Raw genomic sequence first — 57,671 nt, 5'->3', positions numbered from 1 at the left:
GAACAGATGCTCCAGCACCCGACCCGAAGCCATCCCTGCGCCGATGACGACCAGTTTTTCCATGCCGTGCTCTCCCTTACAGATACCAGGCGGTGATGAAGGCGAGGGTCTCTGCGCGATACACGGGCAGAGCGACCATGCTGCGATAGCCTGCGGGCAGGCCGACCCCGTCGTTGACGATATGCGGAACGCCGGTCCCGAGCACCTGCCCGACCGGGCCCTGCCAGGCGTTGGTCGTGGCGATGTCGACGGGCGGGTTCTGCTTTGGCCAGAGCGGACCTTCCCGCTCGCAGATGCCGTCGACACGTACGGCGCGGCGATGCGGACCCACTCGCTCCTCCCGCGCGTCCCAGATCTCGAACCGCTGGGCGAGTGGCGTGTTGCCCCCCGACAGCAGGGTGATGACGCTCAGTTCGCCGCCGGGGCCCGCCATGGGAATGCCGAGCCCGGTATCGAGCCCAACCTCTTTCGCCACCTTGCTGCGGACAAAGCCGTGCGATGCGCCGATCTCACGCATGAGGACCGGCATGTCGGTAGACCATACTCCGCCGGGCAGGCCATGCCCGCGTGCAAATGCCACGTCTTGCGAGACTTTTTCAAAATCCGTGGCGGACGCGTAATACCCCGCTTGCAGACGAAGGCGGTCGCCGCGCTCGCCCCATACCTCGATCGCGCCGACCTCCGTCTCGGCTTCGCCGCAGAAGATGACGAGGACGGCCTTCAACCCCTTTCCGGCGAAGATCGGCAGCGCAATCGCGCAGGTCATTCCGGCTTCGCGCGCGGCGTCGTGCCGGACGAAGTTCGCCTCGTTCAGGTCGGTCAGGACGATCGGGCTGCCTTGTTCCCAGGCATTGCCCGGCAAGCCCTGCGCCTTGGCGAATACCGTGCGTGCCGTCACCTCGGCGAAGCCATGCGCAGAACCGTGATCGGCCCCGGCCAGCGTCAACACGCCATCGTCCGGCAACCAGATCTCCGCCGCCTTGATGAAGGAATTTGCGCGTTCGCTTATGATGTCACTTGCCGGCATGAAGCACCTCGCGCGATTGGAACTGGTCGACCGGGCAGGCGCCTCGCAGCGCCTCTCCGATCAGAATGACAGCCGGCCCGTCGCGCAGCGCCGATTTCGCCGCCAGCGGCAGAAGATCCAGCCGGGTCAGGAAAGTCAGCCGTTCGGGCAGGCTGGCGTTTTCCACCAGCGCCACCGGCGTATCGCGCGGCAGACCCGCCGCGATCAGCCCGGCCGAGACATGAGCCGCCGCCGCCTTGCCCATATAGACCGCCAGTGTCGCCTGCCGGTCGGCCAGCGCAGCCCAGTCGACATCCGGCACTGCGCCGCGCACGACATGCGCCGTCACGAAGGTCAGCCTCCGTGCGAGGCCCCGCAGCGTCAGCGATACACCAAGATCGGCCGCTGCCGCGCTTGCCGCGGTGACGCCGGGGCAGATCCGGACGGCGATCCCCGCCGCCCGGCACGCCGCCAGCTCCTCCGTTGCGCGTCCGAAGATCGACGGGTCGCCGCCCTTCAGCCGAACCACGCGTCTGCTTACCAGGGCAGCATCGACGATCATCTGGTCGATCGAACGCTGATCTTTCGAATGCCGGCCAGAGCGCTTGCCCACCGAAATGCGTTCGACGCTTGCGGGGATGAGATTGAGGACGCCGATCCCGACCAGCGCGTCATGGAACACGACGTCGGCCGATTGCAAAAGGCGCTCCGCCTTACGGGTCAGCAGATCGGGATCGCCCGGTCCGGCGCCGACAAGCCAGACCGACCCGTCCTGGTTCCAGATGCCGTCACCCGCCATCACGCCGGACAACCGTTCCCGAAGCGTTTCGTCGAACCGACTTTCCCAACCATGCGCATTCCCGACCTCCCGGTGTGAAAGGCAAACGCAAAAAAGCCGCTCAGACGCATGATCCGTGAGGATCGGTCGAGCGGCACCGTTGCCAGCAAATTGTTTGATCATATCGAAAATGATTGCGCCCGACGCTGGGCGAATCCGATATTCAATCTATAAGTGAAACGATGTTGCGGCGCAACAGGAAAATACGCAAGCCCTCGACAGACCGAGCAAGTCTGGAAGTCAGAAATTGCCCACGGTCAAATCCTCCTGTTCAGTGATGCGACAGACGTGCCGCCTGCGCCTCTGTCAGCCGATGCAGCGTCTCCATGCGGAGACTGAGTCCCATCCCGAAAGGCCAAGCAAACGCCCCAATCTCAGGCACGGCGATCGGGGTCACGTTCCTTTACAAAATCGACAAAGGCTCTGAGCGGTGGAGGGAGGAAGCGGCGATAGAAATAGAGACGCGGACCGTCGAACCATTGCCACCAGTCGGGCAGAACCGGCACGAGTTCGCCGCTCTTCAAATAGGGGTCGAGCCAGTTGCCGAAGGTGGCGATAATGCCGCGCCCGGATCGCGCAAGCGTGATGGCGGAATTCATCGCCTCCACATCGACAATGAGGCGCGCGGGGGGATCGATCGTGATGACATCTCCGTCCCGTTCAAGCTCCCACGGAACGAGCGTGCCGTTTGAAAAGCGCATCCGGATGCATTCGTGATCGAGAATGTCGTCGGGTTCGCGGAGCATTTCGCGACCGGCCAGATAGGAAGGTGCGGCGGCGAGTGCGAGGCATTGCGAACGCGGACCGATGGGCACCGCAATCATGTCCTGCGCCAGATGCTCACCATAGCGAATTCCGGCATCGCAGCCTGCCGCGACAATATCCACCAGCCGGCTCTCCATCATGATCTCCACCCTGACTTTTGGATGCAAGGTCATGAATTCGGCGATCAGGGCGGGCAGAATGTCGACCATGACGGCACCGGGGACATTCAGTTTCAGCGAACCGCGCACTTCGCCGCAATCACCCGATGCGTCGCTCAACGCGAGCCCGATTTCTTCCAGCAAGGGTGCGATACGCTTCGCCAGCGCCTCTCCGGTTTCGGTCGGGGAGACGCTGCGGGTCGTGCGGTTGAGGAGGGGCGCGCCGACGTCCGCTTCGAGTTGCGCGATCTTCTCGCTCACAGAGGACGCAGAAATCCTCAGGCGCTTGGCCGCGGCACGAAACCCTCCAGCATCGATGACCGCCAGGAAAACAGAAAGATCGTCAAGCCGCAGTCGATCAGCATTGTTCGCCATACCGAACAGAGTATCCGTACTTGGCATGGTTATCAATCGAAGCTGGACACGCATATTCGCCTGAATCGCAGCGACCAATCGGGCGTGGTTCGCGTTCCGAACCGACGTTCGCCGCTCATGAGCAAGGAGAATCCCGATGTCGAACCGGCTGAAAGGTGTCGACCACGTTGGTATTGTGGTCCGTGACCTCAACGAGAGTGCCGCCTGGTATGAGCAGCACCTCGGTTTCAAGCGTCTTTACGAATATGGCTTTCCGGGCGTCAAAGCGCTGTTCATCGCCAATGGCGACATCCGGCTGGAGCTTTTCGAGACGGAGGGTGCATCGCCAATGGCACCTGAGCGTACCGCACCCTCGACCAATCTTAAAATTGGCGGGATCAACCATGTGGCGCTCGCGGTGGACGATCTCGATGCCGCCATCAGGGAGTTGAAGGCCGGTGGAGTCGAGGTCGCATCGGAACCGCGTGAGGTCCCTGATGGGCACGGCGATCGCTTCGCCTTCATCCACGATAACGAAGGCATGCTCGTCGAGCTTTTCGAAAACGGACCCGGTCATGGTTGACCAAAGCGCGCGCAAACGAAGTCGTTCCACGACGCGCCCGCCGCAGCCGTGCACAAGGAGCGAGCCATGTTTTTCGGCGCAGCCATCGCCGGCCATATGGGGGCGCGACGGCACGCGCGTTGCCGGCTCGCGGTAAAAGCATCCGGTCTTTGGTGCGCGATCGCGAAAACGCTGCTGACTGGAAGGACCGGTGGGTCGATCTTCATGGCGGCGACAAAGAAATCGACAAATAGGAGAGATGCGGGACCGGTTCAACTGCGGCGAGATCGCTTCCCATCAGAGCGGCGCCGAACGGTTCGAAGCGCCGACCGTGCAGGAATAGTTTTTTAGAGAAGCTCGGGCGTCGAGCGACGAACTTTGACCACATCGGTGTCAGGGCAAGAATTCTAAGAGGCCGCTATCACGAAGATTGGACCCGCCTGGAAACTGGAAGAGGTTCATGCGCCCGATCTTGCCGAACCGGTTTCCGTCGTCGTTGGACGCGACATTCCGTATTTCGAAGGCGCGAACCGGCTTCAACGATTGGGCCTCGACCTTCCCGTGAACGACGAAACGCTTGCGTTGTTGGAGAAACCGGCTTTGCACCTGCCGGATCTTGCTGTGGGGCGCCCGGGGATCACGGCTTCGACGGCATGGAAGAGCCGCCGGTTCCAGCGGCGGTGATCAGTATCGACGAGCTTTACGATCCCCCCGGATTGGTCCTGAGCCTCGGACCTGCGCACGAAACCAATGCGCATGATGACCGAGTGATGCTGACCAATGCTTTCGGGGCCGATGATCGGGTGTGGGCGGCGGCCAGCCCCGCGAGGTTCGATCCCCTGTCATAGGGAGCCGGTTGCGCGCTGGCCGGGCCCCGCCGCTGGTCTAGCAGGCGCAGAGGCCCGACGACCAACTAGTGCCGATGAACCAGATTGAGCGGCTTGGAACCAAACTGGGGGAGGTCGCAGGACTTTCGGTCGAAGTCGGCAGCGGCATGGCGAAGCACGCCGCGCCATGGCGGACCTGGAAAGCGTTCGGTCAAAGCGTGCGCGAGGTTTCGCGGCTTTAGACGGCTTAGCGCGCAGTAGCGCGCGTTCTTCGACGATACGCTCCTCCGAAATGATCCGGCTGGCGAAGAGCGCCCTCGTCGCCCTGTCCACGCGGCACGTCCGCACCGCTCATCTGCATCGCAGTACCGGACGTTCCGTAAACGGCCCAAGTGCGGACTGAGGCGGCGGTTGCGGCTTGCGCGGAGAGGATGAACCGGCCATTCGGAAAGTATGATCCGAACCGCTTCCCGACGCGCCGTCCTGGGTGCCTCGCTCGCCATTCCCGCACTCGCTTACGCGCCGATCCTGCGCGCGGCACAGTCCGATCTGTCGCAACTGTCGGACATGACCGGCGCGGCGCAGCCTATCACCACCGCGGAACGGCTGGAACGCGTTGTCCGTGCGCAGGCATTGATGGAGGCGAACGATATTTCCGCGGTGGTCATCGAACCCGGTGCCTCGCTGACCTACTTCACGGGCATCGAATGGGGCCGCAGTGAGCGCGTGACAGGCGCGGTCCTGCCCCGCGAAGGCGAGCCGCTGATCGTGACGCCTTTCTTCGAAGAACCTTCCGTGCGCGAGACGCTGGATATTCCGGCTCAGTTGCAGGTCTGGCAGGAAGATGAAAGCCCGCTGACGCTGATCGCGGACTGGCTGCGGGAGCGGAACCTTGCAAGTGGAAAGCTGGGTATCGAGGAGACAGCGCGCTATTTCGTGGCCGATGGTCTGGCGGCCCGCCTGCCGCAGATGCGGACGGTGTCGGCCGATCCGGTGGTGCGCAGGCTCCGGATGCACAAGAGCGCGGCGGAAATCGCTCTGATGCAGCTCGCGACCGACGTGACCATGGCGGCTTATCGCTGGACCTGGCCGCGTGTCGAAACAGGAATGACCGGCGCGCAGATTTCAGCCCTTATGAACGGCGCCACACGAGCCCTTGGCGGTTCGCCGCAATTCTCGCTGGCGCTCGTGGGAGAAGCATCTGCCTATCCCCACGGTTCGCGGCAGGTGCACAGGATCGCCGACGGCGAGGTGTTGTTGATGGATTGCGGCTGCGCCGTCCACGGCTATGAAAGCGACGTATCGCGCACCTTTTCCTACGGATCGATCCGACCAGAGGTGGCGCGCGTTTGGGAGACCGTCGCGCGCGGACAAGGTATCGTGTTCGACGCGGCACAGATTGGCACGCCCGCGGGCCGCGTGGACGATCGGGTGCGCGCCTTTTACGAAAGCATGGGCTACGGTCCCGGCTATGCGCTGCCGGGCCTCTCCCACCGCACGGGCCATGGCATCGGCATGGACGGGCACGAACCGATCAATCTCGTGCGCGGAGAAGAAACGCCACTGGCTCCCGGCATGTGTTTCTCGAACGAGCCCGGCATCTACCTGCCGGGCAGGTTCGGTGTGAGGCTGGAGGATTGCATCCACATGACCGAAACGGGACCCAACTGGTTCAGTCAGCTTACCGCGTCGATCGAGGATCCGATTTAGGCCGGAGCTACTTTTCGGTCCTGCGTCCTGAAAATCGGTTGGCGGGACGTCCTCGATAGCTTCGTGACGAAGACCAGATCTAAGGCCGCCGAGCTACGTTCGGACGGCTCCCCATGACGCCAGTCGAACGAACAGATTTTACAGCGTCGACGGCGTGCGCGTACCAACCGCGCAGGAGCCCGGCCCCGCGACGCAAATAGTGTCATTTGCGTCGCGTGGCCTGCTCGTCCTCTATGCTTACACTCAGGACGCCAGTGGCGTTATCTCGACGAACTCCACTGCAGAACCGGGCAGTTCACCCTGAATCCTGACGGAGGCGCCTTCACCCTGCTCCGATCCGAGCAGCTCGCCGTGGTGATCGCGGTCCGCTCGATATCGCGCCACCTGATACGGGCCATCGCCCCAGGGCAGGTCGCTGACTTCGAGTTCATAGCCCGAATATGCGGCACTTTTGGCGTCAACCCGCCGGGGAGGAACGTTCAGGGACATGTCCTCCTTATGCGTGCCGATCGGTACCTGAAATTCGAAAACATCACGATCTCGTGCCGTCAGATATTCCGCCGGGATCGTATAATTGGAGATCAGAATGCGAACGGCATCGCGGTTTTCGGTGCGGTAGGCCAGCACGGCGAAGCCGTTCTCGTCTCCACCCGTTACGGCAAGGCGGTCAGCCGTGGCCAATGTTTTTCCGACGAAGCGGAATGCGCCCGTCCTCGCGTTCTGGCTGCCATCGTCTTCGAAGATCCCGGCGGGGTCGGTGAAGTTATAGTGGAAATCGGCACCGGTATCGGCGCGGAAGAAGATTGCCTTGTCGACTTCCGAATCCTGCATGTAGATCGCCCCAGCCGCGATGAAGGCCGCGTTGTCCGCATCTTCGAACTTGGCGGTCGGGATGCCCGTCATGCTCCAGTAGGACAGCAGCAGTTCGGCATCGCTGAAGCCGTGCTTGTCGGCGACCTTTCGCACCTCCGCAGCAACCGTCCGGAAGTCCATCGGATCGCGGGAGTTGTCGCCGTACCACATCCACGAAAGGAAATCCAAAGGCAGCGACTGATCCTTGATGAAATCCAGGAATCCTTCGCGGAACGGGCCTTCATTCAACGGGAAGGCGACGCAAGGGCCACCGACCTTCAGGTCCTTGTCGACGCGCTTTACCGCGCGCGCCGCCGCCGCATACATCTGGTAGAATTGATCGGGCGTGCCGGAGAAGTGCAGGGTGCCGAAATCGGGCTGATCCCCGAATTCCCAATGCGTGACGGCCTTTTCGAACCCGTCGCCCCATCCGGACACGTAGTGGCGCACGATATGCTCGACGACCTGCTCATATTTTTCCAGATCGGCGACCGGCTTCTTGTTGAACGGAATCTCGCTGGCAATCGTGAAAAGGATGTCCGCGCCGAGCGAGCGCGTCTGCCTCACCCACGTGTCTGTTGCCGCGAAATTGTAGCTTGCCGGATCGCTGGGATCGGCAGACCAGTCGGGAAACAGGCTCTTGGGATTGTCGACCGTATCCAGCCGCGAGACCCAATCGTATGACCGGACGAGCGTTACCTGCGCGTCCTTCCAAACGTCCAGAATGTCGGGGACGCTCTCCGTGCCCGGTAAGCCGGCGCGGGAATACCCGACGTACCGTGAAGCTTGCGCATGTCGCCGGTCGATTGCCCTGCATCGACGGACAGCTTTGCAATGGGGTTCGAAGTCATCAGTAATCACTTTCCAAAACGCGGTTGATGTAATCGATTGCTGCCGGCTCTTCGTTCACGAGATAGTCCTGGCGTCGATCGAGTGCTTCGGGCGTCTCCGAATCGAATTCCTCGTGCATCATCTTCAACGACCAATCCCACACGGTTTTCACGCGGGGGTACCGTCGTGCCATGAATTTGGTCTGGATATCGTAGAGCGAATCGTCGGAGCGAAGGAGTTCGGCAAAGACCACCCCGTCTTCGATGGCCATCGCGGCGCCCGATCCGAGATAGGGCGTCGTGGCGTGCGCGGCATCGCCCATGATCATGACCCGTCCCCGGTACCAGGGGTATGGAACCATGACCGTATCGAGAGGCGTGTAAGCCACGTTGGTCGCATGTTGCAGCGAGTCGATCGCCTCCGCCATGAAATCGGAATCGCCCATCATCTCCCGCGCTCTTTTATGCATGAGTGCGGCAAATGAGTCGGGATCGTGGCGCGGGCGGCCGGGCTCGAAATGGGTGACGATCACGTACATCATGCCGCCGACCAGCGGTACGAAACCGACTTTCCCGCCGAAACCGTGACAGAATAGCGCACCGTCGAGAGAGTCGGGTGCAGGCACCGCGGCCCGCCAGGCGACGCCGCCGCTGGGAGTAGGGACGTATTTGTCACCGAACAGGTGCCCGCGGATCTGGGAATTGATGCCGTCGAAGCCGATGACGAGGTCGTATCGGTGCGTGGATCCGTTGCTCAGTTCCACCGTCACGCCATCGTCATCCTGCTGGATGTCGACCGCCGTCGTGCCCATCATGATATTGCATCCCAGCTCGATCGCGCGGGCGCTCGCCATTTCGAGGAATTCCAGACGCGGCAGCTGGACGTTGTTCGGCATGCCATCGACTTTCCGCCCGTAGGAAATATCGACGACGTGGTCTCCGTTCCTGTCGTAATAGGTCAGAGGGGGCGTCGGGAAGCCCATGGCAAGCGTCTCGTCGAGCAGGCCGATCTGGCGGAGGGCGCGAAGCCCGTTGGTCCGCAGGCCCCAGCCCACGCCAGCCACCGAGTTGTCGGGCTTGATATCGATGACATCGACCTCAGCGCCGTTCTGAACCAGCGCCACGGCAGCGCAAAGCCCGCCAATACCCGCACCGACAACAAGGATTTTGTCAGATCTCGACATTTCGCTTCCTTCCCAAAAATCATGGCGATGCAGGCAAGGCAATCCCCGCATCGCCATTTCGTGATATATCACCAATACACGCACATTATTCCTGGTCAAGGGTTGCAATCGCGCCGGGATTTATCGACGATGACGGCGATCGCTTCGATACCGGGCCGAGCTGGAGTTGCTTCATGGCAGAAGGCACTAAACGAAAGCAGACGCTCGCCGATCAGGCCTATGTGCTTCTGCGGCAGCGGATCGTGTCGCTGAAGATGCCGCCTCGCATGCCCTTTACCGAGCGTGAAATATCAGCGGAGATCGGTTTCGGGGCGATGCCCGTGCGGGAGGCGCTGGACCGGCTGAACCACGATGGGCTCGTCGAAACGATCCCCCGCCGGGGTTATCGCGTTGCCGGGCTTACACTGAAATCGGTGGATGATTTTTTCACAGTGTGGAGCGCCGTCTCCCCGTTGATAATACGACTGGCCCACGAAAGGGCGACGCCAGAACAGATCGAGGCTCTCAACGCCATCCATAAAGACCATGCGCGAGCGGTCCGAAAGACGAAGCTCGATCCGGAGTACTGGATAAAGATGTCGCGGCGACGGTTCGATCTGCTTGCAGAGGCCGCGCGCAACCCGCCGCTCGAATTAATCTACCGCAATCTTTCGGCGCAGATGGACCGGATCTTCCACTCCATCAGCCATCACCGCGAGGATATACGCGCCATCTTCGAACTCGCGACGCGGTTCGATACCGCGATACCGTCCGTCGACGATGCGAGCGAGTTCATAAAGATCAGCCGCGCGAAAATCGCCGAGGTGATCATCGAAAAAGGCTTCGATTGATCGCAGGGCGACGTGCGTTCGCGCGTCGCTGCTCACAATTCGACGTCGACGATGCCGGCGGGAGAGGGGAGGTGGCTGAGCATCGGCGCGCAAACACGCCGATGCCGCCAAAGTCAGACCGCCGTCCGGATCAGCTCCGGGTCCTTGCGACGATATTTTCGCACCATTCCTGTCGTCCGGAACGGCGCTGCGGGTCGAGATCATGCTTTACGGCGTAATCGGCAATATCGGCGAGCGAGGTGCCCTTGTCATGGATCATGGTCCCCAGACTTCCCGACCAGTCGCCGTACCGGTCACGGCGGAAGTCTTCCAGCGCGCCGTCCTCGATCATTTCCGCCGCGCGAAGCAATCCGCGCGCTATCGTATCGACACCGCCGATATGGCCATGAAACAGGTCCTCGGCATCGATGGACTGACGGCGGACCTTGGCGTCGAAATTGAATCCGCCATCGGTGAAACCTCCGGCGCGCAGGACTTCGAGCATGGCCAGGGTCCATTCTTCCACCGAGTTGGGGAATTGGTCGGTATCCCAGCCATTCTGATAATCGCCGCGGTTCGCATCGACCGACCCCAGGATCCCGAACGTCCGCGCCATCGCGAGCTCGTGTTCGAAACTATGGCCGCCAAGCGTCGCATGGTTGGCCTCGATGTTCACTTTGACCTCGTTCTCCAGGCCGTAACGCTGAAGGAACGCGAACACGCTTTGAGTATCGAAATCGTACTGGTGCTTGGTCGGTTCGTGCGGTTTGGGCTCGATCAGGATCGTACCCTCAAAGCCGATGCGATGCTTGTGTTCCACGACGAGGTTGAGAAACCGGCCGAAATTGTCGAGTTCGACGCCGATCTCGGTGTTGAGAATCGTGTCGTACCCTTCGCGCCCACCCCAAAGGACATAGTTCGCGCCGCCGAGGCGATGCGTGGCCTCCAGGCAGTCGCGCACCTGGCTCGCACCCCAGGCATAGACCTCGGGATCGGGGTTGGTTGCCCCGCCCGCCATGTAGCGGGGATTGCTGAACAGATTGGCCGTCCCCCACAGGAGTTTGCGACCGTGCTTCGCCTGCAATTCCTCGAGATGGTCGACCGCTTCGGCGAAGCTTTTGCGGAAAGCGCCGATCCCATCCGCATCGGCCATGACATCGACGTCGTGAAAGCAATAGAACGGCAGGTCGAGCTTCTCCACGAAGGCCAGCGCCGCTTCGCGCTTCGATCGCGCTGCATCGGCGTCATTCGCGCCGCGGTGCCATGGCCTGTCGAAGGTTCCCGCGCCGAATACGTCGCTGCCCGGCCAGCAGAACGTGTGCCACACGCACACCGCCATCCGCAGATGGTCTTCCATCCGCTTGCCAAGGACGACACGGTCCTTGTCGTAATAGCGATAGGCGAAGGGGTTGGTGCTATCGCGCCCTTCAAACTGGACGGTTTCGAAGTCTTTGAAATAACTGGCGGACATAAGGTGCTCCTAAAAGGTGTCCATGACGCCGACGATCCGGCGATACTCCCAAAGTTTTTGACCAAGCGCGGTGTGGAGAGATTCATCGGGCTCGATAGTGGTGTGCAGTGCAGGGCGGGTGCAGACGGTCGCAGGACTTTCCCCGGTCACGCACATGCGCGCCAGCCGGGACGCGCCCATCGACGGTCCAAGTTCACCGTCCTGCAGGTAATCCAGCGTCACATCCAGGGATGTTGCCAGAATGCGGCCCCAGTGCGTTGAGCGCGATCCCCCTCCGATTACCGTCATCCGGTCGACCGTGGTTCCGGCATTGCGCAAGGCAGCCAGCCCGTCGGCATGGGCAAACGCAATGCCTTCGAGCACGGCGGATGCGAGACGGGCAGGGGTGGTCGATCCGTCGCAACCGATCCAGCCGGCACGCAATCGTTCGTTATTGTGCGGGGTGCGCTCCCCATTCAGGAAGGGCAGGAACAATTCGGGCCCGGCGCCCGGCGTTACCGTTTCTGCGAGCGCGATGAGTTCGCCCGGCCCGCCAATGTTGAGCAACCGGGCCGCCCAGTCCAGGCACGACGCTGCCGAAAGGTGCACGGCCATCTGATGCCACTGATCCGGGAGGCAGTGGCAGAAGGCATGAACGGCGCCGTCCGGGTTTGGTCGAAAATCCCTGGTCGCGACAAAGGTCACGCCGGAGGTGCCGAGTGAAAGCAGCGCATCGCCGTCTTCGACGACGCCAATTCCCACAGCGCCCGCCGCGTTGTCCCCGCCGCCGCCTGCGACGGGTACGCGATCCATGCCCCATGCCGATGCAACGTCGGCGAGCAGAACGCCGCTTTGCTCGGTGCCTTCGAACAGATCGGGCATGTTTTTCCGCGTCAGTCCTGTCGCGGCCAGCATCTCGTCCGACCATGCACGCTTCGCGACGTCGAGCCACAAGGTACCCGAACTGTCCGACATGTCGGAGGCCATCGCCCCCGTCATGCACAACCGCAGGTAATCCTTCGGCAGCAGGACTTTATGGATCTGTGCAAAGACATCGGGCTCGTGCTCGCGCACCCAGGCGATCTTCGGTGCGGTAAAACCCGGCATGGCGATGTTGCCGGTTATCGCTCGCGATTCGGGCACCTCACGTTCAATTTGGGCACACATTGCGGCGCTTCGACCGTCGTTCCAAAGGATTGCCGGGCGCAACACGCGATGGTCTTCATCGATCAACGTCGCTCCGTGCATCTGCCCGCTCAGCCCGATCGCCCGGACGGCCCGGCGAAACTCGGGATCGATGGCCAGGACGGCTTCGCACGCGGCGTGCCACCATGCCGACGGATCCTGTTCGGACCATCCGGTGTACGGACTGCTTGCGGTCAGGGGGGCAAGACCCTGTGCAACAGCTTTGCCATCTTCGTCGACGACGACGGCTTTAACCCCTGAGGTCCCGAGATCTAAACCCAGAAACATCCTTGCCCACCTTCTCTGTCGTTGCCTCGACGTAAACACACTTCGGCATTATTAGAACCGCTATTATAAAAAAAAGGATGCTTTCGCAAACGACGATCTTGCCGGGTCGGGCGTGCAACATCGTTTCAAGAATCTCGGCCCTGCGGATCGCGGAGAATGCAAGTGGGAGTGCGAGGCCGCCGTCACGCCCCCTCGATCGGCGCAATATTTTTCGCCTGTGGACAGGTGGATGCGGGGTCGGGGGGGCGCTGCTGGCTCGACCGACGAATGGCGGGTGCCTTCGGACCTCGCGGGATCGGACACACCGAGATTGACATCAAATGGACCGTGCCATATTAGATTGGGTCTTCTAATTTGAGTGGGTTTGTCCGACCAAAACAACATTCGGTATCAGCACTACGGCCGGTTGTCGGCCCGATTGCTCGATAACCGCACGGACGAACCTAGGCTGCGGTTTTTCGTTGCGGCCGCCTGAGGAGCCTGTCCCCGATATGAATACTGAAGCGATCGCGATAAGCCTCGATCTGATCAATCGTCATTACCAGGAACCCAATCGGAACCGCTATGAAAGCCGGTACTTTTGGGAAGAACTTTATCCCTTGATAGCCGCGGCGGGGTTCTCGACGATCGAGATGCCTTACGAACCGGTGTGGCAATTCGGCGGGCGGACCGGTGTGCCGTTCAACGAATATTGCGTGAATGCAAAATACGAAAACGCGGCCAATTATCGCGCTTTCCTGAAAGATAACGGGATCGAAGCGGTCACCGGGATCACGTTCGATCCCAACCTGTTCATGCGCAACGACGAGATCGATTTCTTCTTCGGCGCGACGGGCCATTTCGGAAGCCAGGCGCTTTCCCATGCGGCCGAAATGGGCGCAGACTATCTCGCCATCAGCCCTTCGGCCTACTACGGGCGCGTCGCGCAATACCATCCCGACATCGACAACAGGATGGAGGAGTTTGCCGAGCGCACGATCAAGATGCTGGGTACGCTTGCGGAAAAAGCCGGCGAACTCGGCGTCACGCTCGTTCTGCGGAACGAATACTGGAGCCTGTTCGCGGGCGAGCGCATCATTCCCATAGCCGACGCACTGCAGGACGGTGTCAAGCTGGACGTCGATACGGCGAGCCTTTTCGTAGGCGGCATTTCGCCCGAAAGCTTTATCGCAAGCAACATTGCGCGGATCGGGTCCGTGCACCTCACCGATACCGATTTCGTCGACAAGGGCGAAACCTGGAAAACGCCGAACCCCGAATTTCCCAGCGGCCAGGCTACGCAGGTCTACCGCGATCCGGGCACGGGATCGGTCGATCTGGCCGGGATCGCGGGTTTGCTCGACAGGCTGGATTACAACGGGCCCGTCATATGCAGCGCCCGTCAGACGAGAGATCCGTTTCGCGCTCTGCTGAGAACCCGCGCCCTCCTCAAAACATTGTCGATATAAGACGGACGGAGTTTCCGCGATGCCCAATATCCGCTACGCAAATATGAGCCACTGGAAGACGATCCCCTACAAACAGATCGATAATTTCCGCGAGTTTTACTACGAAGACAAGACCAATACCGCCTATTATTCGGATTGGGACACGATCCTGAAATATCAGTCCGCATTGGGCTTTAACGGGATCGAAATTGCCCCCTGGGATCTGGCGGATCTTGTTCCGCTGTTCGGATCAGCCGAAAATTTTGCCGCCTTCGCAAAGGATCGCGGGGTCGAGGTCATCGGCATGTTCCACGGTGCGCACGCTTCGCATGATCCGGCGCATTACGATGAGGCCATTCGTGCCGGTCGCGAAGCCGTGGACACGATCGCGAAGTTCGGCGGTCAGTACATGAACACCTGCCCGACGCAGAATTACTGCGGCACCGGACCTCTCTCGCGGGAGGAGGTGCAGCAATGCGCCAAGGTCATGAACGAGATTGGCGCATATGCGACCGATCACGGCATCAAGATCGGCCTGCACAACGAATTCTTCTGCGCGATCAACCTGCCGAACCACCGGGAGCTGATCGAATCGACCGATCCGAAGCTGGTCCATTACTGCATCGACACGGCGCAGATCGCGATCATGGGCGAAGATCTGTGCACGTTCTACAGCGACTATCACGACCGCATCAGCACGTTCCACCTCAAGGACACGGCATCGGCTGGGCAACCCGACAGCGTGCGCTATGCGCAGGACCCCGAAATCACCGATGACGGCAAGCGCTGGTTCTGGGAGCCGGGCATGGGACAACTGGACCTGAAGGGGCTGTATCGCCTGCTGAAGAAGCACGAGTTCAAGGGCTGGATGTCGGTTGAATACGACGGATCGCCCGACTTGCTGGCATCGATGGCGCTCACCCGCCATTACCTCGACAATGAGTTGAGGCCGATCTACGACTAGGGATCCTTCGCAGATAACAAATGGCCAAGTCGGGCCCGAACCTCGCGAGCGTCGTTCGGGCTTGACCTACCCTCGGTCCTTTCTGGCGAGAAGTCTCCGCCTGCACACTATGACGTGTCGCGCTAGGTCAGCGCGCGGAAGGCTTTTTCGATGCCTTTCGCGCGCTGAGGCCGAATTGGTCGGTGGAATCGGCATCGAACTGCTGGCCCGGGTTCGCGGCGATGGGCTTTGTTACGCTTCGAGTGTTTCCTTTTCCCCGCAACGGGACGAGACCTCGATCGCGTAGGCGGTCCCGTATCGGCCTCGTAACCTTACACCGCATCGACCATGCGTCATGCGCGACGGCATGACAATCATGTCCGGCGGTGTCGGCCGATCCGGTAGTCCCGCGAGCCTCTTCCGCGGGATCGAAAATTTGCGGGTGAAGGACCTGACCGGGATCCTTGACCTATTTTCGAGAGGCCGCCGTGCGACCGGTTCAATCCTTATAGGTCAGGTAGGCGTAAGCCATGTCGGACAGCTGCGGTCGCAGTTTTTTCCAGATCTTGGGATCCCCCGCTTCAATCGAGGCGCCGAGACCGAATTGCCGGGCGACGGATGCGAAGACCATATGCAGGACAGCTTCCGCTTTTTCGGGCGGGTCGTTGCCCTGGATCTCGTCTCGATAGGACAGAATGACATCCGCCGTTTCCGATAGAGCCTTGTGACCCGCTTCCTTCCCGCACGGGGATACCACCGGATCAATCGCCGCGCGCTGCATGATGGCCCGCAGGATCGCCGAATGCTTGGCCATGAAGGCAATATAGGCCTCCAGATATTTCGTCAGAAATTCCTTCAGACTGCCACTTTCCGCAGCGATCGATTGCACCATCGCGGCTTCGGTTTCCACGATCGTCTGAAGTTCCTGTCCGATGACTGCGTAGAGGAGATGGTCCTTGCTTTCGAACCGAAGATAGATCGAGCCGATCGAGACGTTTCCGCGACTGCTCACATCCTGAAGCGTGAAGTCTTCGCTCCCGCGCTCAAGCATCAATTCGCGAGTCGCTTCCAGCATCCGTTCGAAAGACGCAAGAGAGCGCCCCTGTCGCGGCTTTCGGCGGATTGCCGCCTCCAGGAGTTTTTCAACCTCTGGGGAAGCGCTGTTCGTTTGGCGTGGCATATTTTCCGAAAGCAGGAAGCGAATAGGAACGTCAATTCCAATTTGTATTAATTAGAGATTATAATTCGGTCGCGGAAGCGAAGAAAATTCAGTGTTCCGGTTTCCCGAAGGCATGGGCAATGCCGCCAGACGATGATTGGCAACTGATCGAAAATCTCGAATAGCACGCAAAAACGCGCGTGTTTGCATGTTCGAAGCGGTCTTCATGCCCGACCATCGCTTAAAGGTGACACGCCAATCGCCAACGGCAGCTTCATAGTCGCGGCCTGCACGCGGCGCAGATGGCGAACAGGCAATTCGTTTCCTCGGTTGTCGCGGTTTAGATTCACCACCCGTCCGTATCGGGGAGCGGATCGACATTCTCGTCCAATCGACTGCCGATTTGACCCTCGCCGTTTTGGGGAAGGGAACGACGCCCGAAGAGATGACCGGCATCGGCGTAACCTACGATCAATTCAAGCGCCTCTTCGATCGAGGAAATTCCATAACCGGCAGAGAAGTTGTGCGCCAAAACGATGCGCGGTTCCGTTAAGAACGCGTTCCTAGCGACGGATGATTTGCGAGGAAGGGCGGCCCCTCCGCGATCGCCGCCCGGCGGGTGTCCTTATTTGCGCGGATAGCGGAGGGGCGTCGCGAGCTTGCACGCGGCAATGCGCCGTGCGGGGATGGCCTGCGCCTTTGGAACTCGCGATCAATCCCGCCGAGCCGACGCCTTCTGCTTCCGATGGTTTTTTCTGACCGATCATAGTGACGGACGGCGCGATACGATGGCGGGGTAATCTGCAACTGCTTGCGTCGTCCCCGACGATAGTCATTGACAACCATACGAAACTATAACTAGAGCTTTAGTTCTATTATACCCACCGTAAAAACCGGGGGTTCAGGGAGAGTCTATATGAAACTTCAGAACCACAAAACCGTTCTGTTTTTCGGAAGTGCGCTGACCGTGCTCTGCATGCCGGCACATGCGCAGGTGATCCCTGGCGAGCCCGCACCGGTCGATCCCGAACCCACCAATGTCATCGTCGTTACGGCGCAAAATCGTGCCGAGAACGTGCAGGACGTGCCCATCGCGATCGACGTGGTGGGTGCCGAAGCCATCGAAGATGCCGGCATCACCGACTTTCAGGATCTCACCCGTGTCGCCCCGGTTCTGAACATCGTTCAAGACGGTAACTATACCCGCGTTGCGGTCCGCGGGGTGGGCACGAATTCGAACGACGAAGGGCAGGATCAGTCCATCGCCGTAAATATCGATGGTGAATACATCAACCGACCCAATGTGTTGAACCTCGCCTTGTTCGATATCGATCGGATCGAGGTGCTGCGTGGTCCGCAAGGCACGCTTTACGGGCGTAACGCGACGGGCGGCGCCATCAATTTCATCGCGCGCAAGCCGGGCACGACTTTCGGCGGGGATATCAGCGCGACCTACGGCAATTACGATTCTCGCAAGCTGGAAGCCGGCATCGATATTCCCTTCGGCAGCGTTGGCGGGCTGCGTCTGGCCGGGCTATATAACAAGCGCGACGGGTTTTTCTTCCACCCCAACCGTGCCGCTGCGGGCGTGGACGTGGTTCGGAGCGGGACTGCCGACAATCAGGGCGTGAGAGCGACCGTATCGCTGATGCCGACCGATCGCCTTTCGTTCGATATTTCGGGCGAGTATGTCCACAACGAGAGCATCGTCCCTGCTTTCGCGTCGTACAGTTTCAATATTCCCGGCCGCGAACCCGGTCCGAATTGTACGGAAAACGGCTTTGTCGACGCCGCACCGCTGATCCCGGGCGGCCAGTGCATTCCGGTTCGAAGCGACGCGCTCGAGCAGATCGACGATCGCTCCTCCTATGACGGTCCGCTTCCGCAGATTCCGCTGACGCCGAACCTGCAGGATAGCTATGCGGTCCGCGGGAAGATCGAATACGATCTGGGTGGGGCGACAGCCACTTATCTCGGCGGTTATCGCTTCACGGATCAGAATACCGATCTCGCGCTGCCCAACTACACTTTCTACGAATTCGACAACACGGTCGACACGATGAGCCACGAACTGCGGATCGGCGGCTTCAGCGGCGCGTTCACCTATCAGGCGGGCGTGTTCTTCTATCAGGAGAAAGTCGACAATCTTCGCGGCCTCTTCAGCCCGTTCATCGCGCCCAACGGCAGCTTTATCAATACGTTCTCCCGCACGACCGAATCGCGCAGCTACGCCGGTTTCGGTCAGGCGGAATATGCCCTGAGCGATCAGCTGACGCTGATCGGCGGTCTGCGCTACACGATCGACCGTCGCGAAGGGGTTTTCGGGAACTACGGATTCCGTTTCAACGTCGGTCCCGTCGCGCCGACGACGCCTCCGTCGTCGATCGTCAATCTGGAACAGAACAACGAACAGCTGACCTGGCTGGTAAGCGTGAATTACACGCCCAATGCCGATACTCTCATCTACGGCAAGGTGTCGACCGGCTACAAATCCGGAGGTTTCGACAGCGTCGGGCCGTACGATCCGGAAACCAATCTGGCCTATGAAGCCGGTGCGAAACTGACCGTCGGCGATCGGGGTCAGCATATCGTGAACCTGGCCGGGTTCTATTACGATTACACCGACCTGCAGACCGCCGTTTTGCTGAACCCGGCCATCGGGCAGCAGATTTTCAACGCCGGTGCCGCGACGATCTACGGTCTCGAGGTCGAGGGTACGTTCGAGGTCACCGAGAACGGCACCTTTACGACTTCGGTCAATTTCCTCAAGGCGGAATACGACGAACTTCTCGCGTCGTACGCCATTCTCGACACGGTCAATCCGGGCAATAACGGTCTGGCCGATCTGGATCCGGGACCGGGCGTGGTTCAGCCCAATCTTTCCGGAAACACGCTTCCGCAGTCTCCCCGCTTCACCATTACCGCCGGTTACGACCACCAGTTCGACATCGGCAATAGCGGGGTCATTACGGCCAGCATCTATTCCCGGTTCAAGAGCTCCTATTTTCTCGACATCTTCAATTACCAGTCGAGCAGGCAGGACTCTTTTTCCCAGACCGACCTCAGCCTCAAGTACGAGCCAGCCCTGAAAAACTGGAGCATCCAGGGTTTCGTGCGCAACCTCGAAGATTCGCAACCGCTCGCCTATGCCAGTTTCGTATCGGCCGGGCCGGACGATACGTTCAACTTCACCTTCGCGCCCCCGCGCACTTATGGCGTGCGCGTCGGCTACGAATTCTGATGGACAGGGGTGACCCCTCTTGCCGGCGGGAAGCTCGCTTTCCGATGAACGTCGCGCGAAGGCAGGTGCTTGCAGCAGGGGCTTTGTCCCTGTTGCCGGGCATCGCTTCTGCAAGAGAGATGGGCGGGGAAAAACGCCAACCCAATATCGTATTCATCCTGGCGGACGATCTGGGGTATGCCGATCTTTCATGCTTCGGTCGCCGGGATTACGTCACGCCATATTGTGACCGGCTTGCCGCGGCGGGCGCGCGATTGACGCACTCTTATGCGAACTCGCCGGTCTGTTCGGCCACCCGGCTTGGCCTGATGACGGCGCGATATCAGTATCGGCTGGATGCCGGGCTCGAAGAACCGATCGGACCGCGCGACACCGGACTGCCGCCGGATGAACCCACGCTGCCAAGCCTGTTGCGGCAGGCGGGCTACCGCACGGCGCTGATCGGCAAGTGGCACCTCGGCAATTTGCCGAACTATGGCCCGTTGAAAAGCGGATACGATTATTTCTGGGGCTATCGCGGCGGGGGTATCGATTATCTGCGCCACGAGGACGCACGTGGCGAGGGGCTGTGGGAGAATGGCCACGAAATCGAAGAGGACGGCTATCTCACGCGTCTTTTGGGGCAGCGCGCCACGCAATTCGTGGATGCACAGCGCAGCAGCGACGCACCGTTCTTTCTGAGCCTGCATTTTTCGGCGCCGCACTGGCCTTGGGAAACGCCTGACGACAGGGCGGAGGCGGAACGGCTGACGACCGATCCAAGCTACCGCAAGCTTGCCCATTTCGATGGTGGCAACATGGCGACCTATGCCGAGATGGTCAGGCGCATGGACGAACAGGTTGGCGCAGTCGTCGCGGCAGTCGGCGCACTCCCCAAGGACCGGGAAACCATCATCGTGTTTTCCAGCGACAATGGCGGAGAGCGCTTTTCCGATGTCTGGCCGTTTACCGGACGCAAGACGGAACTGCTCGAGGGCGGCATTCGCGTGCCGACGATCGTCCACTGGCCGGGTGTCTTCGATGGCGGCCGGGTGGTGGATACGCCGCATATGACCATGGACCTTTCGGCCATGCTCGCCGCGGCCGGCGGTGCCCGCTTCCCGCAGGATCGCTTGCCCGATGGCCGGGATCTCAGGGCCGGCGGGTTCGACGAGCTTCCGATGTTCTGGCGCTACAATCATCTCGACCAGAAGGCGGTGCGCCTGGGACGGCACAAGTATCTCTCGATCGCGGGCAACGAATTCCTGTTCGATGTCATCGCCGACCCGATGGAGCGTGCAAACCTGAAGGCGCGCATGCCCGAGCTTTTCAACGATCTGCGTACACGTTGGGAGCGCTGGAATGCGGCTATGCTCCCGTACCGAGACGACACGTTCACCCATGGATTTCGCGGCGACGAACTGGCCGACCATTTCGGAGTAGAATAATATGTCCAGCCTATCTGCATGTATCGAATGGCAATTTGCCGAAGCCGGCTCCGGTCTTCCCGACCGGATTCGGGCGGTGAAGGATGCAGGGTTGCATCATGCCGAATTCCACCTCTGGCGGGACAAGGACATGGCCGGTGTCGCCGATGCGCTCAACGAGACGGGCATCACCCTGACCGGGTTCTGCGTCGATCCGCGTCGGTCGATCGTCGATCCTGCCGAACACGAGGAAATGCTGCAGGCTGTCAGTGACACCATCGCCGAAGCGCGCAAGGTCGGCTCGCCGCCGCTGATCATCGCGTCGGGTTTTCGCGTCGAGGGGGTTTCGGAAGAAGACCATTTCGCCAATGCCGTCTCGGTCCTGAAGCGCGCGGCGAAGATGGCGGAAGATGCCGGCGTGATGCTGGTGCTCGAGCCGTTGAATACACAGCTCTTCGCCCAGATGTACCTCGTCAGCACGCCACTGGCGCTGGACATTATCGAGGCGGTCGACAGCCCCAATCTCAAGCTGCTTTACGACGTTCACCACAGCGCCGTGATGGGCGAGAACCTGAAGGAGGTTCTTGCCGGACGGATGCATCTCGTGGCGCATGTGCAGGTGGTCGGCACCCCGGACGGAACGAGCCCGGCACGGGCGATCTCGACTGGAAGCAGATTGTCGCCGACCTTGAGGAGCTGGGCTATCGCGGTCCGCTCGGGCTGGAATACATGCCGACCATGCCGATGGATCAATCTATCGCCGCAACCCGCGAGGCTATGTATGGTTGAGGCAACCGCCCCTGGCCGCAAGCTCAGCTTTCTCGAACGTTTCAGCTATGGCGGAGGCGATCTGGGATACAGCCTGGCGTACAACATGGCAGGCGCGTTCCTGCTGTTCTACTACACCGACATCGTACGTTTTTCGGCGGAGGCCGTCGGTACGATTTTCCTCGTCGCGCGATTGCTGGATGCGGTCATCGATCCGCTCTTCGGCATCTGGGTGGACAAGACCCGGACCCGATGGGGCCGAACCAGACCCTATATCCTTTTCACGGCAATACCCTACGTGGTGATCTTCATTGCCGTATTCCATGTTCCGGACGTCTCGCAAGGCATGCAGCTCGCCTATGCATTCGTGACATTCAAGCTTCTCGGCATCCTGATGAGCGCGGGTTCCATTCCCTACACCGCGCTGATGCCGATGATGACCCTGGACACCAAGGAACGGATGAAGCTTGGCGGCGCGCGTTCGGTCGGCACATCGATTTCGGTGATCCTGGGCACTGCCGCAACCATGCCGCTTGTCGCGTTTTTCGGGGGCGACGACCTTCAGCGAGGCTTCACGTGGACGACCATCCTGTTCGGCGCGATCGCACTCATCGCACTGGCCATGCTGTTCCTGAATTGCCGCGAACGGTTCGAGGATAACGCGTCGGTTTCCGATTTCCGGGCATGGTAAGCCATCGTGCAGATGGTGCGCAACCGGGCATGGCTGGTCTGCTTCTGTTTTTGCCTGCTGTACTTCATCAGGTTCGGTGCGATGCTGGGTCTGACGATATTCTTCGCCAAGGACGTCGTCGGGAAACCCTGGCTGATCCCGGTCATGCTTCCGATGGTTTCGGGCGGCCTGCTCATCGCGGCATTCATTGCTCCGCCGATCCTCGCCCGTACGGGCATCAGGGCTGGCTGCGTCGGCGCTATCGGGGTCTCGCTCGCGCTTTTCGCGGCGATGGCGTCGGTGGACAGCGCGGTAGACTGGCAGATTGCAGGAATGGGTGTTCCGCCGCTTCTGCTGCCCTATTTCCTGTTCTCGATCACGACGTCGATCACGATCACGGCCATCTTCACGATGGCGGCTGAATCGGTCGATTATCATCAGTCCAAGCACGGCGTTCGCTACGAAGGGCTGCTGTCCTCCGGCATCAGCGTTTCGACGAAAATCGGCATGGCCATCGGCAGCGCGCTCGCCGCTTATGTTCTGGCGTTTGCGTCATACGACCCGGCGAGCGTCACGGAAGAGGCCCGCGCGAACATCCGCTTCGCCTATTACGGGGTCGCCGCGCTGATGCTGGCGCTGCAGGCGCTAACGGTCCTGTTCTGGCCGATGGACGTTCGAAAGAAAGAGCAAACCGGGAAGGGCCGCACGGACTGGGCCGACCCGGTTCAGGGAGAGACAGAATGAAAGTAGCTATTCTCGCTTCGATCGCCGCCAGCACCGCCATCGCGTTTCCTGCGATGGCGCAGGAGGTGCCGGTCGCGGATATACCCACCACCGTCGATGCGGTCCCCTACGCACCCCCCGAAACCGTCCAGCGCGTGGTTACACCGGTGACCCCGCAGGACGAACTGCTCAAGGTGCTGATCATATCGGGGGAGAACACGTACGAGCATGACTGGACAGGGGTGAACAACCGCCTTCGCACGCATTTGAAGGACACGGGCCGGTTCGATGTCCGGGTGGTCGAGGATTTCGAATTCGGCACGTTGGAAATGCTGCAGAAGTACGATGTCGTCTTCCTGAACTATGCCAGTCGCTGGAACTACGCCGATGCTAAGCAGAAGCTCTGGTCACCCGAGGCTTTTCAGGCGCTCTACGATTACGTCGACCAGGGCGGCGGCCTCGTCGCCTTCCATTCCAGTTTCACCTGGGGTTTCGACATTCCGGAGTACAAGCGTTTGTTGGGCGCCACGATGGTACCGGGGCAGAGCCGACGGTCGCCGCCCGACGGCTTTCGCGTCCGCATGACCGATGCCGAGCACCCGATCACGCGCGGCGTGCGGCGCTATGTCTGGTCCTTCATGGAGGACATGTACACGAACATGAGCTTCGCGCCGGACGCGAACGTCACGGTCCTGGCGACCGGCTTCGACGATATGAAGAATTACGTGCCGGAATTGGCCGGCCCGAAATACGATTACGAAGCGTATTCGGCAGACAACGTCGCGAAAATGGATGGCATGAATGCGGCGAACCCGCTGGTCTGGGTTCAGGATTATGGCGAGGGCCGGGTGTTTTCCATCACGCTGGGCCACGGTCCGGATACCTTGATGTTCGACGGGGTGAGGACGCTTATTGTCCGCGGAACGGAATGGGCGGCCACCGGTGAGGTTACGATCCCGCCCTACGACAAGGCGTCCGCCTACGATATTCCGGAAGAATATCGGACGGAAGATTGACGCCTTCTCGCCAAAAAGGGGGCGTCTCGCGACGCCCCCTTCCTTTTGTCGGGAGCCGATGGACTCGGCATCGGCGTTCGACTTGTCTTTGCGTTTTCTCAGATCGTTCGGCGCACGCGTTGTGCGAACAGCAGGACCATAATCACGCACAAGGTAATCACGATGGCGCTCTGCGTGAGTGTATGCCACTCCGCGAAGATGATATGGACGATGGCGGCAACGATGTGATTGAGCGTGATCCAGATGGCGGCGAACATGCCCGGCCGCGAGAATTTCGGAATCAGCAAGCCAGCGAACAGAACCGCGGCGGCCACGAGCTCCATCCAGCCCACCGTGCGGCCTAACCAGACGGGCAGGTGATAAGTCCAGGCCGAATGCTCCGCGAGTATCTCGATCGGGGCATTGGCCTTGTTCCAGCCGACAAAAATGGAAAACCCGCCGATCGGTATCACCAACGCGGCAAGAGCGACCCAATTCACGACGGCTTTCGGATTCGTTTTTCCGCTTCGTTCTTGCATATCCACCCCTCTTTCCTGCGTCGCGGCAAAAGCAGTCTTGACCGTGCGCAGATTGTATATAGAATTACTGTTCTAATAAGAATGAAGGGCAACGCAAGCGGTGTTGATCCTTTTGGTGGAAAAAAGGCCGGTGCGTTGGCAGCCGGTATTGGAGGGTGATTATGGCGATCAAGCGGGGCGTGAGCCTCTATTCCTATCAGAACGAGACCTTTCAGGGTAAGATGAGCCTGGAAGATTGCATCCGGACATCGGCGGAGTTCGGCGCGAACGGCATCGAGATCATCGGCGAGCAGACGTTCTGGGGCTGGCCCGAAGTCGGCGTGGAAGATGCCGCTATCGAAAACTGGCACCGGCTGATCAAGAAGTACGACTGCGTACCCGTCAGCCACGATTTCATGCTCGATACCAAGCGCGTGAAAGGGCAGATCATGCCGTTCGACGAGCAGGTCGCCAGCGTGAAGAACGACATTGATTTTGCCGCGCGCCTGGGGATGAAATATATCCGCTCGCTCTGCTCCGTTTCGCCCGACGTCCTCGTCGCGGCCGCGCCCCATGCCGAGGAGAAGGGCATCAAGATCCTGATCGAGGTGCACGCCCCACTGCACTTCGACCATCCGTGGATCATCCGCCACGCCGAAGCCTATGAGAAGAGCGGCTCGGACGCGCTGGGCTTCCTGCCCGACATGGGCATGTTCCTGCACGCCTTTCCGCCGGTACAGCGCGAGCGTTTCGCGCGCATGGGCGTGCCCGCGCATATCTCCGATTACATCGTGAAGGCGTACGAAGACCGTGTGTTCGGGGAGTACATCATCCTCGATGTGCATCAGATGGGCGGTACCGGACCTGCGATCCAGATGGCCGAAACGGCGCGTCACAACGCCGCTTACGAGCCGAAGCGCATGCTCGACTACATGCACCGCATCCACAACATCCACGGCAAGTTCTACCAGATGAACGAGGACTACGTGGAGCCTTCGATCCCTTATGACGAGATCGTCGAGGTGCTCAAAAAGGGTGGCTACGACGGCTACATCTGCTCCGAATATGAAGGCAATCGCTGGATCGAGGACGCCGAGGAACCCGACAGCGTCGAACAGGTCCGTCGTCAGCAGGTGATGCTGGCCCGTCTGCTCGGCGAACCCGAAGTTCCCGCCCTCAAGGCTGCCTGAAGGAGTACGATCCCATGATGGACAACAAGATGATGGTCGAGGGTAGCCTCGCGAATTACGAAGACGGCGGCGAGGTGAAGGGCTTCAAGTTGCTAGCCCGCTTGCCCTACTACCGCGGCCTCGGCCTTTCGATGGTCGAGGATATCGCCATCGAGATTGACGGCGACAAAGTGGCGCGGGAAGACGTGCGCTTTCACGTGCGCGGCAAGACCTACACGCTCGACCAGATGGAAACGGTTTTCGACGACCGCTGGAACTTTGGCGAGCAGGCCACGGTCATCGCGCTGCGCGATGGCGGGCTGGGTGAGGGCGAGCACGAGGTGACTTTCGCGGTGCGTTACCGCGTGTCTTACCTGCCCTTCGTACCGACCACGAAGTTCACCAAGACGATGGCCCTGGCCGCCTGAGCTCTTTCAGAACGATCTGACACCGGAAAAACGTCGCCGCGCCTCCTGCGGGCGCGGCGATGCGGTCGGGCTTGGTGTCGCCCGATGCCGGTATCGTATTTTCAACAGTCGTGACGGCCACGATCGCGCGCAGCTCCGTCCTGACTGTGAGCCGGGATTGCCAACTCGTCCGGCTGACGATCTTCGCGTATGTTTCCGAAAATCCGCTCCATGTCGGCGTAACGGCTGCCTTTCGGATCGAGGATTTGCAATCTTACGACTGCGACCGCGTTGAAAGCAGGCCTTTATGGACATGCACGGCCCGTTCGGGTTCCTCGGTCCGAAGCGGCCGGGGCTTGGATGCTGGTAAAATTTTTCAGACGATGTCGACGACGCAGCCGCGCGTGATGCCATGCAAACGACCGCGGGGAATGCGCAAACGGCATTTCACGATGCAGACGCAGAGGCATTGCATCGACGACGCTGAAATCCCTCAGGCGGACCGCCGATCTCAACCGGATCCGCAGCTGTAAGCTCGCTGGACGTTCGCTGAACCGAGGACATCAGCGCCATCGTTGGTAGGATTGCGATCCCGGTGCGAAGAAATCGCGCCTTTTTGCACCAAGGTGTAAACCAAGGTCGACCAGTTCGTTGCGGCCGATAGCGGGCAATGAAACCTGCGCATCTGCGCCATGGACAATGATCTGTTGCCTGCCCGCCCGATGCAGCGGAGCAGACGCGCGCGAACGGTTTCGTGGCAAATGGCCGGCGCGTTTAGTGCCCCCGGAGCGGACCGCCCACCTGACACAGCCGCACGATGGCCGTGTGCGATGAACGGCGTGCTCGATGCGGGCGAGGGGGGTGTCCTTACGGAGCCCCATCGTGCTCCAACCCATCACCCCTGCTTGCTGTCGAAGCGACGGGCAAACCGAGACACGCCATTGATACCGTTGTCGAAAATATCAGTGGTGATCGAGGCGGTGGGGCGCATGACAGGTTTCCGCTGGCTCGACCGGAAAGGACGGTGCGCGCATGAAGACGCCCGCCAACATAATCTTCGTGGATGCGGTGGCATCCAATTCGGCGCACGTTATGCAGACCGAAAATGTGGATGGGCCCTGACCAGCCCGGGCCGCGTCGCACCGCGGTCCAATAAATCGGTGTTGCGCCGAATGACGGGTGATCCCGCGACCACTGCCCTGAACCGTCGAAGCAAGGCCCACGGCATCGCCAAGGTTCGTGACCGATGGCGCGCAGGTGCGTTCGTCCACCTCACAGAACCTTCCGCCAACCTGCATGGCGTTGAATGCCCATTCGGTCGATCGCGCGGTTGGGCTTCTGCGTCCGCGCGCGATCTGGTGTCCCGATAGAAAAAGAGGCGCCGGGATCGACCCGGCGCCTTTCTTGCATTTGCGGACCTCAATCGTCTGGATTCAGGGCAGCGGTCCTTCTTTCGCTGCGGCGCCGACCAGCTGTTCTTCCTCATCTGCGCGCGTGCGGCCCAGTGCGAAGAAGAAAACGACAGCCCCGGCGATCCCGACCAGTCCCATTGTCACGAACGCAGCCTGCATGGAGCCAAGCTCGGCGCGCAGAGCGCTGACGGCCAGCGGCGACGAGAACTGCCCGAAGAAGAAGGTCGCGGTCCAGATGCCCATTCCGCGTCCGCGGTGGGCGAACGGCAGGCGGCTCTGCGCCCAGGCGATGAGCGTCAGGATGGACATGCCAGCGCCGGTTTGCTGCAGCGCCATACCGGCAACCATGCCCTGCCAGTTGGAGGTGTAACCCATCAAGGCGAGCCCGGCACCCAGCAGGGTAAGGAACGTGGCGACCTGTACGCGGAAGCTGAAACCCTTGCGCCCCAGCAGCCAGAACAGGCCGGCACCCACCAGGATGAACAGGGTCGGAAGCGCGGTGATCTGACCAATGCTCTCAGGATCGGTAACGCCGAGTTCTTCCCACACGACAGAGCCATTGACGATGAAAACGTAGTAGATCGCCGAGCTGAACAGCGTCAGGATCGCAATCTCGAATATCGTTTTCCAGGGGAACGCAGTGCCTTCACCGGTTTCGTCCATGCCAAGGTTGCGGCGGACCGTTGCATCGCTTTCGGGTTCATACATGTAGCGCCACATCGCAATCGCGATGGGAATGGCGAGCAGGTACAGCAGGAAGATCCCGTTCCAGCGCCAGGCCGTCAGCGTCCCCGCAAAGAAGATCATGATGGACGAAAAAGCGGGCCCGATCATGCCCTGGAGCGTGAGCCAGCGGCGCCGACCCTCTTCGGCCCAATAGTCGGCGATCAGGGTATTGACCGTGGTCAGGATTGCCGCCTCGCTAAAGCCAAGCAGGAGTCGCGAGGCATAGATCCAATCGAGATCTTCGAGGAAAAACGGGATGACACCGATGAATCCATAGGAAAACGTCGATACCAGGACGAGCTTGCGCCGGCCGTACCGGTCGACGAGCAGGCCCATGAAGAGAGCCGTCACGGCGATCGCGAGGCCCGGAGCGGTGACCATCGACGGCACTTTGGTGGCGGCATCGGGGTCGGTCGGCGCGAAATGCCCGATCATCGCCCCGACGGCCGGGAACATCGACACAATGGCGAGGATCGGCAGGAAACCTGCAAGAATGACGATTATTCCCTGAGGAATACCGGGCTGGCGCTGCTGAACGGTGCTTGAAACCAAATAACCTCTCCCTTGGCCACTGTGGCCCTGACTTATGCCGGGTCCGGATGACGGAGATTGACGTTTAGCATCATTTCGCGGTAATAGAAGCATGATTTTAATTTAAGCTGTCGAGGTCATGGCGATGCCCTCTCATGGAGGGGCGCGTGTCAGAACTCACAGATGCCAGCGCGATGCGCGCCGGGCCGGAGGAAATGTCGGATCGGCGCAAGACAGCCGCATTCCTCACGGTGCTGACCGCCCTTGTGATGGAGGTCGGCGATTCGACCATCGTGAACACCGCCCTGCTTACCATTCGGGACGGCCTGCTGGCGTCGCCTGTCGCGATGCAGTGGATCGTTGCCGGCTACCTCCTGACGCTCGGGTCGCTTCTGCTTCTGGGCGGGAGGCTTGGCGATGCGTTTGGCTATTCTCGCGTTTTCGTGATTGGAACGACGGGTTTCGTCCTCGCATCGCTGTTTTGCGGTCTGGCGCAGACGCCTGGGCAACTGGTTGCCGCCCGCATGGTGCAGGGCGCGGCAGGGGCCGTGATGGCACCGCAGACGATGGCCGTCGTGCAGGTGCTTTACACGCCGCTGGAGCGGGTCACGAAGCTGGCGTATTTCGGCGTGATCGTGGGCCTTGCCGCGATCCTTGGTCCCATCATCGGCGGTCTCCTCATCGAATGGAACCTGTTCGGATTGGGCTGGCGGCTGATTTTCCTCATCAATCTTCCGATTGGCTTGGGCGCAATTCTGGTGGGCCTGTTCGTATTGCCCAAGGCCGATCCCAGCGCCAGCTTGCGGATCGATCCGGCGGGCGCGCTGATCTTCGCCGGCGGGTTCGGCGGGCTTCTCTACGCGCTGATCACCGGTGCGGAAACGGGTTGGTCTGTCTGGCTTCTCGGCCTGTTCGCGGTGTGCATGGCCATGATCGTAGCCGGCTGGTTTCGTGCGGGCGCGCGCAGGGGCAGGGGAGAGCCGGCGATTATCGAACCGGCCTTGTTCAACATAGGCACGTTCCGCTGGGGCGTGCTCGCCGCCTTCTCTTTCTCCAGCGCGTCCATCGGCTTTCTGCTCATCCTGTCGGTGTCGTTGCAACAGGGGCTCGGCCTCTCTCCGTTTGAAACCGCGCTCGTCCACATACCGTTCAGCGCCGGCGTCATGCTCGGTATCGGTGTGCTGGTCCCCAGATTGCTTCCCCGCATCGGGAAAACCCTGCCCCTGCTCGGAGGCGCCGCCATGATCGTCGGTACCTTCCTGGCGACGCGCGCGATCATGAACGGCGATGACGGCGGCATTGGCCTGCTTTCCTGCCTTGCGCTCGCCGGGGTGGGGATGGGGACGATGTCGGGTCCGCTCGGCCCGATCGTCTTGGCGGAGGTCAACCGCGCCAATGCCGGAACGGCCAGCGCGACCTTGCGCACGGCCCAGCAAATCGGTGGCGCCCTGGGTATCGCCATTATCGGAGCCGTGTATTTTTCCGCCACCGGCGAGGAGGCAGCCGCGCGGCTTGCGGGACTGGGTCCGGCGGGTCTTGCGATCGCTGCGGCAGTAGCGCTGTCCCTGCTCAGCGTCTCCCGCCTGCCATCAGACATTTTCGGACAGAACAAGCCGGCGTTGCGGGAAGCATCGGATTAAACGCCATTAGGTGTCCCAATACCGATGCGGACGATCCCAGCCCCGGTTCCATCTTTGTTGTCCGTGAAAGAACTTGAAACCCCTGGAATCGGCGGGCGAATGGGCCGGACTTTCCGCTGGAATCATACGCGGTCGCACAGTTCATCAGGTAACGATCGTAGGGCCTGATCCCGAAGCGTCGATGCAGCCGGAGGATTATCGAGCAGACCCGGCGTCGGGCGTTCAATCGCTCAAACTGACGGGTGGGTTCCGTTGCGGAAGGCAGCTGGCGGGTTCTATGCGATAGAGACTTTCCCGCCCGGCTGCGCGACGATGGCCTGTGTCCCATCGCCCGACGGGTGTACGGGAAAGCCCGGTCATGCTTACCGTTCGCGGGCCAGCGGGGGATGCAGTCCACACGATGCGACGCCGGATCTGTGGCAGGGTGCCGGGACGGCAGTCGAACATAGCTCGGTGCTGCCCGACGAACCGACTTGGCAGGACGGGCTCGAACGCGCATTTCCCGCATGGCATGCGCGGCTTATGCCAAGATGGATGGTCCTTCCGGCCAGATCCGCGGTGCGAGGTCGGCGGGGCGAAGCTCCCGTGCCAGAAAAGCAGTCCGCCCCTTTTCCGGTATTTCCGCTCTTCGTAAGCAATCATCCGGCCGGTGGTCATGATGCAGGTCCGTTTCCCGCAGCAACGGATCGGCAGAGCGGGCGCATCATGTGCGCCGCTTTATGGGCGTGGATCGGGATCGCGGACCGTCCCCGGTTCGCCGAGGTCGCATTCAAGCAGATCCCGGTCCCAGTCACCCAGATTCGCGGCTGCGGCATAGGTGCTCTGCAGGAACGCCAGCAGCGTTGCGTCGCCGTCCTTGGCCGATCGCACAGGCTCGTAGGGCAGGATAAATTCGGACAGGTCCGGGTTCCACGATGCGGCCTCGGGTTGCACCTTCGCATCGGCGAAACCGTCCGGTTCGGGGTAAGCGTAAGCATAGAAAGCCGCATTATCGAGCCCGTTGCCGCCCGGCCAGAAACCGGCGGACGAAACCTCCCGGTCATACGCTTCCTGCGCGACCTTGTCGGGCATTGCGGGGACCCCGCCGGAATGTAGCGGCGCGCGCCTTCCGGAAAAGCGCGTGACCGCAATGTCGAAGCTTCCCCAGAACAGATGCACCGGGCTGCACTTGCCGAGGAACGCGGTGCGGAAACGCTTGAAAACCCGGTCGATCGACACGAGCGCCTGATGGAAGCGCGCGACCGCGTCGCTGTCATACGGGCGCTCGACATGGTCCTCGTCGAACGGCACGGGTGAGGGAACCTCGTTCGGGTGGCGGTCGTAGCGCGGGTCACCGCCCAGCTCGGAAATGAGCGCGGTAAAACGATCGTAGAATTTCGCCACCGTCATGGGGGCAAGCGCAAAGGAAGCGGTGCGCCCGTCGCCGGTTGTGCCGATGAGGCGATGGCTGATGAAATCGAAGACAATCTCGATTCCGGGTCCGTCGTGAATGAGCGATGTCGTCACGCCTCGCGCGGTCACGTAGGATGTCGCGTGCCAGGAATGGTTGACCCATGGCGTCCGCGCCAGCCGGTATTTCCCGACCACCTGCATGTAAAGTTGAAGGGCAGAGCACGTGTCCTGCCATTCCGCGTAATCCAGCCTGGGCCAGTTCGTCTGCAAGGGAACTTTCTCCTGCGGCGGGTACGCGTGCTTCCGGGTGGATGTGGGTGGCGTCCCTTGTTGCCTGTGGCGCGGCGTTCGCGCCCGGTGAGGATAGGCGGCGTTCCGCAAACTGCAAGAGGCCGCGCCCGTGACCGCGCGGCGCACGGGGGGAAGGGGCGGGTTGGCGCGGGTGCAACGCGATCCGGTCGTCCGATTGCACGCGGCGCCAAGATTGCATGCCCTGACGCCGCCGGTTATCACCGCCAATACGGGCGGAGATATTCTCACAAGCTTGCCCGCTTAGTACGCGAATGGGCAAGGCCGCGCCTAGGCGCAAGCACTGGCGTTGATCGACCCGAATGGCAAGGTGATTGGGTGCGCAGCGATGTCAATCATGGCGTTCGCTTCGATCGAATTTTTCTGGCGAGGCGATGGCCACAACAACCAGATTATCGCGCGCGGCCCGCCGTTTATCCGAAGTTTCACCCCGGCCGCAATCCCCTCCAAAACAAGAAAATTTCTTACATTATGACAAATTGTTTCAATTCTTGTTGACAGGGGTCGATGGTAAAGAGATTGTTACGCAAGGACCTCGGTAGACCTTGCCATAAGCAAGGTTTTCGGGAGAATCCTTAATCTCGTTCCGGTGAGGTTGACTGAAAGGCGTGCGGCGAGGGGGCCGCGGCATTCATTCATCTCGGGGAAGCGAATGATCACACGACGTAGGTTGCTCAACACGCTCGGCTCGGCGGCCGGGCTCGGCGTCACCGCTGCGGCGATGAAGGCCATGGGTATCGCGGGCATCGCCCATGCACAGGAATGGACCGCGCTTGCCCCGGGGGCCGGTGCCGGGCGCAGCGTGATCGTACTGGGTGCGGGCATTGCCGGGCTGGTGGCCGCGCACGAACTCGAACAGGCAGGCTTCGATGTCACCGTGCTGGAGGCGCGCGACCGGGTGGGCGGCCGCGCGTGGGCACTCCGGAACGGCACGAAGATCGAGATGATCGGCGAGGAAACGCAGACCGTTTCCTTTGCCGACGGGCTTTACATGAACGCCGGCCCGGCCCGCATTCCCAGCTTTCACACCGGCTTTCTGGGCTATGCGAAGAAATTCGGCGTGCCGATGGAGGTCGAGGTCAATTCGAGCCGTTCGGCCTTCATCGTCGGCTCCGACGGCAGCCGCATCCGCATGCGCACCGCAATCAACGACATGCGGGGGCACGTATCCGAACTGCTCAGCAAGGCGCTGCGCCAGGGATCGCTCGACCAGGCATTGAGCACCGATGACATCGAGGCGTTGATGCCGTTCCTGTCGCGTTACGGCGATCTCGACGCGCAGGGCCGGTTCATCGGCACCGAACGCTCGGGTTTCGGCAAGGCGCCCGGCGCGGGGCTGGCGTTTTCGGAGCATGGCGCGCCACTGCCGCTGCGCCAGTTACTGTCCAACGAACAATTGCCGATGACCCTGTTCGAGGACAATCTCTACATGCAGGCGACCATGTTCGAACCGGTGGGCGGCATGGACCAGGTGCACATCGCGATGGACCGCGCGCTCAAGAAACCGAGCGTGCGCAACGCCGAGGTGGTGGAGCTTGCGAATACGGGCGCAGGCGCCAGCGTGGTGATGCGCGACCGGGTGAGCGGGGCGCAGCGCCGGTTGACGGCGGATTTCGTCATCTGCACCATTCCGCTCCCGGTTCTCGCCAAGACGAAGAGCAACCTGCCCGGCCCGGTCAAGCAGGCGATCGGCAGCGTCCAGTACAGCTTTTCGAACAAGGTGGGGTTCGACGCGCCGCGCTTCTGGGAAGATGACCAGATCTACGGCGGCATATCGTTCGTCGGGGCGCCGACCGCGCTCATCTGGTATCCCTCCGGCGACCTGTTCGCGGATCGGGGCATGCTTCTGGGCTGCTACAATTCCGGCGATGTGGCGGAGGAATTCGCAAAGCTCCCGCTCAGCGCGCAGATCGAGGCATCGCGCGCCGCGGTCGAACGGGCGCATCCCGGGCAATCGTCCAAGCTGTCGAACCCGGCCGTCATCAACTGGAACAAGGCGCCCTTTTCGCTCGGTCCCTGGCCCGATTGGGGGGCGGGCATGGCGAGCGGGGGGCAGGAGGGGCATATCGACCTGCCCGCCTACGCCCTGCTGCAGGAGCTAGGGCAGATCTATTTCGCCGGCGCCCATCTCAGCCAGACGCCCGGCTGGCAGGAAGGCGGCATCCAGTCCGCCCGCATGCAAGTGACGAAACTGGCCGATCGCGTGCGGCTCGAAGGGCGGCAGGCGGCCTGAATACGGCGGGCCGGGCGCAATGTCCGGTCCGGTAGACCGATATATCGTTTCTCAAGACTCGTTTCGAAAAAGGATGATCGCGCTTCGCATGGGGATCGTGCGGGGAGGCGCGAAAACGGGGGAGTTTGCCCGGAAGGTTGTAACAACCAACAGGGGAAGCTGAATGACTAACGCATCATTGATATCGCTCGCGGCGCTTGCGGTGGCTCTTTCGATTGCAGGGCCGGTGGCCGCGCAGGACGCTTCACCCATCGTTTCGGACCGTACGAGCGATAACGCCGAGTTCGACGAAAGCCTGGCAAGCGAGCAGATCATCGTCACCGGCACGCGGCGCACCGACCGCACCGTCACCGAATCCGCGGTCCCGGTCGATGTCTTCACCGCGCAGGATCTGGCGACGCAGCCCAGCCCCAATCTTCAGACCATCATCAAGAACCTCGTCCCTTCGTTCAATCAGCAACGCAACGCAGGTGCGGACGGTACCGCCTTCGTGAGGCCGCCGACCCTGCGCGGCCTTCCGCCAGATCAGATTCTCGTGCTGATCAACGGGAAACGCATGCACAGGAGCGCGCTCGTACAGGTGGCGGGCGACGATCTGTCGACCGGCTCGCAAGGGCCGGACCTGTCGCAGATCCCCTCGGTCGCATTGGGCCGGGTCGAGGTGCTGCGTGACGGGGCGGCGGCGCAATATGGCTCGGATGCGATCGCGGGCGTCATCAACCTCGGCCTGCGGCAGGATGCCGACGGGATCGAATTGAATGCGCGTTACGGACAAAGCTACGAAGGCGATGGCGAGGACATCCAGATTTCGGGCAATATCGGCCTCGCGCTGGGCGAGGGGTTCCTCAATATCTCGGGCGAATACGTGGATCAGTCGCTTTTCAACCGCGCGATCGACCGGCCGGATTCGGCGGCCCTGCGCGAATTGGGCATCGACGTGCCCTTTCCGCCGACGCGCTACGGCCAACCGGAGCAGGACGCCTATCGCGTGGTGGTCAATTCCGCGGTGCCGTTCGGCGATATGAACGAACTCTATTTCTTCGGCAATTACGGCTATGCCGATTCCGAGGTCGACTTCAACTATCGCCGGCCCGTGGCGGTGACCGTGCCGGGCGCGGTGCCGTTTCCCGGACAACCGCAACGCCCGGACCAGACCTTCGGAAAATCGGTGGGCACGATCTATCTCGATCCCATTCCGGGCCTGCTGACCGCGGGCGGCGCGCCGGTCTATGACGCCGGCGGCGCCACGTTCGAGGCCAGCGCGTTCTTTCCCGATGGCTTCGTACCCCTGTTCATGAGCACGAACGAGGATGTCTACGGCGTGATCGGCGTGCGCGGCGAAACCGATTTCGGGATGCTGTTCGACCTGAGCGCGGCAACCGGACAGGATCGCATCCGCTATACGATGAACGAGACGCTGAACCCCTCGCTCGGCCCAACGTCGCCGACCGATTTCTATCTCGGGTCGCTCACGCAGCAGGAGACCAATTTCAATCTGGATGTGAGCTATCCGCTCGAAGTCGGCTTTGCGAGCGCGCTCAATATCGCGGGCGGGCTCGAATTCCGGCGCGAGACTTACAAGGTCGGGCTGGGCGATCCGGAATCCTACGCCATCGGCCCCTATGCGACGCAAACGGTGCAGCGCGCCGACGGGACCCGCTTTCAGGCGACGGCGGGCGTGGGCGCCAACGGCTTTCCGGGGTATGGCCCCGATTCGGTCGCGGACGGTTCGCGCAACAGCTACTCCGCCTATGTCGACGTGGAGGCCGATATCGTGGAGGCCTTCACGCTGGGCGTGGCGGGACGCTACGATCATTTCAGCGATTTCGGCGACACCGTAAATGGCAAGATCAGCGCGCGCTACGCCTTTTCCGATGCGATCGCCCTGCGCGGCGCGGCGAGCACCGGGTTCCGCGCACCGACACCGGGGCAATCCTTCACCTCCAACGTACAGACAGGCTTCCCCAATGGCAGCACCGTGCCCGTCGCCACCGCGACGGTCACACCGGGGAGCGTGACGGGCGAATATTTCGGGTCCCAGCCGCTGAGCCCTGAAAAATCGACCAGCTTTTCGGGCGGCGTCGTGCTGACGCCGATGCCGACGCTGACCTTCACGATCGACTATTACAATATCGAGGTGCGGGACCGCATCGCCATCACCTCCCCGTTCCAGGTCAGCGCGGCGGATCAGGCTGCGCTCTCTGCACTGGGCGTCGCGAATGCCTTCGATCTGGGCCAGGTGAACTATTTCACCAATGGTTTCGAAACCCGCACGCAGGGTGTCGATGCGGTGCTCACCCACCGGGTGATGACCGGGTTCGGCACCTTCAACAGCTCGCTCGCGGTCAATTACAACAATACCGAGGTCACCGGCATATCCCGGCCCGAGGCGATCAGCGGGCAGCGCGCCGCCAATATCGAGGGGCTGACCCCGGATTTTCGCGGCGTCCTGTCGACCAACTGGACCTATGACGCGGTCTATGTGACCGGGCGGCTCAACTACTACGGGGAGTATACGTCCTATAACGCCGTGCCGCCGCCCGCCGGAACGCCCGACCTCACGACGCAGAGTTTCGGCGCGGAGCTGAGCTTTGACCTGGAGGCCGGGATCACCTTGCAGGACCGTTTCCGCATCGCGGTGGGCGCGGAGAACCTGTTCGACAACTATCCCGATCGCGAACTGCGCAATATCTATCCCGCCACCGGGGCACAGGCGAGCGGCCGACTTTACAACGATGCTTCGCCGCTCGGCTACCTGGGCGGTTTCTGGTATGTCCGGGTCGGCATGGATCTGTGACGCCGGGCTGACGCCTTATGGAACAACAGAAGCGGTGCGTGCTCGCACCGCTTCGCATATGGAGACGAATGATGATCGTACCGCATTTCAGGCCCGCAATTCTGGCACTTTCGATCCTGCTCGGCATGTCGGGACAGGCGCACGCCCATCCCGGTCACGCCGACACGGCGCCAGGCGGAGAAGAGCCCGCCTCGATCGAACGCCACACCGGCAGCGCGCCCGGCCTCATCCTTCAGGCGGTGACGGTCCGGCCCGGCACGGAAATGCTCTACCTCTCGGGTCAGCTCGCATCGCCGATCGACGAGGAAGCGGTTCAGGCGAAGGACCGGTCCGAGATCACCGCCGCCGATTACGGCGACACGAAGACGCAGACGATCAGCACGCTGAACAAGATCGCCGCGATCCTCGCCGAACACGGCTACACGATGAGCGACGTCATCAAGATGACCGCCTTCGTCGCCGCACCCGAAGGGCAGGATGCGATGGATTTCGCAGGCTTCAACGAAGGATTCCGCCAGTTTTTCAATACGGCGGACAATCCCAACACGCTCGCCCGCTCCACGGTGCAGGTCGCCGCGCTCGCGGCACCGCAATTCCTCGTCGAGCTTGAGGTCGTGGCCGCAAAATGAGGAGCCAGGTGCGGGGCGGGGCCGTTTCGGACGGCCCCGCCCCCGCCGGGACGCGCGCCTTCGCGCTGCGCCCGGCGGTGATGGATGACGCGGGCGATCTTCGCCGCCTGATCCGGCGCTGCGTCGATGAATTGCTGCCCGATGTCCTGACCCCGGAGCAAGTGCGATCGAGCCACCGGTTCATGTCGCTCGACACGCAGCTGATCGAGGATGGCACCTATTTCGTGGCGGTGGATGGTGGAACGATCATCGGCTGCGGCGGATGGAGCTTTCGCGCGACGCATTACGGCGGCGACGGTAGCACGGGTCGCGACGCGCGGCGGCTGTGCCCCAAAAGCGAACCGGCCCGGATCCGCGCGATGTACACGAGCCCCGCGCATACGCGCCGCGGCGTCGCGCGCGCCATCCTGCACGCGAGCGAAAGCGCCGCCCGCGCCCATGGCTTTACATCGACGACCCTTGGCGCGACGCTCGGCGGGGAGGCGCTCTACCGCCTGTGCGGCTACACCGAAATCCGGCGGTTTCACGATGGCAACGTCCCGATTATCGAAATGACTAAGCCGCTTTCCTGACCCATGGATCGAGAGGCCGGTATGGGCGGGCGTCACCGCGGCATCGGGCAATCGGCGGGGTGATCGCCTTCGTGCGTTGACCGCGCGCGGGATAGCAACCAAAGGGTACCATTCCGCGCGGACGGATCGGCGCGAAGGCGTGCCGGCGATGCGCGCAATTGGGGAAACGGCGACATGGGGCATGAGGGCGGCGGCTCGCTGATCGGGCAGATGCTGGTATTGCTGGCTGCGGCGCTGGTGTTCGTGCTCGTCTTTCGCAAGCTCGGCCTCGGCGCGACGCTGGGCTATCTCGTGGCGGGCGCGTTCGTCGGGCCGCAGGTGACCGGGCTTGCCGGCGGCGATGGCGCGGACATGATCGGTTTCGCCGAATTCGGGATCGTCCTGCTGCTGTTCATCGTGGGGCTGGAGCTGGAACCGCGGCGGCTCTGGCGTTTGAAGAGCGCGATCTTCGGCCTCGGCCTTGCGCAGGTCGCGTTGTGCGGGCTCGCCATGGTGGCGGTGATCTGGCTCGCGGCGTCCTTTCCGCTGGGCGCGGCGCTGGCCATCGGTCTTCCCCTCGGGCTGTCCTCCACGGCGCAGGTGCTTCCCATGCTGCAAAGCTCGGGCCGGTTGCGCACGCCGTTCGGGGAGCGAGCCTTTTCCATCCTGCTGTTTCAGGATCTCTCGATCATCCCGCTGATCACGATCGTGACGGCCCTGTCCGTCACGGGCGGGGAGGATACGGGTGCGGGCGGCTGGGTTCTCGCCGCACAGACCGTCGGCGCGATTGGGGGGCTGGTGCTGGCCGGGCGGTTTCTCCTGCGCCCGCTGTTCGGGCTCATCGGGAGGCTGGGCGAGCGGGAGATGTTCGTCGTCGCCGGCCTGTTCACCGTGGTCGCATCCGCTGCACTGATGGAGAGCATCGGTCTTTCCACCGCGCTTGGCGCGTTCATCGCGGGGGTCATGCTGGCCGATACGCCCTACCGGCACGAGCTGGAGGCGGATATCGAACCGTTTCGCTCGATCCTGCTTGGCCTGTTCTTCCTGTCGGTGGGCATGATGCTCGACCTGTCGGCAATCGCGCGCGAACCGGCCTTCGTGATCGGCATGGCGGCGGCGCTCGTCGTGGTCAAGACGGCGGTGATCTTCGGGCTGGGCATGCTGCTGCGCATGGGCTGGCGCGCGGCGCTGGCGCTCGGCCTTTTGCTGAGCCAGGGGGGCGAGTTCGGCTTCGTCCTGTTCACGCAGGCGTTCACCGGCGGCATTATCGATGCCGAAACCAACAGCCTGTTCGGCGCCATCGTCACGCTCAGCATGGCGACCACGCCGTTCCTCATGATGGTGACGCGCCGCATCCGGTCCGGCCCCGGCGACACGCGCACGCGCGAAGGGCCGCAGCCGGACGGGGCGTCGGCGCTCATCATCGGTTACGGACGGTTCGGACAGACGGTGGGGCAAATCCTCACGCTGGCCGGCATCCGCATCTCGCTCATCGATCGCAAGGTCGACCAGATCGACGTGGCGGACGAATTCGGCACGCGCGTGCATTACGGCGACGGCTTGCGGATGGACGTACTCCGACAGGCCGGCGCGGCGGAGGCCTCGCTCATCTGTTTCTGCATCGACGGCAATCAGCTGTCCTCGGAATTCCTGGCGTCAGTCGGGGATGCGTTTCCCGATGCCGCCGTAATGGTCCGCGCCTTCGATCGCCGCTCGGTCATGGCGCTTTCGCCGCCGCGCTATCGTTTTCTCGTGCGGGAACTGCGCGAATCCGCGATTGCCATGGCGCGCGCCGCGCTGGACTGCGTTGCCGTGAACGAAAGCGAGATCGACACGCTGGAGGCGAAGTTCCGCGAGAACGATCGTCAGTGGCTCGCCAATCAGATCGCGAAGGGCGACCTGCACGCGGATAACGGGCGCGACGCGTCCGCTCCGCCCGCGATCACGGAATAGGCGCCGCGGGGCGGCCGGCCCGGTCGGTGGTGACAGCGTTGTGCAAATATCCGGCCGAGTTCGGCGAAACGGCGTCAGGTCAAGGGAAGGACGATGCGAAAACACGCGCCGTCCGCACTCTCCATGAGGGTGAGCGTTCCGCCCGCCGCCTCGATCAGCGACCGCACGATGGGTAGGCCGAGCCCGCTTCCGCCCGATGTCCGGCGCGTGGTGAAGAACGGCTCGAACACGCGGTCCCGATCCGCTTCGGGAATGCCGGGGCCGTCATCCTGCGCGATCAGGTGGACGGCGCCGCCCTGGACGCCGGCACGGAACGCGATGGAACGCGCGCCGGCCTGCCTGCTGTTTTCGATGAGTGCGCTGATCACCGCGTCGAGCGAGACTTCGGCCATCGCGACGAGGCGGGGGCAGGCCTCGCAGTCGACCGCGACGGTGAATGTTGCACGGTTCTGCGCATCGGTTAGGCGCAGCAGTACGTCGCGAAGGTCGCCAGAGTCGCCCGATCCGCCGGTGCCGAGATCGGCGCGCGCGAGTTCGAGCAGGCGCGTCGCGAGCAGGGTGAGCCGGGCGGCATCGGCATCCGCATTGGCGAGGAAGCGCGCGCGTTCGTCCGGCGACATGTCATCGCCGTGGTCGGACAGGATTTCGAGCGCGCCGCGAATACCGGACAGCGGCGTCTTGAACTCGTGACTGACCGCATGGGCGAAATCGCGAAGATAGCGCGAGCGTCGCTCGATCGCATCGGCCATGCGCGCAAAATCGGTATAGAGCCCCTGAATCTCGACCGCGGCGGTGCGGGGCGGTTCGGGGATCGATTCTTCCGCGGTGCCGAGCGCACGCGTCGCGCGGCCAAGCGCCTCCACCGGGCGGACGATCGCACGTGACAGCACGCCGCTCAACACGATGAGCAGGGCGAGGATCGCAGCCACGCCGAGCGCGATCTTCCCCCGATCGGCGTAAAGCCCGCGAAACAGATTGCGCGCCTGCCGCGACAGGAGCAGCACGCCGACGACTCTCCCGTCCACCACCACGGGCCGGGCATGATGCAGGCGCACGGCCGCGGCGCGCGACAGCCATTCGAGGCGATAGGCGGCGCGTTCGGCGCGCGTGAGGCGCAGCACGGTCGCCAGCCGGCCGTTCAATGCGGCGCGTACTTCGGGCAGGGCGGCAAGGCTTGCGCGTGCACCCGGCGCGGCAATCCGGCCTTGGCTGTCGAGGAGGAGAATCGCCGCGAGGGTGACGCTGCTGGTCTGCGCGAACACGGGTGCGAGCGTGGCCGCCGCCATCGTCGCCGACTTGTCCGCAGGGGCGGCGGGGACCGGCGTCGGACGGGCGGGCAGGACCGCGCTGCGGCTCAGGTCGATGCGCGGCAGTTCCGGGCGAAATCCGGTGCGCGGGATGCGGGGCGGTGGCGCGCCGGGCCAGTCCGCGGCAGCAATCGCGGCGAGGGCGGCACCCTGCGCGACAAGCTCGCCCTCGGTCTGACGAACCAGTGTGTTTTCGTAAACGCGCAGGAACATCGCCGCAATTCCGGGGAGTGCGGCCACGATGAACAGCGTGGCGAACACGATGGTGCGCAGGCGCAGGCGCGGCCAGTGCGCCCTGATCCACGGTCTGATTCCCAATCCGCGCCCGGTCACGGCGTCCGCATGCCCCGGTCGTCAGCCATCGGCGGCGGTGCAGGGGCCGAGCGCATAGCCGATGCCGGCCCGCGTTTCGATCAGCGTCGTGGCGCCCACCGCCGCAAATTTGGCCCGCAAATTGCGGATGTGGCTGTCGATGGTGCGGTCGGTCACGGCAAAGCTTGGGCCGTGCACGTGGTCGATGATCGCGTCGCGGCTGAACACCCGGCCCGGCGCGGAGGCGAGCGTGCGCAAGGTCGCGAATTCCGTCACGGTGAGCGGCACGTCCGTACCGTTCCACGCCGCGCGCCAGCCTTCGCCATCGATGGAAAGGCTGTTGTGCACGATACGTCCGCCGGCGCATTCGCCGCCCGGTCCGCGCGTTGCGGCGCGGCGCAGGATTGCCTGCACCCGCGCGGTTACCTCGCGCGGGGAAAACGGCTTTACCACGTAATCGTCGGCGCCCATTTCAATGCCGATCACGCGATCGATCTCCTCATCGCGGGATGACAGGAACAGGATCGGCACGTCGCTTTGCGCGCGCAGGCGCCGGCACGTTTCAGCCCGTCCATGCGCGGCATGTTGATGTCCAGGATGACGAGATCGGGCGCGCGGGCGGCGACGGCGGCAAGCGCAGCCTCCCCATCCTCGGCCTCGATCGTGTCGAGCCCCGCCTTGCCGAGCGCGAAGCCAAGCAACTGGCGAATATGGGGGTCGTCGTCGACAATGAGGATCCGGCGCGGCATGGGGGACAGGATCACGGCTTTTTCACGCCCGTCAATCCTTCGCCGCGCGTGGCGGACGCGATGGGGGCGCCGTCGCATGCGCGTCCATCCCACCTTGGACCGGGCGATTTCGGCGCGCCGCGGAGCATGCGATCGGACTTTTCAAGACGGCGCGCGCCGGTCACGCTCCACCCCTGCCAGTGGGATTGCGATGCGCGCAGGTCGGCACGGATCCGTTCGCTCAACGCGGCGGCGCGATCCCGCGTCACCAGATCCACCGGCGCATTTCGTAATTGGATCAGGGGGATAAGCGACGATGTGCCAAGCGATTCGAGGTAGCAGAGGTCGAGCGTATTCTCATTGCGGGCGTGGCGAACGTTCCACGCCGCCGCAAACGCCCCCGCATCGACGATCCCGAAAAGGCTCAGCATGCCCATCAGAACGAGCGCGTTCGCATTGATGAGCCAACCCGCCGACCGCCCGGCCATCAAGCGCCAGCAGATGAGCACGAGCCCGATGGCGACGCTTATCATCCAGGCGAGCGCCGCGATGCGCATCACGGTGAGGGAATAGGCCGCGATATAATCGACGAGGCGCAGCATGCTGGACGCGACGAGCAGGATATTCTGCGCCACGAAGGCGAGCAGGAGTGCGCGCACCCCGCCATTCGCCGCCGCCGGCGAGCCGGGACGCAGCGCGAAAAGCACGAATCCTCCCGCCAGAAGCGCCGTCAGGATGAGCGTATAGGCGCCGCGATGCGCATAATCGGCCAGCGTGACCCCCGCGGGCAAGGCTGCGCCGCTCCACAAGAAGACGAGGTCGAGCGTGTTTTCCACCATGAAGACGGCATTGAACACGCCGAGCGTGAGCAGCATCGCGGTTACCGGCATGTCGAACGCGGCACCACGCGACAATCGCATCCGCTCCGACATGCGGACCGTGCGCGGCCGTAACGAGGGCCAGACAAGGCACAGCGTCACGAGCAACAGGACCGCGTGCGGGACGAACAGCTCCAAGTCCGGCATCGCGGCGGCGGCGAAGACATCGCCGATCACGGGATTGGCGCTTGCAAACAGCAGGAGGAAGATCGCGCCCCCGGCGAACGGCATCGCGACATGCAGAACGATGGACCGTGTGCGCGTGCCATCGCGTGGCAGAAGCCGCATCGCATGGGCAAGATCGATCGCCACGCGAAACGGCGCCATTGCCGCAAGGATGCAGAGCCGCACGAACCAGTATCCGGCATGATCGAAATCATGACGCGTGAGCAGTGCGACGCTGCCTATCGCGGTGAGGAACAGCAGCACCGCGAGCACCCCGGGATCGAGGATCAGGACGAGGGCATATGAGAACGCCGCCCCGATGCCGATCCTGCCTGCGCGCGATCGCCGCGCGGATTGCGACACCGCCACGAACAAAAGCCAGACGAGCGCGAACCCGCCCATGACGGAGCCGCCGCGATATCCGAAAAACACCACTTCGGACAAGGCGAGCAGAATGGCCGCCATCGCCAGCTTGGCAAGGAAGCGGAACCGCGCGGATTGCGGCACGGCGCGGGAAATGGGCATGGGCTGTCTCCGTCTGTTCGCCCTTTTCATGCCCGCGCCGTATGTGGCCCGGCGTGCGATAGCGATGGGCAAGCTGTGCCCATGTCGTGCAGATTTCGTGCAGGGCAGGGGGCGTTGCGCCCGCGTTGCCGCGCCCGCAGGGGGCGCGCGCCGTCATTTCGGGCGAAGCGTGCGCGGTGCGTTTTTGCGATTGTCGCGGTTCGAAAACCGGGTAAACAGGCGCGGTGCAGGCTGGCAGGGCGGAGATGTTTCGCTGCGGGCCTGGGAGTTCAAGGCCCGATGCTATTCGACAGGGTAAAGCCGCTCGACGCTATTCTCGCGACGGCTCAGAAGAAATCGTTAAAACGCACGCTCGGCCCGATACAGCTCATGCTGTTCGGGATCGGCTGTATCATCGGCACGGGCATTTTCGTGCTCACCGCCGGCGCGCAAAAAGCGGGGCCGGGCCTGATGCTGGCGTTCGTGATTGCCGGGCTGGTCTGCGTGGTTGCCGCGCTCTGCTATGCCGAAATTGCCGCGATGATCCCGGTTGCGGGATCGGCCTACACCTATTCCTATGCGACGGTGGGCGAATTGCTGGCCTGGACGGTGGGGTGGGCGCTGATCCTCGAATATGCGATTGCCGCATCGGCGGTGTCGGTCGGGTGGTCCGGCTATTTCAGCGGGACGATCCTGAACGAGTTTTTCGGGATACAGCTGCCGCAATGGCTGGCGGCGGGGCCGCTGGCGCTGGGCGGGGAGCCGGGGGGCTTCATCAACCTGCCCGCCATGTTCATCGCGCTTCTGATCACGGGTCTGCTGATGCTCGGCACGAGCGAGCGCGCGCGTCAATGCCGTGCTGGTCGCGATCAAGGTGACGGCGCTCACGATTTTCATCGCGCTTACGTTCACCAGCCCCGAATTCAATGTCGACCGGTTCAATCCGTTCCTGCCGGCGGGGTTGTTGGGGCCGGGCGGTTCGGGCGTCGGCGCGGTCGGTGCGGCGGCGACAATCTTCTTCGCCTATGTCGGGTTCGATGCCGTCTCCACCGCGGCGGAGGAAACCCGCAATCCGCAGCGCAACGTACCGATCGGGCTGGTCGGGTCGCTGCTGTTCTGTACCGTGTTCTACATCCTGGTGGCCGCGGGCGCGATCGGCACCATCGGCGGACAGCCGATCATGGGGCCGGGCGGCATCCCGTTCCCCGCAGGGTCCGAGGAGCTTGCCCGTCAATGCGCCCTGCCGCAACACGCCGCCGCGCTGGTCTGTTCGGACGAGGCGCTCGCCCATGTGCTGCGCCAGATCGGGTTTTCGGGCGTGGGCAACATGCTGGGTATTGCCGCGTTCCTCGCGCTGCCGTCGGTGATCCTCGTGCTGCTGTTTGCGCAGACGCGCATCTTCTTCGTGATGAGCCGTGACGGATTGCTGCCCGAGGTCTTGTCCAAGGTACATCCGCGCTGGAACACGCCCTATGTCGTGACGGCGATTACCGGCGTCATCGTCGCTGTCGGCTCCGCATTTTCCCGGTTGGCGCGCTTGCCGATATTGCCAACGCGGGCACGCTCTACGCGTTTTTGATGGTGGCGGTGGCGGTCATGATGCTGCGCCGCAGCGATCCCGATCGGCAACGGCATTTCCGCGTGCCTTGCGCTCTGGCTCATCGGTCCGGCGACGATCGCGGGCTGTGCGTTCCTGTTCATCAATCTTCCGTCGGAGGCCATGCTCGTTCTGCCGGTGTGGTCGGTGATCGGGCTGGTCCTGTATTTCGGGTACAGCCGCAGGCGCAGTGCGGTCTACCGCGGCGTGATCGAGGCGCATGAACCCGAATATGCCGATATGGCCCCGCATCTTCCCGGCGCGGACGAAGGGGCGAATCGTAAGCATGGGGGCGGCGTTCGGCGCGCCGCCGTTCGCTTCGGATCGTTGAGCGGGGCGCAGGCCCTTAGCGACCTGACTACGCCTTGCGTCGCCGCAACCATAGCGTGCAGCGTGCACGGCTCTGCCATAACGTTGCGATAGTCCGCGCGGCACTCTCGCGGCGCCCGCCCGGTTGTACCGGTGAGGGAAGGATGTGCGGCTCATCCTAGATCGCCAATGCGCGCAATTCCCCGATCCTGATTCCCCGGCCTTGAAGGCAAATCGGCAGCCGACGCTCTCGCCGATGTCAGCAGATCAGGCTTGCGCATCGCCCGCCCGCGCACAGGCGAAGCGGTGGAGCGGCTGCTCCTTGCTTCAGGCACGAGCTCGATTTCGGCTGCGCGCTGGCGGCACCCCTGCGCCCCATGCCGGGTTCCGGCGGACCATGAAATTTTCTCCGCACCGGAACCGGGAAGCCGGGTTGACATGCGCAACAAAAGCATCAAAGGAATAAGAACCTCAATTCTAATTCGAGTTGATGGAGCCGTTATAATTTAAAGGGAAAGGATGGGAGCATGCGGTTCTCCGTATTTCTGAATGCGCGCGCGATGCGGCCTGAAGACGACCGAAAGCTTATCAAGGATCTGGAAAAGCACGCATTGAAGGCCCGCGACTGCGGCTTCGACGCGATTTTCATGCCTGATCACCATTTCAATGGCTATATGCCGATCGCGAGCGACAGCTTCATCTTTGCTGCCTATCTCGCCGCGCAGATGCCGGACATGCATTTCGGTTTCTCGGTCGTGTCCGTGCCCCTCCATCACCCCGTCCGCCTGGCCGAGCGTATCAATATCCTCGATCAGCTTACCGACGGGAAGCTGCTGGTCGGTGTCGGGAGCGGTACCACCCCGGAGGAGATGATCGGTCTCGGCGTGAATTATGCCGATCGAAGGACGTCTCCGATCGCAATCTCGAAATTGCCGAGCAGCTCTGGGCCAAGGAGATGAACGACCCGGCGATCGAATTCGAAAACGGTCCGCACCGTGGCCGCGTGCTGCAACGCATCGCGCCGATCGCCTATACCAAGGGGCACGCCCCGCTGATGCCCGTCGCCATGAAGGAGGCGAGCACGCGCCGCGCCGGCGAAAACGGCTGGCCCGCGTTCATCCCGGCGTTCACGCCCCCGCAGATCGGCGGCACCGAACCGTTCAAGCATGTCCACAAATATTTCAACGCCTACAAGGATATCCTGACCTCTTCGGGCCATGACGAGGCGACGATCAACCGTGCGCTGGGCTGGACCACCCACGTATCAGTGCGTCCACGTCGCCGAAACGGACGAGCAGGCCCGCGAGGAACTCGAGGTTATCCTGCGCGCCTATCAGGACGCGATCGAACGCGAGGCGGAATTCAACGCGCGTGCCGAAAGCGACGAGGCGAACAAGAAGACCGAAAGCACGCCCAACGCCCTGACCGAGGACTGGATCGGGACGTGGTGTCTGTATGGCTCGCCCGAAACCGTGGTGGAGCATCTGCGCCCCTATCGCGAGCTCGGCATCGGCAACATCCTTTGCGGAACGCTGACCGGCCCGCTGACGGAGGAGAAGCTGCGCCTCGGCAACCAGACGCTCGACCTGTTGTCGACGCGTGTCATGCCGGAGCTGAAATAATGGCCCGGCAGCCGCGTATCGTCGGCATCGGCGGAACGCAGCGCCCCCGTTCGAGCACCGAACTCCTCGTGAGTTCGGTGCTCGACATCTGCGCCTCGCACGGGGCGCATGTCGAACTGTTCGGGGGCGAACGCCTTGCCGCGCTGCCCCATTTCGATCCTTATCAGCCCGAACGGACCGAGGGGGAAAAGGAACTGGTCGAGGCGGTCCGGCGGGCCGACGGCATCGTCATCGCCTCGCCAAGCTATCACGGCGGCGTTTCCGGCCTGATCAAGAACGCGATCGACCTGCTCGAGGATCTGCGGGAGGACGAGCGGCCCTATTTCGACGGGCGCCCCGTCGGGCTGCTCGTGTCCGCGGCGGGCTGGCAGGCAGGCGGGGTGACGCTCGCCGCGCTGCGGGGATCATCCACGCGATGCGGGGCTGGCCGACGCCGATGGGCATCGCGATCAATTCGATCGAACAGAAGCCTTTCGCCGAGGACGGAAGCGTCCGCGACCCGCAGATTGCCGCGCAATTCGACGCCATGGCCAAGCAACTCGCCATTGGTTGCGTCGGCCTCAGCCGGATGGATTGACAATCCGTAAACTATAACTAGAAGGCCGATTCTAATCTTTGATTACCCGCCGGTGGCGGTTGTTTCTGGGAGAGTATTAATGCGAATTTCACGGGTCAATCGTACCCTCATGAGCGGCTGTGCGCTGTTTGCTGTGGCAAGCCCGGCACTGGCTCAGGATGCGATCCCTGGTGCCGAGTCCGACCCCGCCGTTGACGCCAATGTGATCATCGTGACGGCGCAGAATCGCTCTCAGAATGTGCAGGATGTTCCCATCGCGATCGACGTCTTCGGCGACGACGCGATCGAGGATGCGGGCATCACCGATTTTCAGGATCTCACCCGCATTGCGCCCGTCCTCAACATTACGCAGGACGCGAACAACACACGCGTCGCGGTCCGCGGCGTCGGCACCAATTCGAACGACGAAGCGCAGGATCAGTCGGTCGCGATCAACATCGACGGCGAATACATCAACCGTCCCAACGTCCTGAACCTCGCCCTGTTCGATATCGAGCGGATCGAGGTCCTGCGCGGCCCGCAGGGCACGCTTTATGGCCGCAACGCGACCGGCGGCGCGATCAATTTCATTACGCGCAAGGCGGGGACCGAATTCGGCGCCGACATCAACGCCACCTATGGCAACTACAACCATGTGAAGGTCGAGGGCGGCGTCGATCTTCCGCTCGGCGAGATTGCCGGGCTGCGCGTCTCGGGTCTTTACAACAAGCGTGACGGCTATTTCTTCCACCCGAACCGCGCCGCGGCGGGCAATGACCGCGTCCGCAGCGGTACGGTACTCGCAATCTGGGTGCGCGCGCCACGTTGAGCATCTTGCCCACCGACCGTCTCACCATCGACGTGTCGGGCGAGTATGTCCGCAATGAAAACATCGTGGCGACCTTCGCGTCCTACGATTTCAACGCACCGGGCAACGGGCCGGGGGCCGATTGTTCGCAGAACGGTTTCGAAGATGCCGCCCCGCTGATCCCCGGCGGGCAGTGCATCCCCACGCGCACCGAGGTTCAGGACGCGTTCGGTGATCGGTCCAACTACGACGGCCCGCTCCCGCAGATCCCGCTCACTGAGAATAAGCAGGACAGCTACGCCGCGCGCGCGAAGGTCGAATATGACCTTGGCGGTGCGACGCTGACCTATCTTGGCGGGTATCGCCGGACGGATCAGGATGCCGATCTTTCGCTGCCGAACTACGTCTTTTTCGAATTCGGCAACCGGACCGAAACGCAGAGCCACGAATTGCGCGTGGGCGGCGAAACCGGCGCACTGACCTATCAGGGCGGCGTGTTCTTCTACAGGGAAGAGCTGAGCCTGGCTCGCGGTCTGTTCAGCCCGTTCATCGCGCCCAACGGCAGCTTCATCAACTCGTTCACCCGTGACGCCACGTCGAAGAGCTACGCCGGTTTCGGACAGGCCGAATATGCCGTGACCGATCAGGTCACCGTCGTTGGCGGCCTGCGCTACACCATCGACCGGCGCGACGGCGTTTACGGCAATTACGGTTTCCGTTTCAACACCGGGCCTGTTGCTCCCGAAGGTCCGCCGCCGTCGATCATCGACCTGAAGCAGGACAACGAGAAGCTGACCTGGCTGGCGGGCGTGAACTACAAGCCGAACCTCGACACGCTGCTCTATGCGAAGGTTTCGACCGGCTACAATTTGGCGGCTTCGACAGCGTCGGGCAGTATGCACCGGAAACCAACACCGCCTACGAAGCCGGTGCGAAGCTCGGCCTCGGTCCGGTCGGCGAACATACCATCAATGCCGCTGGCTTCTACTACGACTACAAGGATCTGCAGACCGCCGTCCTTCTCGATCCGAGCGTGGGTCAGCGGATTTTCAATGCCGGTGCCGCAACCATCTGGGGCGTCGAGGTCGAAGGCAGCTTCGAGCTTAGCCCGCGCGATTTCTTCAGCGCGTCGTTCGCCTATCTGAACGCACAATATGACGAGCTGCTTGCATCCTACGCGGTCCTGGACACGGTCAATCCGGCCAATAACGGTCTTGCCGATCTCGACCCCGGTCCGGGCGTCTCGCCGCCCAATTTGGCCGGGAACACCCTGCCGCAATCGCCGGACGTGACGATCACGCTGGGCTACGATCACATCTTCGATCTGGGCACGTCGGGCACTGTTACGGCCAGCGCGTTCTCCCGCTTCAAGAGCGCCTATTTCCTCGACATCTTCAATTACCGGTCGAGCAAGCAGGACGCCTTCACGCAGACCGATCTCAGCCTGAAGTATCAGCCCGACAGCGAGCTGTGGAGCATTCAGGGTTTCGTGCGCAATCTGGAAGACGAGCAGCCGCTCGCCTATGCCTCGTTCGTTTCGCCTGACGACAATTTCAACCTCACCTTTGGTGCACCGCGCACCTATGGCGTGCGGGTCGGCGTCGAATTCTGATCGCAAAAAGTCGCCTGTCTGCGGGCAGGCGGCATTTTGAGGGCAATCGGCGCCGTTTCGATCCCTCGTAAGATTGCAACGCGCGCGCTCCTTCATGGAGGGCGCGCGTCTGCGTTCGGGGCGCGGCGGCACGCTGTTGATTGCCCGGCGTCCCCGGACGGCGAACGGCAGCCAGCTTGACCGCGCGCCAATTTTATATAGAATGCCAATTCTAATTAAGAATGGTGGCATGCGCGGTGCACGTAGTGTTCTCGGCGCGGCACACAGCGCGAAGGCCGTTTCACACGGCGCGCAGGGAGGATGAACGATGGCGATCGAGCGGTACGTGCGCTCTTCCATTCCTAAGAACGGTTTGCCGGAATGAAAGCGGTTGCGGGTGAGTGACCCTGATGCAACCGGCCCGCTCATCCACTGATTGCGTCTCCGAATATGCCAATATGCCGTCCTCGACACGCATGCGCGAAATGGGCGGTCTGAACCTCCCAACTTTCGGTGGAACGACGGCGGCCTCGCAACTTCGATGGTGGACGGTCAGACGTCGACCGACCTGGACCGGCTGCGAATTCCGGCGGTTGATCCGGGCGCTCAAATTTACTGCATTTCGAAGACGTTCGTAACTTGTGCGGCGGACACAACTGGATCTGAAACTTCGAAGAAATGAAACTCGGCGGCGACTGAGCCGCTCGGTCTTGCCGCGCTGATCGGGGTGAAACTAGCGGCGTACTCACTGCGCGAAATAACGGTCAGATGGTCCTTCTTCGAGCGAGCCCTATGGGCGATGGGCACGCCGCGCGGGTCGACGACGAGCGGCGTATTGCCCCCCTAGGCAGCTACCGCGCGCGCGGAGTGACCTGTGTCGCTTTGTTGTCCGCCGTACCCGGTTGGCGGGCGGAAGCGGTCGAAGCGGTCGAGTCGGTCGATGATACGGTATGTGCCGCCGTGTTTCGCCCCACTACATCAACCGTGCCCGCGCGGCTTGCGGGCGGGGGAAGGGCGTTGATATTTCTCCGAGGATTCCGTTGACCGGCACTGGCGGATGATGATCGCGGTTTGCATCGGCACCGGGGCGGCACCATCCGTTGCCCAAGCATCTGGTCTGCGGCGACAGCGAGCCGCGCGCGATGACCGTCGATGATATTCATATTCGTGCCGATGAAGACACCTTGCGCCGGCGAAATTCACCACCTCCTCCCGCGTTCAGATATGCCGCCGATGCGGGCTGTTTCTGGATGCTTGCCGCCTATAACCGGGTGAACGGCGATTATTGCGCGGAACAGTATCACGTCATGACCGAGATCGTGAAGGGCGACTGGGATTATCGCGGCGCGATCATGTCGGACTGGTTCGGCACGCATTCGACCGCGCCGACGCTCAATGCCGGTCTCGATCTGGAGATGCCGGGGGCCGTTCCGCTTTCTCGGTCCGAAGGCGGCGGAGGCCGTGGCCGGGGCAGGCGACGTGCCGCAATCGCGCGTCGACGATGCCGCCGCGCGTGTTCCACCGGTCATCGCGAAAAAAATGCGACGGGGGCAAAATCACCGCTCCCTATACCGATGCCGAGGCGCGTAGCCTTCTCGCCGAGGCGGCGGCGGCTGGTTTCGTCCTGCTCAGGAACGAGAGGGGATATTCTCCCGCTCGACCCGCGAAAGCCGGGACCGTCGCGATCATCGGCCCGAATGCGGTGTACGCCCCCTGTTTCCAGGGCGGCACCTTTGCCAAGATTTCGGTCCGGCCCGATCTTCCCACGCCCGAGCAGACATTTGGTCCGTGCGCGGTATGAAAAAGGACGCTACCGTCCTGTTCGCCCCATGTCGATCTCGGCGCCGCGCCTGCCGTTCATGTCGGTCAGCCCGGCGCAGGATCTCGGCGATGGCTGCACGGCCGACGATGACGCTCGAATATTTCGCGTCGCCCTGATTGCAGCGGCACGCCGATGACGCGGGAAACGCGCGATACCAATTCGCTGGTCTGGTTCACCAGCATGCACGATCAGGCCGATTTCGCCAATGGCGGGTCGATCCGCGCATCGGGTATCTATCGCGCGGCGAAGGACGGGGCGCACGCGTTCCACCTCGGCGCGACGGGCAAGGCCCGCATGTTCGTCGATGGCGAGGAAATCGTCGCGACCACCGAAACGCCGCCGGGCGACACGATGGGCGTGCTGAAATCCGGGGACAGCGAGAGCACCTCGGTCACCCTGACAAAGGGACAGTCGGTCGAGATCGTCGTCGAATTCCCGTTCGAGGCCGCGCGCGTCCACGGGCTTTGGTACGGTGTCCGCGTGAACCGGGCAGCGTGGAGCAAATGCTGAGCGAGGCGGAGGATTGCCATGCCGCGGCGCGGGCCGATACCGTCTTCCTGTTCGTGGGCGAAACCTCCGACAGCTCCGTCGAGAGCAAGGATCGCAAGGATACGCTGCTGCCCGAGTTGCAGCTCCGGTTGATCGAGCGGGTGTCGGCGGCCAATCCGCGCACGGTGGTCATCGCCAATGTCGGCCATGCCTATGATGCAAGCTAGGAAGACGGGGCCGCGGCCCATCTCTGCAGTATGGTATCCGGGCGAAGGGTTCGCCGATGCGATCGCCGCGGTTTCACCTACGATATATGTCGAGCCGGGCGGTCGCATGCCCGTCTCCATCGCGCAGAACGAGGCGGATTACCCCGCGCCTGCACTCCAGCCGGATGCGGATGGCAAGCTCGCCTATGACGACGGCACGCGGGTCGGCTATCGCGGCATCATCGGCGCGGGCAAGCGGGCGCGCAGTACGCTCGGCGCAGGGCAGGGCTATGCCCGCTTCGACTGGCACGATGCGCGGGCGGAGGATGGCGGGCTCGCTGCGTCTGTCCAACACGCACGACCGCGCGGGCAGCGAGGTGGTCCAAGTCTGAGGATGCACCGAAACCGCATTGGTCGACTTGCCAAGATCATGCTCGACCCCGGTGAGGGGGGGCGGGGTGACCGTGCCGCTGACGCGCCGTGCCTTCGCATCGTGGCAGGACGATGGCTGGCGCTACCCGAGGGCGAATGCAAGGTTCGCGTGGCGCGTCACAGCACTACTGACGGCATTTCGCTCACGCTCGGCGATCAGCGCATTGCCGCCGGGACGCTGATCAGACGGACATGGGGGCGCGAAGCCTGCGGCTTCCCATGGGATCTGCAGGAGCCGCGACGGCGAACCGCGATACCGGGCGTAAAGGCCGCAACCCATGGCCCCCGCGCACGGCAGGGTTGCCATTGCCCATTCAAATGGGGCCAGAACTGTCTTACAAAAAAAATAGGAGAGCATTTCCAGTGACACGCCCGCACTGGTATGGTGGCGGGCGAGCGCCTTCATCGCCCAGCCTGTCTCACCGTATCGTATCGCGTCGCGGAAGCTCGACCGCGCAGATCGAGTTCGCCTACGCCGACCGCTTTTCGAGCGACGGACGGGTCGCAGCCGCGAGGCCGCCGCCGGCAAAATCGGCACGCCGGCGCGGCTATCCCGATCTTGAACCATGCTTGCCGCCGGTGCGGCGCGACGACGGTATCGATTTCAGTGTCGATCGTGACGCCCAATCCCAACTCTCTTCCCTCCGCGCGCGCTGCGGCGCTGCAAGATACGCTTCGGCTCGCGAGCGACAAGCCGATGACCGCCACGTTAACAGAGGCGCGAACTGGCCGAGACCGTGCGCGATGCGGGCTGCCCTGCTGGCCTGACCTTCTACCTACCAGCGGCGGTTATCGCTGGTCACGGCAAAGATGCAGCGATGCGATCGCCTGCAGCTCTCGCTCGGCTCGGCGCCTGGGAGGAGAGGTTTGTCGTCGAATATCCGGTGGCATGGCCGGAGGCGACCGGAAAGCGAGCCGGAGTGGCGGGTCGATCCCGAAAAGCGAAGTATAGGGCTTATCGGCGATAATATTGGCGTGCCTGCGTTCAACCTCGCCGCGAATTCGCCGGTCGGTCACCGAGGTTCTTCCTGATCTCGGCGCGGTGGTTCCGGGCCGGATGCTGGATGACGGTGCTTCTGCTTCTGCCTCGCTGAGGCGGATATGCGGCGCTCGTTCAGCCAGATCCGGGTGCTTGAGCTCAACGGGCCTGCGCATCGGTTTACGTGCGGGTTACGAGATGGGCGGAACGTGGTCTGGCATGGAAACGCCGAACAGCGTCCTGTTTCTTACAAGCCTCGACGGACGACGCCGCAGCTGTTGCGGCGCGACCTCGACGCTCGGCGCCGAAGACGGCGGGCTGACGCGGATTCCGGCGGACATCCCGAAGGCTATCTGATCCTTCGCCAATCTCTACCGCGACGCGACCATCCTGCGCGGCGAGTAGGCCTCCCCTCGCCGCTCGGATGAGCACCGAGAGTGCTGCTGGTCATCGACAGCCTGCGTGAGGCGCCAACGCGGACGCGCGGAGCTGAGGGCGAAACTCACGGACTGAAATGGGCAACGACATCGCGAAACGATCAAGGTGGACCGTGGCGATCTTCCTCGCGCAGTTCGCGGGCGACGAAGCGCCGTTCAATTCGCTCGACGCACCATTTGAATGGGCTTGCCACGGTTACGAAGGGGTGCAGATCCCCACGTTCGAACCCGGCTGACCTCGACAAGGTGAAAGTGCGATTAATTGCCGACGAGATCGCGGGCACACACGGTGAAGCAGCACTGTCGATCACCGTGTCGACGCATCTTCATGAGCTCGTCGCCGTGCATCCGGCCCATATGCGGAGTTTTGCCGCCGAACACGTGCGCGTGCAACCCTGGCGGCAACCCCAAGGCAAGGCGGTGGCGAATAATGGGTCGATCGGTCAAGAAAGTTGCCGCGTGGTCGGAGCTCAACTCGCTATGACCTCTTCCTGGCGCGCTGGCGTGGCCTCACCCTGGCCACCCAGCGCATCATGCCACGCCTACCTCTTGTCGAGGATGCGTTCGCAAGAGCTGCGCGTTAAGCGCGGGCGGGGGCCGGCGCCCATTCTCGACCGACGAGAACGGTGTCGAACGTCGCCTGAAATCCCATCCGGGCGAGCGACAGGAATCAAGCTCTGAGATGTTCCTCGACCGGGTAAGTGTTACCGTGCGTGCGCAACATCCTCAATCCGAAGCCATTTCGTGGTGCAGCAGTCTCGACCTATTCCGGGATCGTACCGAGCCTCACGCGAGCGTTGGATCCGGCAGTGTTGTTAATGCGGCGACGACGTGCCGAATTCAATCCGACCGTCTCTATGGCGGCTATCAAAGCTGGGCTCACCTGCGGCGCGGCGCTCCTCGTCGGCGATGCCTGGCGACGGGCAGGTCGATTTCAAGGCGATCTTCTCAAGATGGCGAGAACGAACTTCGATAAGTCGGCTCGAATGGGAATGCGCGCTCAAACATCCGGCATGCGTTGCTGTAGGTGTGCCTTCGCCCTCGCGACCATATCATCCTGGGTCACCGAGCATGCGTTCGACGATTTCCGCCATGGCGGCGCACGGATCGCGACCTGAACAAGCGGATCATGGGAATTGACTGATACGCTGACACGCGCAGACGGGCTGGGACCGTCGCGCTTCTCTCGGCGGGGGCGGCTGCATTAAGCGCGCGCTTTGCGATCGGGTTCCGGTGGCCGCCGTCTCATTCTCCGACCTGATGAGAAGGACGCGCTTTGGAGCGTCAGCGCACGATGATGATCGTCTCAAGGCCATTGCCGGCACTCGGCGGCGCGGTGGCGGGCGGGCGGGCGATAGACGCGCGAACCGGCGATTTCGGGTCATGGCGCTGCGCACGCTTGACGGGACGCGCGAACCGGGCCGCTCGCGGAAACCGCCTTTGGGCCACTTTGTCGCCGCAGCTGGCAGCCTGCGTTATGTCGCGAGCTGGCTCGAAAACGAGCTGGCCCGCCGAAGCGAACGGCGATTTCGTCCGCCGCACGCCGCGACATCCGCATCCTGACCGGAACTCGCTCGATGAGGCGGAAGCCTTGGCGAGGGAACGATACGCACTCCTGGCCAATCCTGGGTTAAGGGTTAAGGGGTTGATTCCTGACCGGATATATGCTGACATCGCAGGATCAACAGGATCGGAGGAACTGCGGCGGTTCAAAGAGCGCTCGTGCCCGGACAGTTCGATCCCGGTCACCCGATGGGCTCGATACGTGGCGCGGCTGGAGCGAGACGCGGCAGGAGTTTGGATGATGAGTGAAGCCATGCAATTCCGACCGTCGTTCTGGGGAATTTAGCTGGGCGGCAAAGGAGCTGACCGAGGCGGGACCTGGAAGGTGTTGATGCTGGAGCGGGCGTGGCGCGCGACATCCACAGACCGGCTACGACACCGAGATATAAAAAACCCGTGGGAAATGCCGTCTCGGAAGCGGCGATGCCGAAATGGGCGCGACTATCGGTGCAGATGCTGAACCGGCATTTCTGGAATACACGGAAAACCATTTCGTGAACGACCGCGGAGAATCCCTATCAAACGGGCGCGGCCACGGACTTCAACTGGTTCGAAGCTATAACCTCGGTGGTCGTTCGCTGACTGGGGGGCGGCAGAGCTATCGCTGGTCCGATTACGATTTCGCCGCCGAACAAGCGGGACGGGAGATGGCACCATTTGGCCGTTGCGCTATGCCGAACTCGCCCCCGTGGTACGACAAGGTGGAGAATTCATCGGCGTGTCCGGCGCGGCGGAAAGGTTTGCCGCAATTGCCCGACGGCAGTTCCTGCCTCCGTGGGATCTGAACCCGGTGGAGCAGGCCGCGCGCGAAGTATCCGTTCGCGCTGGCCCGACCGCGTGCTCACCGTCGGGCGGTCCGCCAACCTCTGGTAGATCAATGGTCAGGGACAGTGCCAGGCGCGTTCGATCTGTGCGCGCGGATGCTCTATGGCGCGTATTTCTCCACGAG

Annotated in this window: 43 protein-coding genes and 5 pseudogenes (1 of these 48 running past the window's edge); 31 read left to right on the top strand and 17 right to left on the bottom strand. The window is 62.5% G+C overall.

Annotated elements, in window-relative coordinates; all coding sequences use genetic code 11:
- The 4 genes from nirB to JD971_RS00215 all read right to left on the bottom strand — a co-directional run.
- Nucleotides 1-63: the beginning of a nitrite reductase large subunit NirB gene (gene nirB / locus JD971_RS00230; RefSeq protein WP_202085094.1), read on the bottom strand. 2,373 nt of this gene lie to the left of the window's left edge; only the first 63 of its 2,436 coding nucleotides appear in the window; its start codon is at nt 61-63; the stop codon falls past the left edge of the window.
- Between the two features lie 13 nt (nt 64-76).
- On the bottom strand, nt 77-1,027 hold the full coding sequence (locus tag JD971_RS00225) for a GAF domain-containing protein (RefSeq protein WP_371809680.1): 951 nt from the start codon (nt 1,025-1,027) through the stop codon (nt 77-79).
- Entirely contained in the window at nt 1,014-1,805 is a 792-nt protein-coding gene (gene cobA, locus JD971_RS00220; RefSeq protein WP_202085090.1) for a uroporphyrinogen-III C-methyltransferase, read from the bottom strand. Before cobA ends, JD971_RS00225 begins: the two co-directional genes overlap by 14 nt.
- 413 nt (nt 1,806-2,218) lie before the next feature.
- Entirely contained in the window at nt 2,219-3,220 is a 1,002-nt protein-coding gene (locus JD971_RS00215; RefSeq protein WP_236672173.1) for a LysR family transcriptional regulator, read from the bottom strand.
- A gap of 58 nt (nt 3,221-3,278) precedes the next feature.
- On the opposite strand from JD971_RS00215, the gene JD971_RS00210 reads away from it, so the two are divergent.
- The 3 genes from JD971_RS00210 to JD971_RS00200 all read left to right on the top strand — a co-directional run bounded on the left by JD971_RS00210 (nt 3,279) and on the right by JD971_RS00200 (nt 6,220).
- Nucleotides 3,279-3,704 carry a VOC family protein gene (locus JD971_RS00210; RefSeq protein WP_202085088.1) on the top strand — a complete coding sequence of 142 codons (426 nt, stop codon included), beginning with the start codon at nt 3,279-3,281 and terminating at the stop codon, nt 3,702-3,704.
- Nucleotides 3,705-4,336: 632 nt separating this feature from the next.
- Nucleotides 4,337-4,531 (top strand): hypothetical protein, encoded by a 195-nt coding sequence (locus tag JD971_RS00205; protein ID WP_202085086.1) that lies wholly within the window; start codon nt 4,337-4,339, stop codon nt 4,529-4,531.
- A gap of 432 nt (nt 4,532-4,963) precedes the next feature.
- On the top strand, nt 4,964-6,220 hold the full coding sequence (locus JD971_RS00200) for a Xaa-Pro peptidase family protein (RefSeq protein ID WP_202085084.1): 1,257 nt from the start codon (nt 4,964-4,966) through the stop codon (nt 6,218-6,220).
- A gap of 243 nt (nt 6,221-6,463) precedes the next feature.
- Here JD971_RS00200 and JD971_RS00195 read toward each other — a convergent pair whose 3' ends face one another.
- Nucleotides 6,464-7,933, bottom strand: a complete 1,470-nt coding sequence (locus JD971_RS00195; RefSeq protein WP_202085082.1) for a hypothetical protein — start codon at nt 7,931-7,933, stop codon at nt 6,464-6,466.
- Nucleotides 7,923-9,143 (bottom strand): FAD-dependent monooxygenase, encoded by a 1,221-nt coding sequence (locus JD971_RS00190; RefSeq protein ID WP_202085080.1) that lies wholly within the window; start codon nt 9,141-9,143, stop codon nt 7,923-7,925. The genes JD971_RS00195 and JD971_RS00190 overlap by 11 nt, the downstream gene beginning before the upstream one ends.
- Nucleotides 9,144-9,259: 116 nt before the next feature.
- Between JD971_RS00190 and JD971_RS00185 the strand changes: the two genes are divergently transcribed.
- On the top strand, nt 9,260-9,916 hold the full coding sequence (locus JD971_RS00185; RefSeq protein WP_202085078.1) for a GntR family transcriptional regulator: 657 nt from the start codon (nt 9,260-9,262) through the stop codon (nt 9,914-9,916).
- Nucleotides 9,917-10,046: 130 nt separating this feature from the next.
- On the opposite strand, the gene xylA is transcribed toward JD971_RS00185, so the two are convergent.
- Nucleotides 10,047-11,366, bottom strand: coding sequence for a xylose isomerase (gene xylA / locus JD971_RS00180; protein ID WP_202085076.1), 1,320 nt, complete (start codon nt 11,364-11,366; stop codon nt 10,047-10,049).
- Nucleotides 11,367-11,375: 9 nt separating this feature from the next.
- Complete coding sequence (gene xylB / locus JD971_RS00175; RefSeq protein WP_202085074.1) at nt 11,376-12,818, bottom strand: xylulokinase; 1,443 nt, start codon at nt 12,816-12,818, stop codon at nt 11,376-11,378.
- A 491-nt stretch (nt 12,819-13,309) separates the two neighbouring features.
- On the opposite strand from xylB, the gene JD971_RS00170 reads away from it, so the two are divergent.
- A complete protein-coding gene (locus JD971_RS00170) occupies nt 13,310-14,266 on the top strand; it encodes a sugar phosphate isomerase/epimerase (protein WP_202085072.1) in 957 nt (318 codons plus the stop codon).
- 19 nt (nt 14,267-14,285) lie between these two features.
- Entirely contained in the window at nt 14,286-15,209 is a 924-nt protein-coding gene (locus JD971_RS00165; protein WP_202085069.1) for a sugar phosphate isomerase/epimerase, read from the top strand.
- A gap of 478 nt (nt 15,210-15,687) precedes the next feature.
- Here JD971_RS00165 and JD971_RS00160 read toward each other — a convergent pair whose 3' ends face one another.
- Together JD971_RS00160 and JD971_RS16935 are read right to left on the bottom strand one after the other, a co-directional pair.
- Nucleotides 15,688-16,098: a hypothetical protein gene (locus JD971_RS00160; RefSeq protein ID WP_236672172.1), complete on the bottom strand. Its 411-nt coding sequence runs from the start codon at nt 16,096-16,098 to the stop codon at nt 15,688-15,690.
- Nucleotides 16,099-16,137: 39 nt separating this feature from the next.
- Nucleotides 16,138-16,263 (bottom strand): annotated as a pseudogene (locus tag JD971_RS16935) (helix-turn-helix domain-containing protein); the annotation flags it as partial.
- 1,000 nt (nt 16,264-17,263) lie between these two features.
- Here JD971_RS16935 and JD971_RS00155 point away from each other — a divergent pair.
- The 4 genes and pseudogenes from JD971_RS00155 (at nt 17,264) to JD971_RS00135 (ending at nt 24,171) form a co-directional block, all read left to right on the top strand.
- Nucleotides 17,264-19,588 (top strand): TonB-dependent receptor, encoded by a 2,325-nt coding sequence (locus JD971_RS00155; RefSeq protein WP_202085065.1) that lies wholly within the window; start codon nt 17,264-17,266, stop codon nt 19,586-19,588.
- Between the two features lie 119 nt (nt 19,589-19,707).
- Nucleotides 19,708-21,015: a sulfatase gene (locus JD971_RS00150; protein WP_236672171.1), complete on the top strand. Its 1,308-nt coding sequence runs from the start codon at nt 19,708-19,710 to the stop codon at nt 21,013-21,015.
- A gap of 1 nt (nt 21,016) precedes the next feature.
- Nucleotides 21,017-23,176, top strand: a pseudogene (locus JD971_RS00140) (glycoside-pentoside-hexuronide (GPH):cation symporter).
- Nucleotides 23,173-24,171, top strand: a complete 999-nt coding sequence (locus JD971_RS00135) for a ThuA domain-containing protein (protein WP_202085061.1) — start codon at nt 23,173-23,175, stop codon at nt 24,169-24,171. Before JD971_RS00140 ends, JD971_RS00135 begins: the two are co-directional and overlap by 4 nt.
- Before the next feature lie 98 nt (nt 24,172-24,269).
- On the opposite strand, the gene JD971_RS00130 is transcribed toward JD971_RS00135, so the two are convergent.
- Complete coding sequence (locus tag JD971_RS00130) at nt 24,270-24,689, bottom strand: DoxX family protein (protein ID WP_236672414.1); 420 nt, start codon at nt 24,687-24,689, stop codon at nt 24,270-24,272.
- Nucleotides 24,690-24,850: 161 nt separating this feature from the next.
- Here JD971_RS00130 and JD971_RS00125 point away from each other — a divergent pair, with 161 nt between their 5' ends.
- From JD971_RS00125 to JD971_RS00115, 3 genes are all read left to right on the top strand, one after another.
- Nucleotides 24,851-25,858 (top strand): sugar phosphate isomerase/epimerase, encoded by a 1,008-nt coding sequence (locus JD971_RS00125; RefSeq protein WP_236672170.1) that lies wholly within the window; start codon nt 24,851-24,853, stop codon nt 25,856-25,858.
- A 14-nt stretch (nt 25,859-25,872) separates the two neighbouring features.
- Nucleotides 25,873-26,265, top strand: coding sequence for a DUF6379 domain-containing protein (locus JD971_RS00120; RefSeq protein ID WP_202085055.1), 393 nt, complete (start codon nt 25,873-25,875; stop codon nt 26,263-26,265).
- A 110-nt stretch (nt 26,266-26,375) separates the two neighbouring features.
- Entirely contained in the window at nt 26,376-26,777 is a 402-nt protein-coding gene (locus JD971_RS00115) for a hypothetical protein (protein ID WP_202085053.1), read from the top strand.
- A 900-nt stretch (nt 26,778-27,677) separates the two neighbouring features.
- Here JD971_RS00115 and JD971_RS00110 read toward each other — a convergent pair.
- A complete protein-coding gene (locus JD971_RS00110; RefSeq protein ID WP_236672169.1) occupies nt 27,678-28,934 on the bottom strand; it encodes an MFS transporter in 1,257 nt (418 codons plus the stop codon).
- 146 nt (nt 28,935-29,080) lie between these two features.
- Here JD971_RS00110 and JD971_RS00105 point away from each other — a divergent pair, with 146 nt between their 5' ends.
- The gene (locus tag JD971_RS00105) at nt 29,081-30,553 is read left to right on the top strand and encodes an MFS transporter (RefSeq protein ID WP_202085049.1); all 1,473 of its coding nucleotides are present in this window, start codon (nt 29,081-29,083) and stop codon (nt 30,551-30,553) included.
- A gap of 717 nt (nt 30,554-31,270) precedes the next feature.
- On the opposite strand, the gene JD971_RS00100 is transcribed toward JD971_RS00105, so the two are convergent.
- Complete coding sequence (locus tag JD971_RS00100; protein ID WP_202085047.1) at nt 31,271-32,215, bottom strand: DUF5996 family protein; 945 nt, start codon at nt 32,213-32,215, stop codon at nt 31,271-31,273.
- A gap of 691 nt (nt 32,216-32,906) precedes the next feature.
- Between JD971_RS00100 and JD971_RS00095 the strand changes: the two genes are divergently transcribed.
- From JD971_RS00095 to JD971_RS00075, 5 genes are all read left to right on the top strand, one after another.
- The gene (locus tag JD971_RS00095) at nt 32,907-34,487 is read left to right on the top strand and encodes an FAD-dependent oxidoreductase (RefSeq protein WP_305852230.1); all 1,581 of its coding nucleotides are present in this window, start codon (nt 32,907-32,909) and stop codon (nt 34,485-34,487) included.
- 163 nt (nt 34,488-34,650) lie between these two features.
- Entirely contained in the window at nt 34,651-37,284 is a 2,634-nt protein-coding gene (locus JD971_RS00090; protein WP_202085044.1) for a TonB-dependent siderophore receptor, read from the top strand.
- A 68-nt stretch (nt 37,285-37,352) separates the two neighbouring features.
- Nucleotides 37,353-37,913, top strand: a complete 561-nt coding sequence (locus JD971_RS00085; protein ID WP_236672168.1) for a RidA family protein — start codon at nt 37,353-37,355, stop codon at nt 37,911-37,913.
- Entirely contained in the window at nt 37,910-38,485 is a 576-nt protein-coding gene (locus JD971_RS00080; protein ID WP_202085042.1) for a GNAT family N-acetyltransferase, read from the top strand. The genes JD971_RS00085 and JD971_RS00080 overlap by 4 nt, the downstream gene beginning before the upstream one ends.
- 174 nt (nt 38,486-38,659) lie before the next feature.
- The gene (locus tag JD971_RS00075) at nt 38,660-40,417 is read left to right on the top strand and encodes a cation:proton antiporter (protein ID WP_202085040.1); all 1,758 of its coding nucleotides are present in this window, start codon (nt 38,660-38,662) and stop codon (nt 40,415-40,417) included.
- A 74-nt stretch (nt 40,418-40,491) separates the two neighbouring features.
- Here JD971_RS00075 and JD971_RS00070 read toward each other — a convergent pair whose 3' ends face one another.
- The 4 genes and pseudogenes from JD971_RS00070 to JD971_RS00060 all read right to left on the bottom strand — a co-directional run bounded on the left by JD971_RS00070 (nt 40,492) and on the right by JD971_RS00060 (nt 44,332).
- Nucleotides 40,492-42,042, bottom strand: a complete 1,551-nt coding sequence (locus JD971_RS00070) for a HAMP domain-containing sensor histidine kinase (protein WP_202085038.1) — start codon at nt 42,040-42,042, stop codon at nt 40,492-40,494.
- Nucleotides 42,043-42,078: 36 nt separating this feature from the next.
- Nucleotides 42,079-42,507 (bottom strand): response regulator transcription factor, encoded by a 429-nt coding sequence (locus tag JD971_RS16355; RefSeq protein WP_236672413.1) that lies wholly within the window; start codon nt 42,505-42,507, stop codon nt 42,079-42,081.
- Nucleotides 42,505-42,785: pseudogene (locus JD971_RS16350) on the bottom strand (response regulator); the annotation flags it as partial. The gene JD971_RS16355 and the pseudogene JD971_RS16350, both read right to left, overlap by 3 nt.
- 11 nt (nt 42,786-42,796) lie before the next feature.
- Complete coding sequence (locus JD971_RS00060) at nt 42,797-44,332, bottom strand: DUF4173 domain-containing protein (RefSeq protein WP_202085036.1); 1,536 nt, start codon at nt 44,330-44,332, stop codon at nt 42,797-42,799.
- 279 nt (nt 44,333-44,611) lie between these two features.
- On the opposite strand from JD971_RS00060, the pseudogene JD971_RS00055 reads away from it, so the two are divergent.
- The 12 genes and pseudogenes from JD971_RS00055 to JD971_RS00005 all read left to right on the top strand — a co-directional run.
- A pseudogene (locus JD971_RS00055) lies at nt 44,612-46,139 on the top strand (amino acid permease); the annotation flags it as partial.
- Between the two features lie 605 nt (nt 46,140-46,744).
- Entirely contained in the window at nt 46,745-47,176 is a 432-nt protein-coding gene (locus JD971_RS16345) for an LLM class flavin-dependent oxidoreductase (RefSeq protein ID WP_236672167.1), read from the top strand.
- 258 nt (nt 47,177-47,434) lie between these two features.
- Nucleotides 47,435-47,839: an LLM class flavin-dependent oxidoreductase gene (locus JD971_RS16340; protein ID WP_236672166.1), complete on the top strand. Its 405-nt coding sequence runs from the start codon at nt 47,435-47,437 to the stop codon at nt 47,837-47,839.
- Nucleotides 47,839-48,426, top strand: coding sequence for an NADPH-dependent FMN reductase (locus JD971_RS00045; protein WP_371809678.1), 588 nt, complete (start codon nt 47,839-47,841; stop codon nt 48,424-48,426). The genes JD971_RS16340 and JD971_RS00045 overlap by 1 nt, the downstream gene beginning before the upstream one ends.
- Before the next feature lie 99 nt (nt 48,427-48,525).
- Nucleotides 48,526-49,224: a TonB-dependent receptor plug domain-containing protein gene (locus JD971_RS16335; protein WP_236672165.1), complete on the top strand. Its 699-nt coding sequence runs from the start codon at nt 48,526-48,528 to the stop codon at nt 49,222-49,224.
- A 32-nt stretch (nt 49,225-49,256) separates the two neighbouring features.
- Nucleotides 49,257-50,815: pseudogene (locus JD971_RS16930) on the top strand (TonB-dependent receptor).
- Between the two features lie 1,900 nt (nt 50,816-52,715).
- Nucleotides 52,716-53,126 (top strand): PA14 domain-containing protein, encoded by a 411-nt coding sequence (locus JD971_RS00030; protein ID WP_256435317.1) that lies wholly within the window; start codon nt 52,716-52,718, stop codon nt 53,124-53,126.
- Entirely contained in the window at nt 53,120-53,332 is a 213-nt protein-coding gene (locus tag JD971_RS00025) for a glycoside hydrolase family 3 C-terminal domain-containing protein (RefSeq protein WP_236672411.1), read from the top strand. The genes JD971_RS00030 and JD971_RS00025 overlap by 7 nt, the downstream gene beginning before the upstream one ends.
- Nucleotides 53,333-53,438: 106 nt before the next feature.
- Entirely contained in the window at nt 53,439-54,110 is a 672-nt protein-coding gene (locus JD971_RS00020) for a hypothetical protein (protein WP_202085028.1), read from the top strand.
- Between the two features lie 831 nt (nt 54,111-54,941).
- Nucleotides 54,942-55,079, top strand: a complete 138-nt coding sequence (locus JD971_RS00015; RefSeq protein ID WP_202085026.1) for a hypothetical protein — start codon at nt 54,942-54,944, stop codon at nt 55,077-55,079.
- A gap of 157 nt (nt 55,080-55,236) precedes the next feature.
- Nucleotides 55,237-55,395: a hypothetical protein gene (locus JD971_RS00010; protein ID WP_202085024.1), complete on the top strand. Its 159-nt coding sequence runs from the start codon at nt 55,237-55,239 to the stop codon at nt 55,393-55,395.
- 477 nt (nt 55,396-55,872) lie between these two features.
- Complete coding sequence (locus tag JD971_RS00005; protein ID WP_202085023.1) at nt 55,873-56,277, top strand: hypothetical protein; 405 nt, start codon at nt 55,873-55,875, stop codon at nt 56,275-56,277.
- The last annotated feature ends 1,394 nt before the right edge of the window (nt 56,278-57,671 follow it).

The sequence above is a fragment of the Croceicoccus sp. YJ47 genome (assembly GCF_016745095.1).
Taxonomy (GTDB): domain Bacteria; phylum Pseudomonadota; class Alphaproteobacteria; order Sphingomonadales; family Sphingomonadaceae; genus Croceicoccus.
The sequence above is the reverse complement of the archived record's forward strand: the minus strand, read 5'-3'. Positions and strand labels throughout refer to the sequence as shown.

Bases quoted from the DNA above. Each gene is read 5' to 3' on its own strand.
- JD971_RS00155 (WP_202085065.1), top strand. From the start codon at position 17,264: ATGAAACTTCAGAACCACAAAACCGTTCTGTTTTTCGGAAGTGCGCTG.
- cobA (WP_202085090.1), bottom strand. From the start codon at position 1,805: ATGGCGGGTGACGGCATCTGGAACCAGGACGGGTCGGTCTGGCTTGTC.
- JD971_RS00095 (WP_305852230.1), top strand. From the start codon at position 32,907: ATGATCACACGACGTAGGTTGCTCAACACGCTCGGCTCGGCGGCCGGG.
- JD971_RS00135 (WP_202085061.1), top strand. From the start codon at position 23,173: ATGAAAGTAGCTATTCTCGCTTCGATCGCCGCCAGCACCGCCATCGCG.
- JD971_RS00170 (WP_202085072.1), top strand. From the start codon at position 13,310: ATGAATACTGAAGCGATCGCGATAAGCCTCGATCTGATCAATCGTCAT.
- JD971_RS16355 (WP_236672413.1), bottom strand. From the start codon at position 42,507: ATGGGCGCCGACGATTACGTGGTAAAGCCGTTTTCCCCGCGCGAGGTA.
- JD971_RS00205 (WP_202085086.1), top strand. From the start codon at position 4,337: ATGGAAGAGCCGCCGGTTCCAGCGGCGGTGATCAGTATCGACGAGCTT.
- JD971_RS00130 (WP_236672414.1), bottom strand. From the start codon at position 24,689: ATGCAAGAACGAAGCGGAAAAACGAATCCGAAAGCCGTCGTGAATTGG.
- JD971_RS00060 (WP_202085036.1), bottom strand. From the start codon at position 44,332: ATGCCCATTTCCCGCGCCGTGCCGCAATCCGCGCGGTTCCGCTTCCTT.
- JD971_RS00045 (WP_371809678.1), top strand. From the start codon at position 47,839: ATGGCCCGGCAGCCGCGTATCGTCGGCATCGGCGGAACGCAGCGCCCC.
- JD971_RS00015 (WP_202085026.1), top strand. From the start codon at position 54,942: ATGGAAACGCCGAACAGCGTCCTGTTTCTTACAAGCCTCGACGGACGA.
- JD971_RS00225 (WP_371809680.1), bottom strand. From the start codon at position 1,027: ATGCCGGCAAGTGACATCATAAGCGAACGCGCAAATTCCTTCATCAAG.
- JD971_RS00125 (WP_236672170.1), top strand. From the start codon at position 24,851: ATGGCGATCAAGCGGGGCGTGAGCCTCTATTCCTATCAGAACGAGACC.
- xylA (WP_202085076.1), bottom strand. From the start codon at position 11,366: ATGTCCGCCAGTTATTTCAAAGACTTCGAAACCGTCCAGTTTGAAGGG.
- JD971_RS16345 (WP_236672167.1), top strand. From the start codon at position 46,745: ATGCGGTTCTCCGTATTTCTGAATGCGCGCGCGATGCGGCCTGAAGAC.
- JD971_RS00020 (WP_202085028.1), top strand. From the start codon at position 53,439: ATGCCCGTCTCCATCGCGCAGAACGAGGCGGATTACCCCGCGCCTGCA.
- JD971_RS00200 (WP_202085084.1), top strand. From the start codon at position 4,964: ATGATCCGAACCGCTTCCCGACGCGCCGTCCTGGGTGCCTCGCTCGCC.
- JD971_RS16335 (WP_236672165.1), top strand. From the start codon at position 48,526: ATGAGCGGCTGTGCGCTGTTTGCTGTGGCAAGCCCGGCACTGGCTCAG.
- JD971_RS00085 (WP_236672168.1), top strand. From the start codon at position 37,353: ATGATGATCGTACCGCATTTCAGGCCCGCAATTCTGGCACTTTCGATC.
- JD971_RS00185 (WP_202085078.1), top strand. From the start codon at position 9,260: ATGGCAGAAGGCACTAAACGAAAGCAGACGCTCGCCGATCAGGCCTAT.
- JD971_RS00150 (WP_236672171.1), top strand. From the start codon at position 19,708: ATGGGCGGGGAAAAACGCCAACCCAATATCGTATTCATCCTGGCGGAC.
- xylB (WP_202085074.1), bottom strand. From the start codon at position 12,818: ATGTTTCTGGGTTTAGATCTCGGGACCTCAGGGGTTAAAGCCGTCGTC.
- JD971_RS00165 (WP_202085069.1), top strand. From the start codon at position 14,286: ATGCCCAATATCCGCTACGCAAATATGAGCCACTGGAAGACGATCCCC.
- JD971_RS16340 (WP_236672166.1), top strand. From the start codon at position 47,435: ATGACGAGGCGACGATCAACCGTGCGCTGGGCTGGACCACCCACGTAT.
- JD971_RS00190 (WP_202085080.1), bottom strand. From the start codon at position 9,143: ATGGCGATGCGGGGATTGCCTTGCCTGCATCGCCATGATTTTTGGGAA.
- JD971_RS00210 (WP_202085088.1), top strand. From the start codon at position 3,279: ATGTCGAACCGGCTGAAAGGTGTCGACCACGTTGGTATTGTGGTCCGT.
- JD971_RS00025 (WP_236672411.1), top strand. From the start codon at position 53,120: ATGCTGAGCGAGGCGGAGGATTGCCATGCCGCGGCGCGGGCCGATACC.
- JD971_RS00090 (WP_202085044.1), top strand. From the start codon at position 34,651: ATGACTAACGCATCATTGATATCGCTCGCGGCGCTTGCGGTGGCTCTT.
- JD971_RS00080 (WP_202085042.1), top strand. From the start codon at position 37,910: ATGAGGAGCCAGGTGCGGGGCGGGGCCGTTTCGGACGGCCCCGCCCCC.
- JD971_RS00120 (WP_202085055.1), top strand. From the start codon at position 25,873: ATGATGGACAACAAGATGATGGTCGAGGGTAGCCTCGCGAATTACGAA.
- JD971_RS00075 (WP_202085040.1), top strand. From the start codon at position 38,660: ATGGGGCATGAGGGCGGCGGCTCGCTGATCGGGCAGATGCTGGTATTG.
- JD971_RS00010 (WP_202085024.1), top strand. From the start codon at position 55,237: ATGGGCAACGACATCGCGAAACGATCAAGGTGGACCGTGGCGATCTTC.